The sequence below is a fragment of the Gordonia sp. CNJ-863 genome, assembly GCF_001942325.1.
Lineage (GTDB): Bacteria > Actinomycetota > Actinomycetes > Mycobacteriales > Mycobacteriaceae > Gordonia > Gordonia alkanivorans.
Genome location: NZ_MKKG01000011.1, coordinates 403701 through 461371, shown reverse-complemented (window position 1 = coordinate 461371; position 57671 = coordinate 403701). Strand labels below are relative to the sequence as shown.

Below are 57671 nucleotides of genomic sequence, written 5' to 3'. Positions count from 1 at the left end.
TCGTCTATCCGAACCCGCTGCGTTCGGAGAACGCCGTCCACGCCCTCGAGCACGGCGCCGTCTGGATCACCTACAACCCCGACACGGCTTCGCCCGAAGACGTCGACTACCTCAAGCGGCTCGTGCGCGGCGAGCAGTACCTGTTCCTGTCGCCGTACCCCGGCCTGGACAAGCCGGTCTCCCTGCAGAGCTGGGGCCACCAGCTCAAGCTCGACTCGGCGACCGACCCGCGGGTCGACCAGTTCATCACCTCGCTGCGCCGCAACATGATGCCCGGCGTCTACCCGGAGAACCCGCAGACCGCGGCCTACCCGGAGACCCAGGCCACCTGTACCGCCATCCCGGGCTTCGATCCGTCGAATCCCCCGCCGGCCGACGAAGGTGAGCCCGGCCCCGACGCCGTCCCCATGGGCGGCGGCGGCAACAACCCGATGCCCGCGGGCTGATCAGGCGAGGAACGAACATGAGCGAGACACCTGAGAGCACGACGACACCCGCGGGTACCGAGACCGCCCCGTCGCGTCGGAGCCCTGCCCTTCTCGCACTCGCCGCAGTGGCGCTGCTCCTGGTCGGCGTCGGCCTCGGCCTGCTGATCCAGGCGAGCCTGGCCGACGACTCCTCCGGCGAGGACTCCCCCGCGGCGAACTCGGCCGCGGTCGGCTTCGCGCAGGACATGACGCGTCACCATGAGCAGGGCGTCGAGATGGCCGCGATCGAACTCGAGCACGGCACCGATCCCCAGGTCCGCAGCATGGCCTTCGACATCCTCACCGCGCAGAGCAACGAGATCGGCCAGATGCAGTCGTGGCTGACCCGGTGGGGCCAGCCCGTCACCAACCCCGGCGAGACGATGGGCTGGATGGGCCATGGATCGTCGACGGAGGCGACCGGTGACGATCACGGGGACCACGGCGACATGGATCACGGCGACATGGGCCACGGAGATCACGGGGCCACTCCGGCCGCCGACGTCGAGCAGCCGGCCATGCCGGGCATGGCGACGTCGGCCGAGATGGAGCGGTTCCGCGCGATGCGCGGGCCGGAGGTCGACACGACCTTCCTGCAGCTGATGCTTCGCCACCACGAGGGCGGGCTCCACATGATGGAGTACGCCGCGAATCCCGACAACGTCTCGCAGCCCTACGTCCGCGACCTCGCATCGGCGATGGAACGCACGCAGGACAAGGAGATCGGGATCATCGAGGCGATGCTGGCCGAACGCAATGCCCAGCCGCTGCCGATGAACTGACGCGGAAGCGCAAACCCACCAGAAATGGAGAAACCCACCGGCCCGAAGGGCGGTGGGTTTCTCCATAAGTGGTGATTCTGTGTATCTGTGCCCCCGGCAGGATTCGAACCTGCGGCCTTCTGCTCCGGAGGCAGACGCTCTATCCCCTGAGCTACGGGGGCTCATCGGGCGGAACCCAGACTAGCGCACGCTCACCGGCACATCACAATCGGGCTGCTCACGACACGCCGAGCGGACTCTGCACCCGCAGCGTCGAGCCGTGTTCGCCGCGCAGGACGTGCAGTTGCGCCGGAATCCGGGCCCGCAACTCGTCGACGTGACTGACGACGCCGACGACGCGACCGCCGGAGCGGAGGTCGTCGAGGACGCCCATCACGAGGTCGAGGGCTTCGGGGTCGAGGGTGCCGAAACCCTCGTCGATGAAGATCGTGTCGAGGACGCGACCGCCGGATTCGGCCGAGACGACATCGGCCAGACCCAGCGCGAGGGCCAGCGAGGCGAAGAACGTCTCTCCACCCGACAGCGTCGTGGTGGCCCGCAGCACGCCGGTGTACTCGTCGCGGACCTCGATGCCCAGGCCGCCGCGGCGACCGCGCACACCGGCGGCGTCCGAGTGGACGAATTCATAACGGCCCGATGACATCTCGCGGAGACGTCCGGACGCGGCGACGAGCACCTCGTCGAGCCGGGCGGCGAGCACGTACGACCGCAGCGACATGCGTCGGGAGTTCTGTCCGCGGCCGCTCACCAGTTCCGCGAGGCCCTGCAGCTCCTCGTGTCGTGCCTTCAGCGGTGCGAGTGCGTCGAGGGCGGCCCAGAAGCCGGCGACGTACTCCTCGAGGTCCGTACGGCGCTGCGCGGCCACCGCATTCACGCGGGCGGCATCGTCGCGGCGGGCACGTGCGGCCACCAGATCCGCCGTCAGACCGGCGACATCGACCTCGGGCGCCTCCAGCGCCGCGCACACGTCGGGATCGGCGAGGGTCTCCTCCGCGCCGGCGCGTATCGCCGCCGCCTCTTCGAGGAGCTTCTCCCACTGTCGGATCTGACCCGGCGACGCGGCGGCCGACCGGACCTCGTCCGCTCCGGTGAATTCGGCGGCGGCACAGGCGACGGTGAGCCGCTCGGCGATCTCGGCCTGCCGTCGGCGGGTCCGGTCGAGCTCGCGCCGGGCCTCCCGCAGAGTCCTTGTGCGGCGGCAGAGTTCGGCGAGTTCGCGACGACGCTCCGCGACCCCCATCCGCCCGCCGGTCGCCTCGTGGACCTCGGCGTCGAGGGCGCCCAGCTTCTCGCGCAGGGTCGTCAGGCGTTCACGACGCCGCGCCTGCGCGGTCTCGTGATCGGCCAGGGTCCGGCGCCGGTCGGCGATCTCGGCGTCGATGCGTTCGACCGCGTCCTGCAGCGACGGCGTGCGGACGGCCGCCCGCTCGGCAGCCGCGAGGTCGGCGGCGAGGCGGTCGTGACCTGCCCGGGTGGCGGCGCGGTCGGCGCCGGCGATGACGGCATCGAGATTGGCCTGCCGCTCCTGCAGTGCGGCGACCGCGGACTGGGCGATGGCCCTGATCGCGCTCGCACGCTCTTCGGCGGCCGCGGCTTCCTTCTCCTGGGCCTCGCCCACCGAGGTGCCGGCGTCGCCGGTGGCCGGCGCGGGATGACCGACCGAGCCGCAAACCGCGCACGGGTGCCCGTCGACGAGGGCACCGGCGAGTTCGACGGCCATGCCGGTGAGGCGTCGTTCGCGGATGTCGAGCTGCTGTTCCCGTGCGGCAGAGTGCTGCTCCCGCGCGTCGAGAAGGTCCCGTTCGGCGTCGGCGAGCTGCGCGAGCACCTCGTCGCGGTCGGTGAAGGCCTGGAGAACACGGCGGGCGTGGTCGCGTTCGGCGTGCAGCTTCGGCGCCTGGACACGTAGTTCGTCCGCCGCCCGGAGTGCGGCGACTGCCTCGTCGCGGCGAGCCGGTACCGACTCGAGCCACGTCCGGGTTTCGTCGGCCTGCTGCTCCGCGCCGGCGATCGTCTTCTCGAGTCCGTCGATGTCGGCGACCAGCCGGGGCCGCTCGGCGACACGCTTCGCCAGCGGTTCCCAGCGACCAGATTCCTCGGTCCATCGGTCGACGGCCGCGACGAGAGCTGCATCGTCGCAGTCGGATTCGCACAGTTTCGCACCCTCGGCGAGTTCGCTGAGGGCGTCACGTGCGTGGTCGGCCGCGGCCGTCGCCGAGGCCAGGTCGGCGGCCACGCGCTCGTGGTCGTCGGCCAGGGGCGCGATGGGTGCGGCGCGCAGGGCGAGCCGGCGTGACCGCTCGGCGGCCGTCAGCGTCACCTCCCCCTCGGTGAGGCGGGCGAGCCGGTCGCGCGCCTGCAGACCGCGGCGACGTAGATCGTCGACGCGCCTGCCGTGTTCGTGGGCGGCTTCGGCCTGTTCGACGGCCGCCTGCGCGGCGGTCGATTCGGCGAGCGCGGACGCGGCGGTCTGCCGGGCCGTGTCGAGACATGCCTGGGCCCAGTCGAAGTCCGGTTCGGCAGGCGCCTGCGTGCCGCTGATCGCCACGATCTGCCCGGCGATGCGGTCCAGGGTGCCGGTCTGCTCGGCCAAGGAGGACGCGCTCTCGCGGGCACGATCGCGGAGCCATTCCTCGAGGTCGCCGAACCGCTCGGTGTCGAAGAGGCGCTCCAGCAGCTCCTCCCGCTCGTCGGAGTGCGCGCGGAGGAACCGGGCGAAGTCGCCCTGCGGCAACAGGACCACCTGGAAGAACTGCTCGGCGCTCATACCGAGCAGGCGGACGACCGCCTCGCCGATCTCCGGGATGCGGGTCAGGTCAGGGCCCGAACCGTCCACCCAGACGAGCGACGCACACGCGTTGATCTTGCGTTTCCCGTCGCCGCGCTTCTTGGGGCGCTCGTGCTCGGGCGATCGGGTGATGCGCAATCGGCGGGAACCGACGGTGGCCTCGAGTTCGACCTGCGGAATCGTCTCGGGCGCAGCATGATCCGAGTGGAGTCGGCGGTTGGTGTCACGAGCGCCGGGGACCCGGCCGAACAAGGCGAACGCCACCGCGTCGAGCACGGTGGTCTTGCCGGCACCGGTCTGGCCGTGCAGGAGGAACAGCCCGTCTGCCCCGAGCTCGTCGAAGTCGACGGTGACCTCGTCGGCGAACGGGCCGAACGCGCGAATCCGGATGTGGTGCAGTCTCATACGCCGTCAGCACTCACGCGGTCTCGGCGACGAACGCATCGAGGGCGAACAGCGCGAGCTCGCCGTCGGCCTCGGGTTCGCCGACGACCGCCCGCAGTGCGCGTTCGATCAGCACCCGCTCCCCCTTGGTCGGGGTGTCGCGGACGTCCTCGATGAAGGAGTTGATGATCTCGGCATCGCTCCGGCCGCGGACCCGCGAACGGTAGTCGACCCCCGAGCCGGTGTGCGGGCGGTCCCACTGCACGTGCACCGCGCACGGGAACCGCTCCCGCAGGCGTCGCATCGCGTCGAGCGGGCGTACCGCGTCGGTCAAGGTCACCTCGACGTAGTGGTCCTCGGCGCCCGCGAACTGCTCCGAGGTCAGCAACTCGTCGAGTGTTCCACGGAGGGAGCTCAACTCGCGCACGACCGGAAGCTCGTGCTTGCGGATATCGCCGACCCCGTCGGCATCGAGGTCGACCACCCACACCGCTTTGCGATGCGTGCGCTCGCCGAAGGAGTACGGGAGCAGCGAACCGCTGTACCGGACGGTGTCGGTGACGCGCTGCGGCGAGTGCAGATGACCGAGGGCGACGTAATCGGCACCGGAGAAGGTCTCGGCGGGAACGGTTTCGACTCCCCCGACGCTGATCGACCGCTCGGACCCGGAGGCGGCGGCGCCGCTGACGAAGGCGTGGGCGACGACGATCGATCGGGCCTGCCGGGACGCGAGGTCGGCGCGGATGCGGGTCATCGCGGCATCGAGAACTGCGGTGTGGCCGCACACCTCCTCGACCCCGAGATGGCGACGGGCGGTGTCGGGTTCGAGGTACGGGATGCCGTACACCGCGACCTCGCCGTGCTCGTCGGACAGGACGATCGGCTCGGCGATCCCCTCGATCGAGGTCCGCAGGTGCAGTCCGCCGGCCGCCGCGAACGCCGACCCCGCGCCGAGGCGCGTGGGCGAGTCGTGGTTGCCCGAGGTGACGATGATCCGGGCACCGGCGGCGGCGATCTCGGCCAGGCCTTCGTCGTAGGCACGCACCGCGTCGGCCGAGGGCACCGAACGGTCGTAGACGTCGCCGGCGACGATCACGGCGTCGGCCGATTCGGCGGCGACCAGCTCGGCGAGGTGGCTCAGCGCACGACGCTGGTCGGCGAGCAGGTCGACACCATGGAACGTCCGGCCCAGGTGCCAGTCGGAGGTGTGCACGATCCGCATGGTGACAAACCATACGGTCGGGGCCCGACAGATCGTGGGACGCGCGCTCAGGCCCCGGTCAACGGGGCATTGTGAGTCGCGCTACCCGCCGCGGCATCGGCGGGCCCACCGGGTACGGCCGCGGCCGGCGGCATCTGATGCGCGGGCCGCACGAAGAAGAACGTCGCCACGACGCCGACCAGCAACGCCGCCGCGGGGAGGAACAGCGACTGCCCCATCGCGGAGGCGAAGCCCTCGCGGAGGAACTCCGGAAGCTGGTTCGCGCCACTCGCATCCTGCGCGGCGCCGGCGTCGATCCCGGGCAGCTCGGCGGCGAGGCGCGACTGCAGGAGGGCACCGATCATCGCCGAGCCCAGCACCGAGCCGATCACGCGCAGGGTGTTGTACACACCGGCGCCCGCACCGGCCTGATGCCACGGCAGGTTGCGGGTCGCGGTGGCGGCCAAGGGAGCCCAGATACCGGCCGACGCGACACCCATCAGGCACAGGGGCAGGATGATCATCCAGACCGGGGTGTCCGGTCGCGCGACCACACCCAGCCAGCCGATGGCGATCGCGTTGAGCAGCAGCGCGGTGGAGACGATGGCCCGCGGGTGCACACGGTCGACCACGCGACCGACGATCGGCGCGAGGATGCCCGTCAGGATCGCCATCGGCACCAGCACGACCGCCGACTGGGTCGGGGTCATCCCGCCGACGAGCTGCAGGAAGAAGGTCAGCGGGATCATCATGGCCGACACCGCGAAGCCCATCGAGGAGATGCCCACGGTGGCCAGCGCGAAGTTGCGATCCCGGAACAGCGAGAGCGGGAGCAGCGGCTCGGTCCGGATGCGCGACTGCCACCAGACGAAGACGCCGAGGAAGATGAGCCCGCCGCCGATCAGGGCCCAGACCCAGGCGGCCCAGTCGAAGCTCTCGCCCTCCTGGATGCCGAACACGAGCGCGGACAGGCCGACGGCCGACAAGCCCACGCCGATCCAGTCGAACTGGTGGTCGTTGGTCTCGACCTGCGGGACCAGGACCGCGGCCAGCACGAGTCCCGCGATGCCGACGGGCACGTTGATGAAGAAGATCCATTCCCAGCCGAACGCGTCGGTGAGGACGCCGCCGAGCAGCGGCCCCACGAGGGTCGCGACCCCGGCGACCGTGCCCCAGATACCCATGGCCGCACCGCGCTTCTCCGGCGGGAAGGTACGCGTGATCAGCGACATCGTCTGCGGGGTGATGAGCGCGGCGCCGACGCCCTGCAGGGCGCGAGCGGCGATGAGCTCGCCGATCGAATCCGACAGTCCGCACCACACGCTGGCGATCGTGAAGACGATCAGGCCGATCTGGTACATCGACTTCGGCCCGTACTTGTCGCCGAGGCGCCCGGTGATGAGCAACGGCACCGCATAGGTCAGCAGGTAGGCGCTCGTGACCCACACGACGCCGTTGACGTCGGTGTTCAGGTCGGCCTGGATGCGCGGCTGCGCGACCGCCACGATCGTCATGTCGACGAGGATCATGAAGAAGCCCACGCACAGCGCCATCAGCGCCGCCCAGGGCCTCGTCGTCACCTCGGAGCCGGTGACCCCGGTGTCAGGGGTGGAACGGGTCATCACTACTCGACCTTCTGTGCGAGGTGTTCGGCGTCTGCCGCGGCATTCGGTGCCGTGGCGGGATTCGGCTGGGTCGGAACGAGATACGGCGAATCCGGATCGTCGAGCCAGTCGATGCGGTGAGTGCGGAGCCGGTCGACGAGGTCGTCGAGCCAGGCGATCTGGGCGGTGAGCGTCGCGATCCGGCAACCCCCGTCGAGGAAGAACATCTCCGGTTTCCCGTGGGCCCGGAACTCCGTGACGGCGGCCTCGACGTCGGCGAGGTCGGCCCGCATGGTCGCGACCCGCCGTTCGAGGAGTTCGACGACCCGGTCCCGGGGCAGACCATGCGCCTCCGACAGGGCGAGGTAGAGCTCCGGGTACTCCTCGGGTCTCGTCTCGAGGATGCGTTCGAGGTTCTCGGTCAGAGCCTCCCGACCCGGGCCGGTGATCGCGTACACGGTCCGTTCGGGCCGGTTGCCCTCGCGACGGACCTCGTGGACCTCGATCAATCCGTTCTCCGACAGCCGGTCGACCGCGTGGTACAGGGTGCCGGCGCGGAACTTCGCCAACCGGTCCTCGCGACGCGCGACGGTCGTCTGAACCATCTCGTACGGGTGCATCGGACGCTCGAGGAGAAGGCCGAGCACCAGGATCGCCACCGGTCCGAGCGGTGCGGAACACGCCATGCGCGACCCCCTTGGTCCGGGCGGCCTGCGGGACCGCTGATCGGCGTCGAATATTCCAGTCGGAATATACGCAGGTGTTCGGTTGCTGCCAAGTGTCGCCGGCCATCATTACTGTGGACGGCATGACTCATGCGCCGGAGGAATCCACCCAGAGCGACCCCACCGGGACAACCGATTCCGGGGAGCAGGGCAGCTATGTGATGTCCGGCCAGGAGTTCGTGCGGGACACCAAGTACATCGAGACCCGCATCACCGCCGACGGCCGGGACGGCTACCCCGTCGAGGCCGGGCGCTATCGTCTCGTCGCCGCACGCGCCTGCCCCTGGGCCAACCGGACGCTCATCGTCCGCCGACTCCTCGGGCTCGAGGACGCCATCTCACTCGGACTGTGCGGACCCACCCACGACAAGAACTCGTGGACCTTCGACCTCGACCCCGGGGGCCTCGACCCCGTCCTGCAGATCCCGCGCCTCAAGGACGCCTACGAGAAGCGGATCCCGGGTTACCCCAAGGGGATCACCGTGCCGGCGATCGTCGACGTCCCCACCGGTGAGGTCGTCACCAACGACTTCCCCCAGATGACGATCGACTTCTCGCTGGAATGGACCGCGTTCCACCGCGACGGCGCGCCCGAGCTCTACCCCGAACGCCTGCGCGACGAGATCGACGAGGTCAGCCACGGGATCTACACCGAGGTCAACAACGGCGTCTACCGGTGCGGGTTCGCCGGCAGCCAGGAGGCCTACGAGGCCGCTTACGACCGCCTGTTCACCAAGCTCGACGAGCTGTCCGAGCGGTTGTCGACGCAGCGGTACCTGGTCGGCGACACCATCACCGAGGCCGACGTCCGGCTGTTCACGACCCTCGCCCGCTTCGATCCCGTCTACCACGGCCATTTCAAGTGCAATCGCAGCAAGCTCAGCGAGATGCCGGTGCTGTGGGCCTACGCCCGCGACCTGTTCCAGACCCCCGGCTTCGGCGACACCACCGATTTCACCCAGATCAAGCAGCACTACTACATCGTGCACACCGATGTGAACCCCACGCAGATCGTGCCCAAGGGCCCCGACCTGCGGGGATGGCTGACCCCACACCACCGCGAGGAACTCGGCGGGCGTCCCTTCGGCGACGGCACGCCGCCCGGCCCCCCACGGCCCGACGAGGTCGTCCCCCAGGAGAATTGGGTACCCCAGTCATGACCGACCCCACTCCCAAGCCCGCCGGCAAGGCCGTCGAGGTCACCGGCGGCATCCTCGACCGCGCGCAGCGCCTGCAGGGCCCGGCGGTCAAGAAATACGTCGACTCGCTGCGCCGCAAGTACCCCGACGACTCCCCCGCCCAGATCATCGAGCGCCTCGAGAAGCGCTACCTGAACGCGGTCACCGGTTCAGGTGGAGCGGTCGGCGCGGCAGCCGCCGTGCCCGGGGTCGGGACGATGACGGCCTTCGGCGCGATGACCGGCGACACCGCCTTCTTCCTCGAAGCCTCGGCACTGCTCGCCCTGTCGATCGCCGAGGTCCACGGCATCGGCGTCCACGAGACCGATCGACGCAAGTCGCTCGTCCTGGCGGTCGCGCTCGGCGAGGAAGGTGTGCTCGCCCTCGGCCGGGTCGTCGGTACGCGCGGCGGCCCCCTGCGCCGGCTCGGCGGTGCGGCCCTGCCGTCGGGCGCCATCACCAAACTCAACAAGACCCTGGTCAACAAGCTCGTGCGCAAGTACGCGATCCGGCGCGCGCCGTTGATCTTCGGCAAGCTGATGCCCGCCGGCATCGGAGCGGTCATCGGCGGCGCGGGAAGCCGCGCGCTCGGCCGCAAGGTGGTCAACAACGCGCGGGAGGCATTCGGCCCCGCACCTGCCTTCTGGGTTCTCGACGCCGAGGTGGTGAACGAGACGAGCCCGCTACCGCCCGGCTCCCGGTGATCCCGGAGCCGACCATGCCTCCCGCCACCGGGAGCACCCCAACCACCTCGCCGCCGGGCTGGATCCGGAAGCTGCTCGGCGAGGCGTGGCGTTATCGCCGCATCGTCATCGTGACCCTGACCGTCACGATGATCGCGGTGGCCGTCGACGTCGTGATGCCCCTGCTGGCCAAGGGCGCGATCGACCGGGCCACCGGCGTGATCGACGACGGCCTCGCCTTGTCCACCATCATCACGGGCCTGGTCGTTCTCGCGTTCGTGCGTTACGCCTGCCACTTCGGACGGCGCGTGTTCGCCGGCCGCCTCGCGGTCAACGTGCAGAACAACCTGCGCCGGCGCCTGCTCGACACCCTGCTGCACCTCGACGGCCGCAGCCAGCACCAGATCCGGACGGGACAGATCGTCTCCCGCTCCATCTCCGACATCCAGGTGGTCCAGGGCTTGCTGGCGATGGCACCGCTCTCGTTGGGTGCCGCGTGCAGATGGTCGTCGCGCTCGGAGTCATGGCCTATCTCTCCCCGCTGCTCACCGCCGTCGCACTGGTGATCGCGCCGCTGATCGCCCTGGAGGTCTTCCGTACCCGCCGAAAGCTCTTCGCGGCGACGTGGTCCGCGCAGCAGTCCGCGGCCGATGTGGCCCAGCACGTGGAGGAGACCGTCACCGGCGTCCGCGTCGTCAAGGGCTTCGGCCAGGAGGACCGCGCCGTCGACGGACTGGTGACGCGCTGCCGCACCTTGTTCGCCCGGCGCCTGCGCGCGGCCCGGATCAACGCCCGTTTCGCCCCCACCCTGAGCGCCATCCCCCAACTCGGCATGGTCGGCGTGATCGTCGTCGGCGGCTACCTGACGATGACGGACGCGATCACCGCCGGCACGTTCCTCGCGTTCACCACCTACGTCACCGCGATGACCGGCATTGCCCGTCTGCTCACCAATCTCATCGTCAACGCCCAGCTCGCCCGCGCGGCGGTGGAACGCGTCTACGACGTCATCGATCACCCGCGCGATCCCGGTGAGACCGCGACCGGCACGCTGCCCGACGGCCCGCTCGGCGTCGAACTGGAGAACGTCTCCTTCGCCCATCACACCCACGAGGCCGACGATCCGCCCGCCGTGCTGAGCGGGATCGACCTGCGTATCGAACCCGGCGAATGCGTGGCGATCGTCGGGCCACCCGGCTCCGGGAAGTCGACCATCGCCGACCTGGTCAGCCGCTACGAGAGACCCGACGCCGGCACGATCTCCCTTGTCGGCGCCGACGGCCCGCACCTGGTGGACTCGCTGTCGCCGACTGCGCTGCACGAAGCCGTCGCCGCCGTCTTCGACGAACCGTTCCTCTTCTCCGACACCATCACCGCGAACATCGCCATGGGACCGGGCGCCACCGCCGACCCCGATTCGCTCGCCGACCGGGTGCGAGCCGCGGCGGCCGCGGCCGAGGCCACCGAGTTCATCGAGGCACTCCCGGACGGCTACGACACCGTCGTCGGCGAACGCGGCCTGACCCTCTCCGGCGGACAGCGCCAGCGGATCGCCCTCGCGCGTGCCCTCTTCGCCGACCCGCGCGTCCTGGTGCTCGACGACGCGACATCGGCGGTCGACGCCACCACCGAGGCCCGGATCCTCGGCCGCCTACGTGATCAGAGACGCACCATGCTGGTCCTCGCCCACCGGCGGTCGACACTCGTCCTCGCCGACCGGGTCGCCGTGCTGGACGAGGGCCGGATCACCGCGATCGGGACGCCGGCCGAGCTCGAGGCCTCCTCGGCGCGGTTCCGCGAGCTGATGACGAACGCCGTCGGTGACCCGGACGTCGTCTCGCCGCCCAGCCGGCCGAGCATCTCCGACCACACCGTCGAGAGCTTCTGGCCGACAACGCAATTCCTCGACGAGCAGACGTATACGCGGACCGGCCCGGCGGTGGGCGCGGGCACGCGGACCGGGCAGCGGGGCGGCGGTGTCGCCAGCGCACTGGGGTCGATGCCGGCGACGCCCGAACTCCAGGCGAGGGTCGACGCGCTGCCGCCGGCCGTCGAGGACCCAGCGGTGGACGTCGCCGACGCCCGGCGCGAGAACCCGGACTTCACCCTCCGCGGCCTCCTACGACCGGTCCGCTGGCTGCTCGCCTTCGCGTTGGTCGCCATCGCCGTCGACACCCTCGTCGGCCTGGCCTTCCCCAGCATCGCCCGCGCCGTCATCGACGCGGCCGGCGACCACGACCAGCGCACCCTGTGGTGGGCGGCGGTCGGCGGTGTGGCACTCGTCGGCGTCGGGTGGGTCGCCGCGTCCGTGTTGACGATGACCTCCACCCGAGCGGGTGAGCGCGTGCTGTTCGGACTGCGCATCCGCAGTTACGCCCACATCCAGCGCCTCGGCCTGGACTACTACGAGCGCGAGCTGTCGGGTCGGATCATGACGCGGATGACGACCGACATCGACGCGTTGTCGACCTTCCTGCAGACCGGTCTGACGTCGGCGATCGTCGCACTCCTCACCCTGGTCGGCGTCACGGTCGCGTTGCTGGTCACCGGGCCGTCGCTCGCACTGCTGGTGTTACCCGTCTTCCCGCTGCTGGTCGTGGCGACCGTCGTCTTCCGGCGTGTCGCGAGCGCCGCCTACACGCGGTCCCGCGAACTGATCAGCACGGTGAACGCCGACTTCCAGGAGAACATCGCCGGGATCAAGACCACCCAGACCTACCTCCGCACCGACGACGCACAGAAGCGTTTCGGGCAGCGTTCGGCGGCGTGGGTCGCGGCACGGATGGTCTCGCAGCGGGCGATCGCCTCGTACTTCCCGCTGATCATGCTGATGTCGGACATCGCCACCGCGATCGCACTCGGCGTCGGCGCCGGCCAGGTGGCCGACGGCTCACTCACCGCGGGCACTCTGGTCGCCTTCGTCCTCTATCTCACGATGCTGTTCGGTCCCGTCCAGCAGCTCTCGCAGGTCTTCGACGGTTACCAGCAGGCGGCGGTCGGCCTACGGCGCATCGGCGACCTGCTGCGGACCCCGAGTTCGCTGCGGGTCAACCCGGACGCCACGACACCGCCGGCCACCGGCTTCGACGGCGAGGTCGATTTCGACGGGGTCGGCTTCCGCTATCAGGGCGCGGAATCCGACGCCCTGCTCGACGTCGACCTGCACATCCCCGCCGGGTCCTCGCTCGCCCTCGTCGGTCGAACCGGCGCGGGCAAGTCGACGATCGTGAAACTGCTGGCCCGGTTCTACGACCCGACCACCGGACGCGTCCTCGTGGACGGCACCGACATCGGCGACCTCGTCCTCTCCGGGTACCGCAGCCGACTCGGCCTGGTCCCGCAGGAGCCGCATCTGTTCACCGGGACCGTGGCGGACAACATCGCCTACGGCCGGCCGGATGCCGATCGCGCCGCGATCGTCGAGGCCGCGGCCGCGGTGGGCGCCCTACCGATGATCGCGGCCCTGCCGGGACGCATGAACCATCCCATCGGCGAACGCGGCCAGGGCCTCAGCTCCGGTCAGCGCCAGCTGATCGCACTGGCCCGAGCCGAACTCGTCGACCCCGACCTCCTGCTGCTCGACGAGGCGACCGCCACGCTCGACCAGGCCACCGAGGCGCAGGTCCTGGCCGCCGGGCGGGCGATGACTCGGCGCCGGACCTCCGTCATCGTCGCGCACCGGCTGGCCACCGCGGCTCGCGCCGATACCATCGCGGTGGTCGACGGCGGCCGAATCGTCGAACTCGGAACACACGACCAACTCCTGGCGTTGGACAGTCTGTATCGCGGCTTCTGGGAGGCCGGTGTCGATCCCGACGAGGCCGCGGTGACGGAGCCCGGTGTGACGGTGACCGCCGCGCGTACAGACGCGGTGGACGCCGACTCACATGCGGGCTCGCGACAGGACGCTCGACGTGGCGCGTCCGCAACCGACAACCAGACCATCCGCGCCGGATCACCCGAGATGACGATCTGACTCTGTAGTAGCAGGTCGGTGGGTGTGACGCAGCAGATGACGCGTAGCATCGGCAGTTGGTTCACCGATAGTCTCCACAAGGGACGTCAGTGTGGCAGAGAACCCGGCACCTTCAGGGAATTGAGGCGAGATACCGCTGTGAGCAGCAGTTCGATTTCTGACTTCGGACAGAACACCTGGCTGGTCGAGGAAATGTACCAGCAATTCAAAGAGGACCCGAGCTCGGTGGACCCGAGCTGGCATGAGCTCTTGAAGAGTTACAAGCCCGGAGACAACGGTGGTGCCGCGTCCGCCGCATCGACGTCCACCACTCCCTCCTCCAACGGCAGCGCACCGGCGAAGCCCGCGGCCGAGTCGGCACCGCGCAAGCAGGTCACGCTCGATCAGGAACCGACGCGGACCGCCTCTGCCCGCAAACCCTCCCCTGCCAAGGAGTCGACCGCGACCAAGGCCGCATCCGGCCACAGCGTCGCGAGCCGTGACGGTTCCGCCCGTTCCCAGCCGAAGCCCGCCGCAGTTGAAAAGCCTGCTGCCGCCAAGCCCGCAGCCGCCGAGTCCAAGAAGGAATCCGCGGACGGCAACAAGGTGCTCCGCGGTCCCGCCGCCGCCATCGCGAAGAACATGGCGCTGTCGTTGCAGATCCCGACGGCCACCAGTGTTCGCGCGGTTCCCGCGAAGGCGATGATCGACAACCGCATCGTCGTCAACAACCACCTCGCCCGCACCCGCGGCGGCAAGATCAGCTTCACCCACATCCTGGGTTACGCGATCGTCCAGGCCATCAAGGCCTTCCCGAACATGAATCGGCACTACGCCGAGATCGACGGCAAGCCCAACGTCGTCACCCCCGCGCACACCAACCTCGGTCTGGCCATCGATCTGGTCGGCAAGGACGGCAACCGCACGCTCGTCGTCGCCGCCATCAAAGAGTGCGAGAGGATGGGCTTCGCCGAGTTCTACAACGCGTACCAGGACATCGTCCGGCGCGCGCGTGACGGCAAGCTCGGCGCCGACGACTTCTCCGGCGTGACCATCTCGCTGACCAACCCCGGCACCATCGGCACCGTGCACTCCGTGCCCCGCCTGATGAAGGGCCAGGGCGCCATCATCGGCGCCGGTGCGATGGAGTACCCGGCCGAGTTCCAGGGCGCCAGCGACGAGCAGATCGCCGAGCTCGGCGTCGGCAAGCTGATGACGCTGACCTCGACCTACGATCACCGCATCATCCAGGGAGCGGAATCGGGCGACTTCCTGCGCACCGTCCACCAGCTGCTGATCGACGACGCGTTCTACGACGAGATCTTCACCGCGTTCCACGTGCCGTACGAGCCGGTTCGCTGGCGTCGTGACATCCCGGCCGGCCTCGTCGACAAGAGCACCCGCGTCCTCGAGCTGATCGCCGCCTACCGCAGCCGCGGCCACCTGATGGCCGACATCGATCCGCTGATGATGAACAGCGATGCGCGCAGCAGCCATCCTGATCTGGACATCGCGACCTACGGCCTGACCCTCTGGGATCTCGACCGCACCTTCAAGGTCGGCGGTTTCCACGGCCAGGAGAAGATGAAGCTGCGCGACGTGCTGGCGATCCTGCGCGACGCCTACTGCCGCCACGTCGGTGTGGAGTACACCCACATCCTCGAACCGGACCAGCAGAAGTGGCTGCAGGAACGTGTCGAGGTCAAGCACGTGAAGCCGCCGGTCGGCGAGCAGAAGTACATCCTGAGCAAGCTGAACGCGGCGGAGGCCTTCGAAACCTTCCTGCAGACCAAGTACGTCGGTCAGAAGCGCTTCTCGCTCGAGGGTGCCGAGTCGGTCATCCCGATGATGGACGCGGTCATCGACCAGAGCGCCGAGCACAACCTCACCGAGGTCGTCATCGGTATGCCGCACCGCGGCCGTCTCAACGTGCTCGCCAACATCGTCGGCAAGCCGTACTCGAAGATCTTCTCCGAGTTCGAGGGCAACCTGAACCCGTCGCAGGCGCACGGTTCGGGTGACGTGAAGTATCACCTCGCGCCGAGGGCAAGTACTACCAGATGTTCGGCGACAACGAGATCAACGTCTCGCTGACGGCCAACCCGAGCCACCTCGAGGCGGTCGACCCGGTCCTCGAGGGCCTGGTCCGCGCCAAGCAGGACCTCATCGCCGACGCCGACGACGAGAGCTTCCCGATCCTGCCGCTCATGCTGCACGGCGACGCCGCGTTCGCCGGTCAGGGCGTGGTCGCCGAGACGCTCAACATGGCGATGCTGCCCGGTTACCGCACCGGCGGCACCGTGCACATCGTCGTGAACAACCAGGTCGGTTTCACCACCGCCCCGGAGCACTCGCGTTCCACCGAGTACTGCACCGACGTCGCGAAGATGATCGGCGCGCCGATCTTCCACGTGAACAGCGACGATCCCGAGGCGTGCGTCTGGGTCGCGAAGCTCGCCGTCGACTACCGCCAGGCGTACAACAAGGACGTCGTCATCGACCTCGTCTGTTTCCGCCGCCGCGGCCACAACGAGGGCGACGACCCCTCGATGACGCAGCCGGCGATGTACGAGGTCATCGACACCAAGCGCGGCGTCCGCAAGAGCTACACCGAAGCCTGATCGGTCGTGGTGACATCTCGACCAAGGAGGCCGAGGACGCTCTGCGTGATTACCAGGGACAGCTCGAACGGGTCTTCAACGAGGTCAAAGAACTCGAGAAGTACCACGCCGAGCCGTCGCCGTCCATCCAGGCCGACCAGACCCTGCCGACCAAGCTGGTGACCGCGGTCGACAAGGAAGTCCTGCAGACCATCGGCGACGCCTTCGTCAACGTCCCGGAGGGCTTCACCCCGCATGCGCGCGTGAAGCCGGTTCTGGAGCGTCGTGCCGAGGCCGCCCGCAACGGCAACATCGACTGGGCCTTCGCCGAACTCCTCGCGTTCGGTTCGCTGGTGATGGAGGGACGCACCGTCCGCCTGTCCGGTCAGGACTCGCGCCGCGGTACGTTCACGCAGCGCCACTCGGTGCTCATCGACCGTCAGAACGGTTCGGAGTACACCCCGCTGAACCACCTGCAGCCCGCCGGCGAGGAGAGCAACGGCGGCCGGTTCATGGTGTACGACTCGCCGCTGTCAGAGTTCGGTGTCGTCGGCTTCGAGTACGGCTACTCCGTGGGCAACCCGGACGCACTCGTGCTGTGGGAGGCGCAGTTCGGCGACTTCGTCAACGGCGCACAGTCGATCATCGACGAATTCATCTCGTCCGGTGAGGCCAAGTGGGGTCAGCTCTCCGACGTGGTGCTGCTGCTGCCGCACGGCCACGAGGGCCAGGGTCCCGACCACACCTCCGGCCGCATCGAGCGCTTCCTGCAGCTGTGTGCCGAGGGCTCGATGACCGTCGCACTGCCGTCGACCCCGGCGAGCTACTTCCATCTGCTGCGTCGTCACGTCCTCGACGGCATCAGCCGACCGCTCATCGTCTTCACCCCGAAGTCGATGCTGCGCAACAAGGCCGCCGTCAGCCCGGTGTCTGATTTCACCGACGACAAGTTCCGTTCGGTCATCGACGACCCGAAGTTCGCCAAGGGCGACGCCGACCGCAGCAAGGTCAAGCGCGTCCTGCTGGTGAGCGGCAAGCTCTACTACGAGCTCGCGGCCCGTCGTGACAAGGAGGATCGCGAGGACATCGCGATCGTCCGCATCGAGCAGCTCTACCCGGTGCCGCACCGCCGCCTGCGCAACACGCTGGAGCAGTACGGCAACGCCAGCGAGTTCCGCTGGGTCCAGGAGGAGCCGGCCAACCAGGGCCCGTGGCCGTTCCTCGGCCTGTGGCTGCCCGAGGTGCTGCCGGATGTCCTCGGTGGCCTGCGCCGCGTCTCGCGTCGCCCGATGTCGGCCCCGTCCTCGGGTTCGAGCAAGGTGCACGCGGTCGAGCAGCAGGAGATCCTCGACGAGGCGTTCGGCGAGTAGCGAACCCTCACAGACAAAGGCGGCCCCCGCCGGACTCGGTCCGGCGGGGGCCGCCTTGCTGTGTCGAACTCACCAGATCTCGTGCGGGAGCCCCCAGGCCGCGAGTTCGGAGGTGAGGAGGTCCCGGAGTACGGCGTCGGAGCCGAAGGCCTCGTCGTCGAGTCCGAGGACGGTGAACGACACCTGCTCCGGGGTCCGGATCAGCCACGACTGCACGCCGTCGCCGAAGCGATGCCCGGACGCGGGGTCGACGCCCTGGGTCATGCCGCGCAGCGCCATGCGGCGCGCGGTCCGGCCGCCGACCACGGTGGCCTCCGGCGTCACCTCACCGATGTTGGAGATCACCGCGTCGGGCATGCCCTTGCCGGCACCGCCGCCGACGAGCTTGATCAGCACCGAGACCGGCAGGAACCAGGCGAGCGGACGAAGGTAGATGTGGGGCGCGCGGCGGCCTTCGGACAGCCGCACGAACGCGGCCTTGCATGCAGCCCGAATCCCGGCGAGGTCACCTCCCGGCACCGGCTCGTCGGTCAGGAACACCGACACCCCTGCGATCGCGTTGGTCCGGGTGTCCTCTTCGCCCTCACGACGATCCACCGGTACCCCGACCTTGATCGGGGTCCCCAGCGGGGACCGTCCCCCGGATCGGAGGAGGCCGCTCACGACCGCGATGAACAGGGTGTTGGAGGTGCCGCCGTGATCGGCCGCGACGCGGTCCCAGTCGCCGGCGGGGATCGACGCGGTCGCCCAGGTGAACTTCGCTGCCGGGGACCGCTCCGCGAGCGGGGGACGTTCCGGCCGCGGATCCGGTTCGAGCCCCGAGGCCTTGCGGCTCTCGGCGGCCGCCCGGGCGATGCCGACGACGACTGCACCAGCCTGCGCCACGGCGTCGGCGACATCGTCGAGGCGTCCGCGGCGCCAGGAACCCCGGGACTCCGAACCTGCCGACAGAGAACCTCCCGCTGCCGAGGTCCGCTCGTCCGCGACGGCGACGGGTACGCCCGATTCGCGTGCCGCCGCGGCGGCTGCGGCGACCATGCCCCGTCCGTCGGTGACCACGTGCAGGGCACACAGTGACAGCGCGGTGCCGCCGGATTGGGTGGGCGCGCTCCGCAGGCGCCAACAGCGACCGCCCTCGGCGTCGAGCGGGACCGTCGACATCTCGGCGGTCGCCCATGCGTCGACGCCGGCATCGGGAATCGGGAGGGGATCCACGGCCAGCCCCGGGGCGTCGGGCGCCGGGACCCAGCGGGGACGCGAGCCGTACACGGTGGACGACACCAGCATCCGGTGCATGCGTCCGCGGGCCAGCGCGGCGTTCATCGCGGTCAGTGCCTCGAGGGAGACCTCGTCCTCGAAGACCCACACCATCTGCAGCACCACCGACCAGCCGAGTGCCGGGGTCGCGAACCAGAACGGTGCGTCGTCTGTGGCGAGTCGCCCACTCCGTTCGTCAACCGGATCCGTGCGTGACAAGGGCGCCATAGGTCCACCTCACTGAAGATCGACCCCGCGGTCGATGCCGACTCCCCCGTCGTCCTCCCCGTGGGAGTCTAGGACGCGGCGCCGGCGAGTGTCGGAAGGGCGGCGGTGATCAGGCCGAGCAGGTCCTCGCGGGTGACCGTCGGCGAGGTCAGCCAGCGGATCGTCGTCTCCTCGACGAAGGCGACCCAGCCGTGGACGCTCAGCACGACCGTCGGGGTGACCTCGACGCCGAATGCCGGTGCGTGATCGAGAACCCGGCCCACCATGACCTCACGGGTTCGGTCGAAGACGTCGCGCATCGCGGGATCCGAGCTCGACGCCCCGCGGATGAGAGCGGTGTAGGCGGAGCGGTTCTCGCTGACGAAGTCGACGAACGCCGCCATCGAGGCGGTCAGGATGGCGATCGGGTCCCCGAGGGACGCGTCCGGTTCGGTACACGCCAGCATCCGGTCGGCCTGGGCCTGCGCGATCGCGACGTGATAGTCCTGCTTGGAGGCGAAATAGTGGAACAGCAGCGCCCGCGACACCCCGGCCGCATCGGCGATGGCGTCAATGGTGATCTCCTCGAGCGGACGGTCCCGCACCATCTCCAGACCGAACTCGAGGAGCTGGTCGCGACGCGCCTCCGGACTCATCCGGGTGCGCTTGGATGCGGTTTGCTTGTCCCCGATCACCGGCGCGGCAGCCGTTCCTCTACCGGTCACCCGGCCAGACTACTCCTATTGAGTCTTGTTCAATAACTATTGACACGTGTTCAGTATCACCCCTATGGTGACACCATGACAACGAACGATGTAGAGATCGCCATCATCGGGGCCGGCTTCTCGGGGCTGGGTGCCGCCATCCGGATGAGGCAACACGGATTCGACGACTTCGTCCTCCTCGATCGCGGCCGCGACTTCGGGGGCACCTGGCGCGACAACACCTACCCCGGCGCCGCCTGCGACGTGCCCTCGCAGCTGTACTCCTACTCGTTCGCGAAGAACCCCACCTGGTCGCGGTCGTACTCGCACCAGCCGGAGATCCACGATTACATCAACGATGTCGCGGCCCGCCACGACATCGCCGCCCGGTCGCGCTTCGGCACCGAGGTCACCAACGCCGCATGGAACGAGGACGAGGGTCGCTGGATCATCGACACCGAACGCGACGGCAAGCCCGAACAGGTCCGCGCCCGCGTGATGATCGGCGGCGTCGGCCCGCTCTGCGAGCCGAACCTCCCGGACATCGACGGCATCGAGTCCTTCCAGGGCAAGATCGTCCACTCCGCCCGCTGGGACAACGACCACGACTTCACCGGACAGCGCGTCGCCGTCATCGGCACCGGCGCGTCGGCCATCCAGCTGGTCCCGGAGCTCGCCAAGGTGACCTCGCGCCTCGACGTCTACCAGCGCACCGCACCGTGGATCGTCCCCCGCACCGAGCGCGCGTACACCAAGCTCGAGCACTGGGCCTACAAGAACGTCCCCGGTTACCAGTCGGCCGTCCGCGGCGGGATCTACGCCGCCAACGAGGTCGTCGCCTTCGGCCTGACCTACTCGCCCACCGCCCTCAAGCCCGTCGAACTGCTCTGCCGGGCGAACATCCTGCGCGGCGTCGGCCGTGACGCCGAGCTCCGCCGCAAGGCACCCCCACCTTCCAGGTCGGCTGCAAGCGCATCCTGCGGTCCAACGACTGGTACCCCGCCCTCGCCCGGCCCAACGTCGACCTCGTCACCGACGGGATCGACCGCATCACCGCGAACGGCGTCGTCGCCAAGGACGGCACGACCCGTGAGGTCGACGTCATCGTCGTCGCCACCGGCTTCCACGTCACCGACTCCCCCGTCTTCGACAAGATCGTCGGCAAGGATCAGCGGAGCCTCGCAGACGTCTGGGCCGAGATCGGCATGCAGGGCTACAAGGGTTCGTTCGTCCACGGCTTCCCGAACATGATGCTGATGGTCGGACCGTCGACCGGCCTCGGCCACACCTCGATGGTGTACATGATCGAGTCGCAGCTCAATTACCTCGTGGACTACCTGAAAACCGTTCGAGCCCAGGGAATCACCCGGACCGAGGTCCGGATGTCGGCCCAGCAGGAGTACAACGCGGGCATCCAGCACAAGCTGCGCAACAGCGTGTGGGTCAACGGCGGCTGCGCGTCCTGGTACAAGGACGCCAACGGCAACATCACCACGCTGTGGCCGGGATTCACCTTCGCGTTCCGCAACATCACCCGCCGCTTCGACATCGCCGCATACGATGTCACCCGCGGTGCACGACGCCCGGCGGTCGCAGCGCCCGGACAGGGCGAGTCGACGACCGATCAGCCCGCTGCCGTGAACGCCTGAGACCCGGCGCACCGAAGAGATTCGAGGACAAACTCATGAAGGACTTTCGCGACAAGGTCGTGGTGATCACCGGTGCCGGTTCGGGCATGGGCCGTGACATCGCCGTCAAACTCGCCGGACAGGGTGCCCGCCTGGCCATCTCCGACGTCACGCCCGACGGACTGGCGGAGACCGAGCGCCTCGTGAAAGCGGCCGGCGCACAGGTGCATTCGCAACTTCTCAATGTCGCCGAGCGGGAGGCCGTGCTGACCTACGCCGACACCGTCAAGAACCATTTCGGCGTGGTCAACGTGGTGTTCAACAACGCGGGCATCGCGCATCACGGTGAGGTCGAACGCACCGAGTTCAAGGACATCGAGCGCGTCATGGACGTCGACTACTGGGGAGTCGTCAACGGCACCAAGGCGTTCCTGCCTCATCTGATCGCCTCGGGTGACGGCCACATCGTCAACACGTCGTCGCTGTTCGGTCTTCTCGCCGAACCCGGTCAGGCCGCGTACAACTCGGCCAAGTTCGCCGTCCGCGGCTTCACCGAGGCCCTGCGCCAGGAGATGATCATCGCCAAGCACCCGGTGAAGGTGACCTGCGTGCACCCCGGCGGCATCAAGACCGCGATCGCCCGCAACGCCACCGTGTCCGGCGACCACGACCAGAAGGCCACCGCCGCCTTCTTCGACCGTTACCTCGCGCGGATGTCGAGTGAGGACGCCGCCGACGTCATCATCGCGGGCGTGCGGAAGGACAAGGCGCGCGTCCTGGTCGGCGCCGACGCCAAGGTCCTCGACATTGCGGTGCGCATCGTCGCGTCGAAGTACCAGTGGGTCTCGGCGAAGGCGACCGCCTGGGCGTTGTCGAAGGCGCAGTAGCGGCTACAGGCCGTGCTCGGCCAGCCACTCGAGCGCGACCTCGCGCGGATCACCACCCGTCTCGACCTCGCCCGCCATCGTGGCGAGGTCGGCGGTGGTGATCTCGCCGGCGACCTTGTTCATGGTCTTGACCTGATCGCGGTTGAGCGCGGCCGACCGGAACACCGGGACGAGCACCTCGGCGCGCGGTCCGGACTGTTCCTCGGGCGTGCGTTCGGTACGCGGTTCGTCGGCGGGCGGATTGTCGGCGGTGTCGCCGCCACCGGCCGACGTGCGTAGCGCCTGAACGTCGGACGACGCGCCCTCGGCGTCCTCTCCCGCGATGTCGAGCGGGGTGAGCAGGCCGACCGCGTTGCCCTCGGATGCGCGCTGCAGCACTTCGTCGGTGGTGCCGGACGTTTCCACCGGTCCCAGACGGCATCCCGCCGAGGCAAAGGCGTCGAGCGTCGCCGGATCGGGGTCGGAGGTGGCGACCACCGGCAGGCCCGGTGGGAGGAGTGCGCAGTCGTCGAGGCCGCTCGCGCCGACGCTGCCGGCGAGGGTCGTCGACACGAAGATCTGCGGCGCACCGGAGACCGGTGTCTCGTCGCCGACCGAGACGCCCTGCGGCAGCGAGCGGTTCAGCTCGACGTAGACGTCCTCGGCGCCGACCGCGGTCGACGACGGGGCGAGCAACGTCAGGAGGTCCCCGGTGAAGGCCGGGAAGAGGTCGACGTCGGCGCGGTCCATCTCGTCGAGCAGCGCCGCGTCGTCTCCGCGCAGCTGATCGGCGGACACGACCGAACCCGCGTTCCGCAGGGCGCCCGCGTACACCTCGGCCATCACCCGCATGGCCGCGTCCTCGGACGAGCCGATCACGATCCCCGGCGGCGGCGAACCGGCTTCGTCCCCGCACCCGACGAGAACAACGGCCAGGGCCGCGATCAGTCCGGTGACCACCACGAGACGCTTGCGGACGATGCGTTTTTCCACGTAGCCACCGTATCTGTTGGGCGCCGTCATCTGTTCTGGCCCACTGGCTTCAGACACCCTCGGCGATGAAGCCCATGATCGAGCTCGCGATGAGCTGGACGGCGATCGCGGCGAGCAGCAGACCGGCGATCTTGGCCAGCAGGGTGATACCGCCGACGCCGAGTACGCGGATCAGAACCGTCGAGTACCGGAGCACCAGCATCACCACGATGTGCACGCTGATGATCGCGGCCGCGATGGCCAGGTAGCCGGCGGCCTCCCCGTCGACGCTGCTGACCTGCACGATGACCGCGGCGATGGCGCCCGGTCCGGCGAGCAGCGGGGTGCCCAGCGGCACGAGCGCCACGTTGACGTCGTCGGACGCCTTCGGGTTGCCGGCGTTGCCCAATCCGGTGAGGAGTTGCAGCGCGACCAGCAGCAGGAGCAGTCCGCCCGCGCCCTGGAGCGCCGGGATGCCGATGTGCAGATAGTTCAGGATCGCCTTGCCGCCGATCGCGAAGACGCTGATCACCAGGAGGCTCACGAGGGGTGCCTGCCAGGCCGCGCGCCGCCGGTACTCGGGCGACCGCTGGCCGACCAGGCTGAGGAACAACGGGATCTGTCCCGGCGGGTCCATGATGACGATCAGCGTGATCAACGTGGTCGTGTACACGGTGACGTCGAAAGGCACGGCCGAATCCTACTGGGGAGGCACGCCCGGGCCCCGCGGGTACCATCGGCAGGCGTGGCGACGATCCCTCGGTCCGGTCCGCGCGGTCTCCCTCCGCGCGGTGACACCGCGGCGCCCGCGGGAAAGAACCGGGCCCCGGTGTCGCGCGCCGTCGTCGACTGCGCGGTCTATCTCAACGGCCACCGCCAGCCGGGCGACATCTCCTACCGCGACGCGCTGGCGCAGGTCCGCGAATCCGGTGAGGGTTTCGTCTGGGTCGGCCTGCACTCCCCCGATGACTCCCAGATGACCGACGTCGGCACGACCTTCGGCCTGCACGAGCTCGTCGTCGAGGATGCCGTGCACGCGCATCAGCGGCCGAAACTCGAGGTGTACGACGACACGCAGTTCTTGGTGCTGAGGACGGTGCAGTACGTCGAACACGAGTCGATGGCGATGGCCAGCGAGGTCGTGGAGACCGGCGAGATCATGGTCTTCGCCGGGCCCGATTTCGTGATCACGGTGCGCCACGGTGAGCACACCGAGTTGTCGGGGATGCGACGGAATCTCGAGAGCCGGCCCGAACGACTCGCCCTCGGCCCGACCGCGGTCCTGCACGCCGTGGCCGACAAGGTCGTCGACAGCTACCTTGCGGTCACCGACCGCATGGACGTCGACGTCGCCGCCATCGAGGAATCGGTGTTCAGCCGACAGAATCGCTGGCTCGACATCGACCCGGTCTATCTTCTGCGACGCGAGGTGCTCGAACTCCGGCGCGCGGTCACCCCGCTCTCGACGCCGCTCCAGACCCTCACCGCGAGCGGTAACCCGTTGGTGCCCAAGGAGGTTCGACGACACCTGCGCGACGTCGCCGATCACCTCACGACCGTCATCGAACGGGTCCTGGAGTACGACGAGCTGCTGAACTCCATGCTGCAGGCCGGGGCCGCGAAGGTGGGCATCCAGCAGACCACCGACATGCGCAAGATCTCGGCGTGGGTCGCGATCGCCGCGGTGCCGACGATGGTCGCCGGGATCTACGGCATGAACTTCGACCACATGCCCGAACTGCATCAGCCGTGGGGTTATCCACTCGTCCTCGGCCTTCTGGTCGCGACGTGCGTCGCCCTGTTCGTGGTCTTCCGTCGCAGTCACTGGCTCTGAAAGTGCCCCAGGATCACCGGTTACCGACGGTGCCGTGGCCTAACCGGTGGTCGACGGCCACCGAGAGGCCAGCGTCTCGCACACGGAGCGTTGCTCACTCTCGTCCCGCGCGTGCATCAACAACCCCTCCACGGTGAACACGGCGATCATCACCTCGGCGTCGACGGTCTCCGGTGAGACACCCGCCGCCTCCAACTCGGCCCGGAACAGACTGCCGGTGAGCAGGTGAAAGTTGTTGTGCCACTCCGCCACCGCCGGTGAATGCGGTACGCGGGCATGCACCGTCGTCACCAGACCACGCATCTCGGTCAACCGCTGCACGATCCACAGCACCCGAGCGGCGATCGGCTCATCCGACACCGCCTGATACATGGGCCAGACGTCGGCCATCACGGCCGACAGAACCGCAACGAGTACATCGTCCTTGTCGTCGAAGTACCAATAGATCGTGTTGGCCGCGACGCCGGCCTCCTTGGCCAACCTGTTCATCGACGTCGCCTCGTATCCGCCCTCGATGAACAGATTCCGCGCGGCGGCGACTATCTCGTCGCGCTTCTCGTCGGCGGCTTGCGGCCTCTTGTTCCGCGCCACGGAAAAAGTCACCTCCACAGATCCTCTTGAACGCCATTCAAGACGCTGTTATCTTGTTGAACACCATTCAAGATACTCGGCGAAGGTTTACCCATGTCACGTCAGTTCAGTTACGTCCGGTCCGATGTCACGTTCCGTTCGGGCGACTCCCGGTGCGCCGCCTGGCTCTACCGACCCGATGGCGTCGAGAACCCTCCGATCGTCGTCCTCGCACACGGTTTCGCCGCATTCCGGGAGCTGCGCCTCGACGCGTACGCGGCGCGGTTCGCCCAGGCCGGCTATGCCGCGCTCGTCTTCGACTACCGCCATTGGGGTGCGAGCGAGGGTTCACCGCGTCGCGTTCTCGACATCGCCAAGCAGCACGCCGACTGGGATGCCGCGATCGCCTACGTCCGCGGTCTCGACGGCGTGGACACGGGCCGAGTGGTGGCGTGGGGGACGTCCTTCGCCGGCGGTCACGTCCTGAGACTGGCCGCCCGCGACCGCGATCTGGCCGCCGCGATCGTCCAGGTGGCGCACGTGAGCGGGCCCGCATCGGCGTTCTCCCAGTCGCCGGCACTGGTGAGCCGCCTGATCTTCGCCGGAGTACGCGATCAGGTCCGGGCATGGACGGGACGGCCGCCGTACCGCATGGCTGCCGTCGGGCGCCCCGGCGACATCGCGATGATGACCTCGCCTGGCGCCTACGAGCAGGTCGAACGCATGGGAGACATGCGTGAGGAACTGCTTGCGGAGAACGACGTGGCCGCCCGAATCGCGTTGCGGGTGCCCTTCTACTCCCCCGGCCGTCACGCAGCCGACATCGATGTCCCGGTGCTGGTCCAGCTCGCCACGAGGGACGACGTCACACCGATCGACAAAGCGCAGGCCGTCGCCCGTCGGATTCCGAAAGGTGAAGTCCACACCTACGACTGCGCCCATTTCGAGCCGTATCTCGATCCGTACTTCGACACCATCATCGACCACCAGATCGGCTTCCTCGACCGCCACTTAGGAGACCCGCGATGACCGTGAACGATCGTCGACGCACCGCCCTGGTAACCGGCGCCTCCGCGGGAATCGGAACCGCCTTCGCCCGACACCTCGCCGCCGAGGACCACGATCTGATCCTGGTGGCGCGACGCGCGGACCGACTCGCCGAGCTGGCATCCGAACTCCATCGGCAACACGGGATACGCGCCGAGATCATCACGGCCGATCTCAGCGACCCGGCCGCGCCCGCCGCGATCGTCCATCGCGCAGCCGAACTGGGCATGCCGATCGACATCCTCGTCAACAACGCGGGACTGTCCGCCGGGACGAAGTTCTCCGACACCCCCTGGGACTCGGTGGCCGCCGAACTCCAGCTGATGGTGACCGCGGTGACCGAGCTCATCCATCGGGTCGTACCCGCCATGAAGGCGCAGCGCTGGGGACGCATCGTGAACCTGTCGTCCCTCGCGGCGGTGTCGCCTCCGGGAGAAGGCCTGCTCTACACCGGGATCAAGAGCTACGTGCTGAACATGTCGCAATCGCTCGACATGGAGCTCAAGCCATTCGGAATCCACGTGACAGCACTGTGTCCGGGCTTCACCCACAGCGAATTCCATGACGTCATGGGCACCCGCGACGCCGCAGACCGACTGCCGGGATTCCTGTGGCAGCAACCCGAAGACGTCGTCCGGGAAGGTTGGGCTGCGGTCTCCGCGGGAAAACCCGTCTGCATCCCCGGTGTCGTCAACAAGGTGTCCGCGGCAGCCATGCGCCCCATTCCCGGACGTATCGGCTACTTCCTCGGTCGCACACTCAACCCCTTCAAGTAACCGCGGTGCGCGACTGTCGGCGACCGGACGTGAACGGACCCGCCGGGAGCGTGATTGTCCCGTGACCGCACCGGGTAGTCATCTCGGCATGAGCACTACCGACACCGATGCCACCGTCGCGGCCCTGATGGCGCGCGCCGGACGGACCTACGCCGAGGACGCGGGGATCGCGCTGAAGGACACCCCGTCGCCCCTGTTCGAACTCCTGGTCCTGTCGCTCCTGCTGAGCACGCGGATCTCCGCCGACATCGCCGTCGCCGCAGCTCGCGAGCTGTTCGCCGCCGGGTATCGCACGCCCGAGAAGATGGCTCGGGCGTCGTGGCAGAGCCTCGTCGACGCGTTGGGCCGCGGACACTACAAGCGCTACGACGAGAGCACCGCCACCCGACTCGGGGAGGCCGGCCGGAAGGTCCTCGACGACTACCACGGGGATCTCCGCGAACTCGCCGCGAAGGCCGAGCCCGACTCGGATGCCGCCGCGAAGCTGTTGCAGGAGTTCACCGGCATCGGTCCGGTCGGCGCCGACATCTTCCTGCGCGAGGTGCAGTCCGTGTGGGATTGGGTCGCACCGCATTTCGACGAACGGGCCCGCGCCGCCGCCAAGGACCTGGGGCTGCCCGACGACCCCGGCCGTCTCGCGGATCTCGCCGACGGGAAGCCCGAGGTACTCGCCGCCGCGCTGGTGCGGGCGTCCCTCGACAAGGACCTGCTCGGCGAGGTCCGATCCGCGTAGACGCGGCCTATCCTGGGGTGACGGTCACAGGCGCGCCACGTTTGAGCACTTCCGCTTCCGGATACTCCGGGGAGGATCCGCGCCGTGCCCCGGCCGCGGACCGCGACGAGGAGGAACCCTGGTGTCAGCTGAGGCGATCGCTGCCGATCCGACCACTCCCGGGGTCTTTCGCACCCCGACGCTGCCTCCGGCACGTGGTCCGCTGTCCCAGGCCGTGATCGATCTGCTGAGCAGTGATCCCGAGTCGGCATCGGTCACCGATGTACCCGCGGTGGTGCACGACGCCGATCCGTATGGGGACGACCTCCAGCTGGCCCTGTACATCGCCTACGAGATGCATTACGTCGGTTTCGCCGAGGTGGACGTCGCGTGGGAGTGGCAGCCGGCGTTGCTGTCCCTGCGTGCCGGTCTCGAGCGACGATTCCTCGACGCCCTCCACCGCGACGTACCCGCGGCTGCCGAGAACCAGTCCGTGCAGTCGGAGATGGACGAACTCTGCATCGAGGATCTGGACGGCGACGGCGCGTCGTACTTCCTCCGTGACAACGGGACCTGGGAGCAGTACCGGCAGATGTTCGCCCTGCGATCGCTGTATCACCTCAAGGAGGCCGACCCGCACGCGTGGGCCATCCCACGACTCCGCGGGCAGGCCAAGGCTTCGTTCGTCGCAGTCGAGTTCGACGAGTTCGGCGGCGGCCGCGGCCGCGCGGTCCACCAGGAGCTCTTCGCCGACCTGCTCCGCGCGTCGGACCTGTCCGCCGATTACCTCGGCTACCTCGACACCGTCCCCGCCGCCGCCCTGACGCCGGTGAACCTCATGTCGCTCTTCGGTCTCCACCGTCGCTACCGCGGTGCAGCGGTGGGTCATCTCGCGGCCACCGAGATCACCTCGTCGCCCGGTTCCCAGCGACTCCTCGCCGGACTCGAACGGCTCCACGCGCCCGAGGCGTGCCGGCACTTCTACCGCGAACACGTCGAGGCCGACGCGGTGCACGAGCAGATCCTGCGCACCGACGTCGTCGGCGACCTGGTCCGGCAGGACCCGAGTGCCGAGGCCGACGTGATCTTCGGAATCCGCGCGTTCTTGTTCGTGGAAGACGCGCTCGAGACGCACGTGATGAGTGCGTGGGAACGCGGCGAGAGCGCCTTCCCCGGCGTTTAGGGGAATTCCGAGAGAATCAGTCCGCTGCGCGCCTGCGGCGCTTGCGGTGGCTCGTGTCGCACAGCGGGTAGTTCTTGCTGCGCCCGCACGCGCAGATGGCCACCATGAACCGGTCGGACTGCACGTGACAGCCGTCGGGCAGTTCGATGTCGACCGGTCCTTCGACGAGCACCGGTCCCCCGCGTACCACCCGTACCGCGGTGCGTTCGGCGCCCGCGCCGTTCTCGGTCTGCGCCACGGTGACGTCCTCCAGGGTCATGCCGAATGCTCCGCACCAGCAGTGTGACCCTCTGACCGGCTCCCGTCGACCTTCAGTTCGCCCGGGGCGACGGCAGCGATCCCGACCAGTCGTTCGACGCGGCATCCGCGCTCGAGCAGTCCGCGTTCCTCGAGCCACCCGGCGCGAGCGGTCATGACCGGGCCGAACGGGATGAAGCGTTCCGAGACGACCTCGGCGTGCAGACCGCCGGCCCGAAGACCCCGCAGCGATGCCTCCTCGTCGGCGAACTCGGAGTGCACCAGCAGGAACGTTCCGCCGGGACGCAACAACGTCGGGACGTGCGCGCACAGGAGATCCAGCACGGCCCGTCCGTCGAGGCCCGCGTCCCACGCGTGCGACGGTCCCGCCGGGTGGTACCGGGGATCGTCGACCGGGGGCGTCGGCACGTAGGGCGGATTGCAGGTCACGACGTCGTACTCACCGACGTGGCGCGTCAGATCACCGTGTTCGACGGTGATGGACACCCCTGCCGTCACCGCCGCTCGGCGAGCGTAGGCAACCGCATCGGCGGAGGCGTCGACGGCGGTGACCTCGGCTGCGCCCCGGCGGGCGGCGGCGATCGCTATCGCACCACTACCGGTACACAGGTCGAGGACGCTCTTGCCGTCCACGCCCAGCGAACGCACCATGTCGATGAGTAGTTCGGTGTCCTGCTGTGGCAGATAGACCTCGCCGACCGAAGAGGCGGCGACCCCGGGGGTGGCGAGGGGGGCCCGCGGCGTTGCGGGCGATGCGGATGTCAGCGTCACCAGTGCATCGTTCCCGCGGGCAGCGATCGTGAAACCTCAGCCGGGCGTGGCCGAGGCCCGATTCGGCTCGGTCACGTCGATGTCGGCCTCCCGCCACACGTCGCGAAGAGCGTCGGCGCCCTTGAGCCGCACCCAGGCCGCCTCGTTCGCGGTGATCGGCACCGCCCGGAGCAGACGGACGGGGTCCATCGGGTCGGGCAGCTCGACCTCCCCGAGTTCATCGGCGGACAACAACACCGCGGTGCAGGTGGCACCGTCCCACAGCGGTTCGCCCAGATCGACAAGGGCGTCGGCGTCGAGGATCAGTCCCTCGACCGCCGGCGCGGCCGCCAGCGTCGCCAAGCGCTTGTGCAGGCCCGGGAGCGGCGAGCCCGCGCGCATCCGGACCACGAGTTCGGCCCGCGGCCCTTTCACCGGATCGGCGTGGAGATCGGTCGGGTCCGCCATCGGATGGCGTGCGCAACCGGACGTCACATAGACCAGTTCATCGGGGGCTTCATCGCCGAGCACGAATCGCAGTACATCGATGGGCTCGACGCCGAGGAACGTCACCGACGCCCGCTGTGGTTCGGCGCCCAGCCGATCCCGGAGATGTTTCCCGACGAGGTCGGTCACCGCTTCAGTCACGTCCGACAGGCTACCGAGAAGACTGCGACCGATTTGAGCCCTCGTCTAGCCTGGAGCAATGGTCCGGGTTCTGGCGGTCGCCGACGAGGTGGTGGACTCTCTCACCTACGGCGTCGGAATCGAGGGGCGCCCCGACCTCATCCTCGGCGCCGGCGACCTCCCGTTCGACTATCTCGAGATCCTGTCGTCACTGTGCGACGCACCGTGCGTCTACGTTCCCGGCAACCACGACCGTGAACTGCGGGGCTACCGTCGCGGGCGCACCGGCTGGACCCGCGCGGGCCTCCCCACCGAGGACCCGGGTCCGTGCGGCGGCATCAACGCCGACGGGCGCACGGTGACGGTCGCCGGACTGCGGATCAGCGGACTCGGCGGCAGCCGCTGCTACAACGGCGGGACCAACCAGTACACCGACATCCAGCAGCGTCTGCGATCGATACGCCTGCGCTGCGGGAACATCCTGTCGAAAACGGCCCTGGCGAACCGGGGCGGCACCGACATCCTGCTCACCCACAGCCCCGCACGCGGCGTCGGCGACGGCGACGACACCCCGCATCAGGGTTTCGACTGCTATCACCCGCTCGTCCGCGCATTGCGCCCGACGCTGCTCGTGCACGGGCACGTCCATCCCTACGGCAGCCGCCCGCGCGACCTACCCATCGGCGAGACGACGACGTCGATGAACGTCGTGGGGTTCTGCCAGTTCGACATCGATCCGGCGACCCGGAAGGTGGACATCGTGAGGCGCAGACATGGCGCGTGACACCGGATTCCCCGAGGCCGACGCCGAATACGACTTCGCCCGGCTACGACGCCAGGCCGAACGTGCCCGGCTCGCACAGTGGTTCATGCGGCAGCCGGCGGACGTCAACACCATCCTGCCCTTCGACGAGGTGGTCGCCGCGCTCGGCGCCACGGGCAAGACCGTGATCGGCCTGCAGGTCGTCGAGGTGTCCTCGATCGTCGGAAGCGTCGACCGCACCAAGGATTTCGACCGGTACTTCCGTCCCACCTCGTCGCACATGCGGGAGCGGTGGCAGCGGATCGCCGCCGCCCAGCGTCGCGGCGAGTCGGTGCCGCCGGTACAGCTCTACCGGGTCGGGTCGATGCACTTCGTCATCGACGGCCACCACCGCGTCTCGATCGCCATCGCGCGCAACCTGACCACGATCGACGCCTACGTGACCGAGATCCACACGCGCATCTCACCGGAGGGCATCAACGCACCGTCGGACCTGATCCTCAAGGACCACCGCCGGCTGTTCCTGTCGCGGGTTCCGCTCGAGGGCGCGCAGGCCGAGGCCATCAAGCTGACCGACGCGTTCGACTACGCCGAACTCGCGGAGAACGTGGAGGCGTGGGGTTTTCGGCTCTCCCAGGAGCTCGGCGAGTTCCTGAGTCGCACCGAGGTCGCCCGACGCTGGTTCGGTGAGGAGTTCCTGCCCGTCGTCCGAATGGCCCGCCGGGCCGGCATCCGCGACGACCTGACCAGCGACGCCGAGCTGTACATGTGGGTGGCCTGCGAACGCTATCGCCTGGTGCGCAGGCACGTCTGGGACGAGAAGGTCTTCGACGAACTGCGCGACCACTCCGACCGTAGACGGCGGTAGTGGTCGCGCAGCGACGCGATGCAGACGGAGATCAGCGGCGGCGCAGCGACTCTCCCGAGCTCTGGTCGAAGACCGCCACCTTCGAGGCGTCGTAGAACAGCTCGGCGGTCGAACCGCGGGTGACCTTCGAATCCGGCGACAGGCGGGCGATGAGCTGGCTGCCCCCGAGGTCGGCACCGGAATCGGCGGACAGCTCGGCGAGCGCATCGCTCGACGCCCGGTTCGACCCGTTGCCGATGCTGAAATAGGCGTAGATGTCCGAGCCCATCGACTCGAGGACGTCGATGTTCGCGGTGAACGTCGCACCCTGCCGGCGAGTGGTGTCGTCGACGAGGGAGGCATCCTCGAGGTGCTCTGGGCGGATGCCGATGAGAACCTCGCCGCTGCTTCCGACGTCACCCGCCCGCGAGACCACGGCGCGGTGATCGTCGAGGGCGATCGTGCCGATCGCGGTCTCGATGCCGTCCGTGCCGAGGCGTCCGGACAGGAAGTTCATCGCGGGCGAACCGATGAACCCGGCGACGAACACGTTGGTCGGGTTGTTGTACAGCTCCTGCGGCGTGCCGATCTGCTGGACATGCCCGCCACGCAGCACGACGACGCGGTCGCCGAGGGTCATCGCCTCGGTCTGATCGTGCGTCACGTAGACGGTGGTGGTCCCCAGTCGCTGCTGCAGCTGCGCGATCTCGGTACGCATCTGCACGCGCAGCTTGGCGTCGAGGTTCGACAGCGGCTCGTCCATGAGGAATGCCTTGGGCGAGCGCACGATCGCGCGGCCCATCGCCACACGCTGACGCTGACCGCCGGACAGGTTGGCCGGCTTGCGGTCCAGGTACTGCCCGAGATCGAGGATGCGCGCGGCCTCGTCGACCTTGGCGGCGATCTGATCCTTCGGCAGCTTCTGAAGCGTCAGCGGGAATGCGATGTTGTCGCGCACCGACATGTGCGGGTAGAGCGCGTAGCTCTGGAACACCATCGCGATGTCGCGGTCCTTGGGTGCGCGTTCGTTCACGCGCTCCCCGCCGATCCGCAGCTCGCCGGAGGAGATGTCCTCGAGTCCCGCGATCATGTTGAGCGTCGTCGACTTTCCACATCCCGACGGTCCGACGAGGATGACGAACTCGCCGTCGCCGATCTCGATGTCGACCCCGTGGACCGCGGTGGAGCCGTCCGGGTACTGCTTGGTGACCTTGTCCAGAACGATGTCTGCCATGGGTTATCCCTTCACGGCGCCGGATGTCAGACCGGCCACGATTCGACGTTGGAAGAACAGCACGAAGATGATGATGGGGATGGTGATGACGACCGCGGCGGCCGAGATCGAACCGGTCGGTTCCTCGAACTGCGAGCTGCCGGTGAAGTTCGCGATGGCCACCGGGGCGGTGATCGCTCGTTCGGTCGAGGTCAGCGACAGGGCGAGGAGCAGATCGTTCCAGGCGAAGATGAACACCAGGATCGCGGCGGTCACGACGCCCGGCGCGGCCAGCGGCGCGATCACCTTGCGGAACGCCTGCCAGGGGGTGGCGCCGTCCATCTTGGCCGCCTTCTCCAGCTCCCAGGGGATCTCCCGGAAGAAGGCCGACAGCGTGTAGATCGCCAGCGGCAGCGCGAAGGTGATGTACGGCAGGATCAGGCCCGGCCAGGTGTCGAAGAGTCCCAGTCGACGCTCGATGTTGAACAGTGGTGTCACCAGCGAGATCTGCGGGAACATCGCGATCAGCAGCGCTGCCCCGATGAGGACCTTCTTGCCGGGGAACTCCAGGCGTGCCACGGCGTAGGCGGCCATGGTGCCCAGGATCACCGCGATGAGGGTCGTGATCAGTCCGACGCCGATCGAGTTGATCAGCGCCGAGGTGAAGGCGCTGGTCTCGAAGATGGACTTGTAGTTGTCGAGGGTGAACTCACTCGGGATGAACTTCCCGTCGGTCACGCTCGACGCCGGCTTGAACGACAGGCTGATGATCCACAGCAGCGGGATGAGTGCGTACAGGATCACCAGGATGTTGGCGATCGACCACCACGCCTTGGTTTTTCCGCTCGAATTCACCGGATTACCTCCCCTCGTCGTCGGAACCCGGTGCGGCGGTGCCGAACCCCTTGATGAACACGAACGCGATGATCGCCACGCAGACGAAGATCAGGATCGAGATCGCCGATCCGACGCCCAGATTGAATGCGCCGAACAGATTGTCGTAGCCCAGCATCGACACCGAGTAGGTGTTGTTGGACCCGCTGGTGAGCACGTAGATGTTGTCGAACACGCGGAACGCGTCGAGTGTGCGGAACAGCAGCGCGACGAGGATGGCGGGCTTCATCAGCGGAAGGATGATGCGCCACAGGCGCGTCCACGCACCCGCGCCGTCGACCTGTGCGGCCTTGAGCAGGTCGTCGGGCACCAGGGCCAGACCTGCCAGCAGCAGCAGCGCCATGAACGGCGTGGTCTTCCAGACCTCGGCGAGGACGATGATCGCCAGCGACGGCCACTGCTCGGTGAGTGGCGCGCTGCCGTCGGGCAGCAGGTTCGCCAGGTAACCCGTGCCCGGCGTCCACGCGTAGTACCAGGAGAATGCCGCGGCCACGGTCACGATGCCGTAGGGGATCAGGACCACCGTGCGGATCGTGCCGCGTCCGAAGATGGTGCGGTGCATGACCAGTGCGATGGCCATGCCCAGGACGAGCTCGATGAGCACCGACACGACCGTGATGCCCACGGTGACTCCGAATGCGGTCCACCAGTAGTTGTCGGTCAGCACCGTCGCGTAGTTCGAGAACCACACGAATTCACGCTCGCCGGGCGCCGACAGACTCATCTTGTTCAGCGACAGCCAGACGGCGTAGATGATCGGGTAGCCGGTCACCAGCAGCATCATCAGCGCGGCCGGCGCGACGAGCCAGAACGCGAGTCGCCGCTCGGCGGTCTTGCCCTCACTGCGCTTGCGGGCCTTCGGTGCGGCCTCGGCACGGGGTCGTTCGGCGACCGCGGTGGCGGCGCCCGATGACGGTGCGACGCCGACGGATCCGGGACTCTCCCCCACCGGGTTGGTGTATGTCGACGCCGACGGGTTCGAACCGGAAGATGCCTCGTGGCGGCCTCCGGGAGGAGCCTTCCACAGCTCGTCGGAATGGACCGGAGGGTTGTCACCCACGATCGGTATCGGACCGGTCTGGGCCGGGGCATCGTCGGGCAGCGCGTGACGGCCCGCGCGGAACGTGGACTCGTCCGCGGAGTCGTCCCCGTTCGGCCTGCGCCCGGGTGTGTTGTCGTCGGTCACGGAACCAACCCTTCCCCGTCGATTGCCTTCTGGACGGCCTCGGCGAGTTCGTCCACCAGTGTCTCCGGATCCCACGCCCCGACCGGACTCAGCTTTGCCTGCAGCAGCGTCGAGATCGCCTGGTAGTCAGGTGACTTCGGTCGGACCGCGGCGTGCTCGGGCTGCAGCTGCCGCTTGATCTCCTCCGCCATCGGGTAGGCGAGGCGGAAATCGGCGTCGTCGTAGATGGATTCGATCACCGGCGGCGGACCCGCGTTGAGCGAGAAGCTCTTCTGCGAGGCCTCGCTGGTGATGCACTCGGCGGCCTGCCAGGCCAAGTCCTGCTGCTCGGAGGTGCTGGCGACGGCGATGTTGATGCCACCGAGGGTCGTCTTCGTCGGCAGGCCCTCGAAGCCCGGGTACGGCGCGAAGTCGAAGACCTTCTGCATCTCACGGTTGAGCGGGATCACGTCCCGGTCGGACGGCGGATTCGCGCTGTCGGCGTACAGGTTCGCGTACTTCGTCAGGTCGAGGAACGGCACGGCGCCGGCGACCGCGTTCTCGCGCATACCGGGGAACACGAAGGGCCAGTTGACCTCATAGAGGGCCTTGCCGCTCTCCATGCCCAGGCGGGCCGCCCCCTCGTCGGAGTTGGTCAGCGACGGGTCGGCGCCCGGTGCGGTGGCCACCGCCTTGAGCGTCCGGAGTGCGCGGACCGTGGCGGCGCGATGTTCCGGGGTGTCGTTGAGCGTCACCTGGTCGGGGTTCTCGGGGTCGACGACCTGGCCACCGGCGCTGACGAGCACCGAGTTGAACCAGACCATCAGGCCCTCATATTGCCTGCCCTGCACCATGATGTAGGTCGGTCCGCCGTTGCGGCCGCTGACCAGTGCATCCTCGAGCATCCCGTCCCACGTCGAGGCGGGACGGGAGCGGTCGACCTTGTCCTCCAGGACATCCTTGCGGTACCAGAGCAACTGGGTGTTGGTGGAGAACGGGATCGCGTAGAGGCGTTCGCGCTCATCCTCATCCGTCTTCCACACCGCGGTGTCGAGGGGGCCGCCGAGCGAGCGCGCCGAGACCTCCGCGGCCATCGCGTCGGGCACCGGAACCATCCAGCCCGCGTCGGCGAACTCCGCGGTCCACACCACGTCCATGCCCATCAGGTCGAGCCCGGAGTCGTTGCCCGCGAGGCGACGGGCCAGCTGCAGACGCTGATCGTCGGCGCCCTTGGGCAGCGGGGTCGTGACGACCTTGTAGGCGCCGCCGGAATCGGCCGAGCACTTGTCGCCGATCGCGGCGAAGGTGTCGGCGCCGTCGGCGGGGGGATAGAAATTCAGTACGCCCGCTTCATATCCCGAGCCGCACGCGGACAACACGGGAAGCGCCGCCGCCGCGGCGACGGCCGCCGCGAGGACCTTCCGCCTTACGCGACTTGTGGTTCGAGAACCGGGCGGGCCGCCCTCCGATCGCCGGGAACCCCCCGATCGGCCAGTGCGGCCCGTTCCATCATCAGTGCTGACCCTGCTCCGCACGCAGCCTCCTCGATGTCGTACGCGGCGGACACCCGAGGTGCTCCGCCGTGAGCGTCCGAGGTGCAACGCTATACGGCGCGATTCGTGACATGCAACACATTCGGCATGGGCGTGCCACTCCCCCGCCGATCGTGATCGCCCCGTGTCCCTCTAGGACTCGAGTCTCACATCGTGAGGCGGGCGAGCATGTCGCGCGCTTTCTCTGCACTTTTCGGATCGCACAGGACGTCGTAGCGTCCGGCGACCAGCTGCATCGTCGACGCGAAATCGCGCTGTCCACGGGTCGCCGCGTACGGAATCGTCGCCGAGATCACACCGAAGACCATGCCGCCCACGATGCCGGCGATGATCGGCGCCAGCGGCGAGCCGGTGAAGACCAGCGCGACGAGGCACCCGAAGAAGAAGCCGAGCCAGGCACCGGACACCAGACCGCCGCCGATCACCTTGCCCCACGTGAGGCGTCCGATGACCCGCTCGACCTGCATGAGGTCGACACCCACGATCGTGACGTCCTGGACCGTGAAGTTCTCGTCGGACAGGTAGTCCACCGCACGCTGAGCCTCGGCGTAGGTGCTGTAGGAGCCGATCGGCCAGCCCTTGGGCGGGGTCGGCAGGCCCGGCGTCTCCCGGCTCGGGCGCATGGGATTCGTCATTTTCGGGACCTCCCCTTGTGGAAGTGAATCGACGGGCGTCGCGGCTGATCCACCGTCGCCGACGACGTTCGTCGAACCGTTGGCACTACCCTTACTCCCATGTCGTCGGTGAGCAAGGTGTTCGTGGCCAGATTAGTCGGGTTGGTCGTCCTTGGTCCCGACGGTGAGTCCATCGGGCGGGTCCGTGACGTGGTGATCTCGATCCGATTGTCGGGTCAGCAACCGCGCGCGCTCGGCCTCGCCGTCGAATTGACCACCCGCCGAAGGATTTTCGTTCCGATGCTGCGCGTGACCGGCATCGAGCCGCGCGCGGTGACCCTCAACACCGGAACGGTGAGCCTCCGGAAGCTGCATCTGCGCCCCGGCGAGGCCCTGGCGATCGGCCAGATCCTCGACACGCGGGTTCGCGTGACCGATCCCGACCTCCCGGAACTCGCCGACGCCGATGTGACCGTGGTCGATCTCGGCATCGAACGCACGCGTACCCGGGACTGGGTCGTGTCGCGTGTGGCCGTCCGCGCGGGTCGTCGCGGACTGCGCCGGCGTCACGAGACCCACGTCGTGGAATGGTCCAGCGTCCAGGGCATCACGCAGTCTTCTCTCGACCTCCCGGGACAGGGCGTCGCCCAGGCGCTGATGCAGTTCGAGGGGATGCGTCCGGCGGACGTGGCCAACGCCCTGCGCGAGCTGCCGCCCAAGCGGCGCGGCGAGATCGCCTCCGCGCTCGACGACGAACGGCTCGCCGACGTCCTCCAGGAGCTGCCGTCCGACGACCAGAAGGCGATGCTCACCGCGCTCGGCCGCGACCGGGCGGTCACGATCCTCGAGGAGATGGACCCCGACGACGCCGCCGACCTGCTCGGCGAGCTGCCCGACACCGAGGCCGAGGCCCTGCTCGAGGAGATGGACCCGGAGGAATCCGAACCGGTCCGCCGCCTGCTGTTGCACTCCCCCGACACCGCCGGTGGTGTGATGACCTCCGAGCCGATCATCGTCACCGCGTCGACGACGATCGCCGAGGCACTCGCCCGCGTCCGAAACCCCGACCTCACCCCCGCCGCGGCGAGCATCGTGTTCGTCGTGCGCCCCCCGACGTCGACACCGACCGGCAAGTACCTGGGCTGCGTCCATCTGCAGGCACTCCTGCGGGAACCGCCCGCCCACCTCGTCGGCGGCATCCTGGACACCGACCTCGCCCGGTTGCACCCCGAAGACTCTCTGGAGACGATGACCCGCTACTTCGCGACCTACAACCTCGTCTGCGGCCCGGTGGTCGACGAGGCCGGCCACCTGCTCGGCGCCGTCAGCGTCGACGACCTCCTCGACGAGATCCTGCCGCGCGATTGGCGTGAGACCGAACCCGAGGACATCGACCGGCCGGCCGGCACCAACGCGCAGGTGAGGATCCGATGAGCGAACAGGGCGGGCGCAAACTCGACGTCCCGAGCACGCGGCGCACCATCTCGTTCAATCTCGACTCCGACGTGGTCGGGATGTACAGCGAACGTGTCGCCCGGTTCCTGGGCACCGGGCGGTACCTGCTGATCCAGACCGTCATCGTGATCGTGTGGATCGCGCTGAACCTGGTGGCGGTGACGATCCGGTGGGACCCCTACCCGTTCATCCTGCTCAATCTGGCGTTCTCCACGCAGGCGGCCTACGCCGCCCCGCTGATCCTCCTCGCCCAGAACCGGCAGGAGAACCGCGACCGCGTCGCGCTGGAGGAAGATCGGATGCGGTCGGCCCAGACCAAGGCCGACACCGAGTTCCTCGCGCGCGAGCTGGCCGCGGTCCGCCTGGCCGTCGGCGACACGGTCACGCGCGACTATCTGCGCAAGGAACTCGACGACCTCCTCGACGAGCTGACCGAACGGCTCGCCGCGCGCGCGGCAGACAGCTCGGACGATGCGGACGGCGACGACCGGTTCCACTGAGCGAACCGTCTACCCGGTCCCGTCCAAAGACCGCTCGACATCGCATCGTTATGTCACTCCAGTAACTTCTCTCACATGAGTTTGCCGCTGTAACTTTCCGCATCTCAGCGACGAAGTGAGTGATGTCGAGCAAATGCGGAGTTCGCCATTGGGTCATCAGACCCAATATGTATGGTGGGTCACAGTTCGGCCGGAACCGGATGTCGGTCACACGACACCGACCCGGTCGGGTGTATTCGCTCTCGGCTCCAGGCCGTGTGGCTCGGAGCGGGCAATCACTGCGTCCTCGGGGGCAGACGTGTGGTGTTTTGACAACGGAGTACATGTGATCGTGCAGTCGGGAACGAAGAATCGGATGGCGAGTCATCCGCGGGGACCGGCGGTGGACCGCCGAATGACGGCGGCGGGCCGCCCCGTAAACGGGCGCACAGCACACGACGGTGGCCGTCGGTGAGCCCGCTCAACCTGGTGCGGCGCCGTCGTGGGCCGCAGCGTCCCCTGCACTTCCCCCGCCGGGCCGCGACCATCGTCGTCGGTGGCGCCCTCGTCGGCACCATGGTTTTGGGTACGGCGTCGTCGAGCGCACACGGCGTGCTCGCCGCCGCAACCCCGGAACGATCCGAGGCACCGGTCGTCGTCGCCGACGTCGTGCCGAGTTCACCGGTCACCCTTCTCGGTTTCGCACCTCCGCCGGAGAAGCCGGCCGCCGCACTGCCCGCACCTCAGTTCCGGCTCGCGAACGATCTTCCCTCCGGTCCTCTCGGCATCCCCGGCGTGGTCCTGCAGGCCTACAAACTCGCGGCCAACCGGGTCGGCGCCGAGAGTCCGCAGTGCAAACTGCCCTGGTTTCTCCTCGCCGGTATCGGCCGGATCGAGTCGAACCACGCGAGCAACGGCTCGGTCGACCAGTACGGCACCACGGTCAACACGATCGCCGGTCCCGTCCTCGACGGTTCGCTGGCCGGCAACGCCGTCATCAAGGACACCGACGGTGGCCGCATCGACGGCGACTCCGCACATGACCGCGCCATGGGGCCGATGCAGTTCATCCCCAGCACCTGGGCGTCGTGGGGCTCCGACGCCAACGGCGACGGCAAGGCCGACCCCAACAACGTCTTCGACGCCACCTACTCGGCGGGGCGCTACCTGTGCGCCGGGGTCAGCGACATCATGGGTGAGGGCACCCGCGTCGCCGCGGTCCTGCGGTACAACCGGTCGATGGAGTATGTGGCGAACGTGCTCGGCTGGGCGGGCGCCTACGCCACCGGCGTGATGCCGACCAACCCGATCCCGGAGGCCAAGCGCAAGGCGTCGAGCTCCAAGAGCAAGAGCAAGTCGAGTTCCTCCTCGTCCTCGTCCACGCCGCCGTCGGGACCGTCCTCGTCGTCGCCCTCGGTGCGCAAGCCGGCCCCGCCACCGCAGAACTGCTTCATCGTCTGTCTGCCGACGATCACCCTGCCCGGGCAGGCACCGCCGCCGACCAAGAAGCAGGCACCGATCACCAAGAAGACGCCGCAGCCGCAGTCGCGCGCCGGGGTGCCCGGTCCCGCGACGACACCGGTGCCCGTCCGCTGATCCGTCACCTCGCGGCCGACCCCGGGACCACCACCGGGGTCTGCCGGTGACGCCGGTACGCTGGAGCAGATGACTACAGGAGTTGCGCCCACGGAATCGGCAGTTCGCGCCGCTCTGGGCAAGGTCAAGGATCCGGAGATCGGCAAGCCCATCACCGACATCGGGATGGTCAAGTCGGTCACGATCAACGACGATGCGAGCGTCGACGTCGGGATCTACCTGACGACGTCGGGATGCCCTCTGCGCACCGAGATCACCCAGCGCGTGGAGAAAGCCGTCGCCGATGTCGCCGGTGTCGGCGCGGTCCGCGTCGAACTCGACGTCATGGACGACGAGCAGCGCACCGAGTTGCGCAAGAAGCTGCGCGGGGACAAGGCCGAACCGGTCATCCCCTTCGCCCAGCCCGGGTCCCTGACCCGCGTGTATGCCGTCGCCTCCGGTAAGGGCGGTGTCGGAAAGTCCAGTGTCACGGTCAATCTCGCGACCGCGCTCGCCGAGCGCGGACTCACCGTCGGTGTCCTCGACGCCGACATCTACGGCCATTCCGTCCCACGGATGCTCGGCAGCGACGCCAAGCCCACCCAGGTGGAGCGGATGATCATGCCACCGATGAACCACGGCGTGCGGTTCATCTCCATCGGCCAGTTCACCGACGGCAACACCCCGGTCACCTGGCGCGGGCCGATGCTCCACCGCGCACTGCAACAGTTCCTCGCCGACGTCTACTGGGGCGATCTCGACGTCCTCCTGCTCGACCTGCCGCCGGGCACCGGCGACGTCGCGATCTCCATCGCACAGCTGATCCCCGGTGCGGAGATCCTCGTCGTCACCACCCCGCAGCAGGCCGCCGCCGAGGTCGCCGAGCGCGCCGGTGCGATCGCACTGCAGACCCGCCAGAAGATCCTGGGCGTCGTGGAGAACATGTCCTGGCTCGAGCTGCCCGACGGCACCCGCATGGAACCGTTCGGTTCGGGTGGTGGCGAGAAGGTGGCCGAGCGTCTCACCCGTGCGGTCGGCGCTCCGGTGGAGCTGTTGGGACAGGTGCCGCTGGAGACCGCTCTACGCGAGGGCGGCGACGCCGGGGTCCCGGTGGTGCTGTCGGCCCCCGACTCCCCCGCCGGATCGGCGCTGCGCGCGATCGCCGCGAAGCTCGCCGTGCGCAAGCGCGGACTGGCCGGGATGAGCCTCGGGCTCGATACCGTCCGCCACTCCTGAGAGTTCAGGTCAGGTCGCGTCCCAGTCGGAGACGGCGGGACGGCCACCCGACCGGCGCTGGACCGGCGCGCTGCCCGAGGACGGCTCGGCCGGAGGTGTGTCGGTGTTCTTGTCGAGCGACATCGGCGCCGATACCGGCTTGATCGGCGGCACCGGGGTGGTGCTGCGATCGACGGTCGTGGCGTCCTCACCCAGCCGGAACAGCGAGTCGTCGCCGTCGAGCAGATGCTTGGTGACGATCGAGCGCGGCGTCATCCCCCGCAACTCGTTGAGGTCGGCGAGGGGTTTGCGCAGGTCTTCGAACTCCGGCCCCAGTTCGTCCTTGAGCTGGTTGGTGGCACCGGTCGCGTAGTCGCGGACCTTGCGCAGCGACTGCATCGACCAGGACACCGCGCCGGGGAGCCGTTCGGGTCCGAGGATGACGAGGGCCGCCACGATCAGGATCGCGATCTCACCCCATCCGATACTGCTGAACATCTACCTCGTCCCGGTGTCAGTCGCTCTGCGGCGTGATCGTGCCGTTGAACGTGCGCCCGTCCCGCCAGTACTGGAACGGGACTTCCTCACCGATCTTCGCGGTCCGGACCGCGACATTCAACTCGTCGGCGCTCTCGATGGGCCGTCCGTTGAACGAGGTGACGACGTCGTTCTCGCGGACCCCCGCACGTTCGGCGGGTCCGCCGGACACCACGTTGCGCACCTGCGCGCCCAGGACCCGCTCGTTGCGGACCGAGCTCACGTTGATGCCGATCTGGGCGTGGTTGACCTTGCCGTCGCGGATGAGGGCCTCGACGATGGGCTTGGCCTCGTCGATCGGGATGGCGAAGCCGAGGCCGATGGACCCGCCGCCGGCACCGAGCCGACCAGCGGTGTTGATACCGACCACCTTGGCGTCGGCGTTGACCAGCGGGCCGCCGGAGTTGCCGGGGTTGATGGAGGCGTCGGTCTGGATCGCGTCGATGACCGCATCGGTGTCGGACTCGGCGTCGGGCGTGAGGGCCACCGCACGGTTGGTGGCGCTGACGATGCCGCTCGTCACGGTCCGGTTCAGGCCGAGTGGCGATCCGAAGGCGACGACCTCCTCGCCGATCTGCAGATCGGCGGAACTACCGAGGACCGAGACGGTGGGATTCTTCACGTTCTCGACCTTGAGCACCGCGAGGTCGGTCTTGGGATCACGGCCGACGATACGTGCGGCGACGCGCTGCCGGTCGAAGAAGATGACCTCGAGCTTCGCGCTCTTGTCGTTCGCGGCCATCGAGATCACGTGGTTGTTGGTGAGGATGTACCCCGCCTTGTCGATGACGAAGCCCGAGCCGGTCGAGTAGGCCCCGGACGCGCGCACGTCGATGGCGACGACGGACTTCTCGACGGCCCGCGCCACCTCGGCGACCGACGAACGCGGTGCCGATCCGTCGCCGGAGTCGTCGGTCGACAGCTCCACCGAATCGGTGGTCAGCGGGGCCGCGACCTCGGCGGTCCAGCGTCCCATCAGACCGCCGACGAGAGCGATGAGCAGGGCGATGATCGCGAGCGTCGCGAGCGCGCTCCAACTGATTCGGTTGCCCAGCAACACATCCCGAACACCGAGCTTGGGTCCGGGGTCGGTGGCCGGCGCCGACGACGCGGTCGGCAGTGCCGGGTCGACGAGCCGCGCCGGGCTCTCCGGATCACGCCAGGGGTCGTTGCCCCGCGGCTCGTCCTCGGCCTGGCCGTAGGAGGCGAGCGGGTCGCGCTGCAGTGTCTCGTCGGAACCCGGCGGCCGGCCGAAGGCCTCGGCGAGCACCGGGTCCGGATCGGCGACGTGCGGTTGCGGCGCGGAGTGACTGCTCGGCGTTGTCGCGAATGAGCCGCGCACCCCCGAGGGGCGGCCGAAGACCTGCGCTGTCGACGGCGACACCGGAGAGTGCCTCGGGCGTCCGGGCGTCAGGCGTTGCGTGTTCGGGGGTTCTTCGCGGCGCGCGAACTGCGCGTCACCACCGGGAGTCGAGGTGTCCTCGCCCTGCGGTCCGGTTCCGTCGGCCACGTTCACCGACCCCGACGGCGGAAGTTGCGGCCGCGGCCCGTGTCGCGCATGAGCGGGTTCGCGGGCGGGCGCATCGTGTCGCGGGCGCCGGGGATGCCGTCGGTCGGGGTGTCCGAGCCGAGATCGATCTCGCGGGTCGGGATCTGGGAGAGCGCGCCGAGGAGCGACGCGGGCACCGACACCTGGCCGGACTCGCGGAGTCGGGTGCGGGCCAGGGACTGGGCGTCGACGGCCGCCACGCATTCCGGGCAGAGCGCGAGGTGATGGGAGGCACGCGCGTGCGCCGACATGCCGAGTTCGCCGTCGACGAAGGCGGCAACCGCCTCGGGGGCGAGATGTTCGGTGGGTGCGAATCGGCGTCCGCCGGCGGTACCGGGCGCGCGATAGCCGCGATTGGGCAGGAACGACGAGGGGGCCGGAGTCCAGGAGTCGGCGCTCCACGAGGATCGCCGGCGACGAAGATTGGGAGTCGGGGGCTCGACACCGCCGCCCCGGGTCGGACGCCCGCGATCGCCGTCCATCATCGTCGGTCACCCCTCTCCACGACGTGTCCGCCGCAATCCGCTTTCAGCCTTTGCCGAGTCTGTTCGCCACGGTACTCACCGTCGGCGGACCGTGCCGCCACATGTGGCGTGACCGTGCCCGCACGCAACGTCTCAGCTTATCCGAGTCAGACAACGACGCACGTCGACTCGTGGTTCCCCGGCTCCGCGGACGAGTTGTCCGAGGTGAGGCGTCCGACTATCGACCGACGCGGAGCGGCATGTCAGCTGTGCGCCCCGATGGCGACGGAACGGCTGCTGGTGTGCCCCTGGGCGGCGAGGGCGTCGCGGATGCTCTGCCGGCCACGGTGGATGCGGCTGCGGACGGTGCCGAGCTTGACGCCCAGCGTCGCGGCGATCTCTTCGTAGGACAGCCCCTCGATGTCACAGAGGACGACCGCGGCGCGGAAGTCGGGCGCGAGCGAGTCGAGGGCGAGCTGCAGATCGGGATCGAGGTTGGTGGCGTCGAAGATCTGCTGCGGGTCGGGGGTGTCGGCCGGCACGCGGTCGTACTCCTCGGGCAGCGCCTCCATGCGGATCTTGCTGCGGCGGCGGACCATGTCGAGGAACAGGTTGGTGGTGATGCGGTGCAGCCAGCCCTCGAAGGTCCCGGGGCGGTAGTTCGACAGCGATCGGAACACCCGGATGAAGGTCTCCTGGGTGAGGTCCTCGGCGTCGTGCTGGTTTCCCGACAGCCGGTAGGCCAGGCGGTAGACGCGGTCGGCGTGCTCGCGTACCAGTTCGTCCCATGACGGCATCAGCAGTTCGTCGCCGGTGGCGTCGAAACCGGCGGTGCCCGCCGGAACGGCAGGCACGTCTTCGATGGAATCGCGGGAATCGGTCATGGTGGGTGGTCGGTTCCTCTCTCGTGAACACAGCCCGGTGACCCAGAGCACTCACCGTGTGGAACAACGTCGCACCGATCGGGTATTCCCCATTCGGCCGACGTTCACACCGACCTGGAACGGAAATACCGTCAACCGGACGCCCTTACCCTCTCCTACCGGAGTGTGGTCGCCGTATGAGTCGGCTGAGTGTTCCCTGAGGATGTGAAGCGACCCGGATTCGCGCAGGTCGGCGTGCCATGTCCGAGTTGGCCCGACCGGCGGTTAACCTCGACGCGTGACCGAGTCAACCCCGTCCGCCGGCCCCGATCTGATCGCCTACGCCGAGTCGGCGATCGTCGAGGACGATGCCGTCATCGCCGCCCGTGCCCGCGCCGAGGAACTGGGCGCCACGCCCGTGAGCCCTGCGGTCGGTGCGCTGCTCGCGCTTCTGGCCCGTACCGCGGATGCCAAGGCGGTCGCCGAGATCGGGACCGGCACCGGCGTCAGCGGCCTGTGGCTTCTCAACGGCATGGCCGCCGACGGCGTCCTGACCACCATCGACCCCGAGCCCGAACACCACCGCGCCGCGCGGTCGTCGTTCGCCGGGGCCGACATCTCGCCCGGCCGGACACGACTCATCAACGGCACGCCCACCGACGTGCTGCCGCGCCTCTCCGACTCGTCGTACGACCTGGTCTTCATCGACGGCCCGCTGCTGGATCTCCCGCGTTTCGTGACCGAGGCGGTCCGCATGCTGCGCGACGGCGGCGTCGTCGTGGTGCACAACGCGACCGCCGACGGCACGGTGGGCGACCCGTCCCGCACCGACCCGCCCACCGCCGCTGCCCGCGAGGCGGCCCTGCTGATCGCCGACGACGAGCGCCTGCTGCCGGTCGTGATCCCACTCGGGCCCGGCGTGCTGGCCGCCGTCAAGACGCGCTGACCCGGACACGAACCGGGTTCTGGGGCCTCAGACGTCCGTCGAGAAGCGGATTCCGTTGTCGGGGATCTCGATTCCGGGCCACACGCGGGCGCCGCGCAGGAGTTCGCAGCGCGCACCGATGTCCGCGCCGTCGCCGACGACGGTGTCGCGGATCAGTGCCCGCGGGCCGATGCGTGCGCCGAAACCGATGATCGAACGTTCGACGACCGCGCCGGCCTCGATGACCGCGCCGTCGAAGACCACCGCGCCGTCGAGGCGTGCGCGGGGGCCGACTTCGGCACCGCGGCCGACGACGGTGCCGCCGATGAGCAGGGCACCCGGGCCGACGCCCGCACCCTCGTGGACCAGCGACTCACCGCGCCGGTCGCCGAGTGCCGGTGACGGGGCGATGCCGCGAACCAGGTCGGCCGAGCCGCGGACGAAGTCCTCGGGGGTGCCCATGTCGCGCCAGTAGGCGTGGTCGACGTGGGCGTGGACGTGCTTGCCCTCGGTGAGCAGACGCGGGAACACCTCGCGCTCCACCGAGACGGGCACGCCGTACGGGATCGATTCGATGATCTCGCGCTTGAAGACGTAGGTGCCGGCGTTGATCTGGTCGGTCGGCGGGTCCTGCGTCTTCTCCAGGAAGGCTGTGACCCGACCGTCGGCGTCGGTCGGCACGCAGCCGAACGCGCGCGGATCGCTGACCCGCACGAGGTGGATGGTCACGTCGGCGTCGGCCTTGCGGTGGCTGTCGATGACGTCGCGGACGTCGGTGCCGCCGAGTACGTCGCCGTTGAAGACGACGATGGTGTCGGCGGTCAGCTCGTCGAGCACGTTGCGGATGCCGCCGCCCGTGCCGAGCGGCTCGTCCTCGGTGACGTAGCGCAGGCTCAGGCCGAGCTTGGAGCCGTCGCCGTAGTACTCGCTGAACGTCTCGGCTTTGAAGGAGGTGCTGAGGACGACGTCGCGGATGCCGGCGGCGTGGATTCGCGACAGCAGGTGGGTGAGGAAGGGCAGGCCCGCGGTGGGCAGCATCGGCTTGGGCGCCGAGAGGGTGAGCGGACGGAGCCGAGTGCCCTTGCCGCCGACGAGGACGACCGCCTGGACGTCCCCGGCGACCGGACCCGATCCCCCGACGGATTCACTCCCCACCGAGTCGCGCACGGTGTACTGATCCACTTGATCGGTCCCTTCTTCGTGATGATCGGTACTCACTTCAGCACCTATCCGTTGTTTTCGCTCGTCGGGGTGTTCTGAGCCGACAATGCTCGGCGGGCGGCCCGTACCGCGAGGCGGGAGCGCACGGCCAACCCGGCCCGCAGCGCGAGCCGCAGCGGAGCGCGTAGGACGCCGGTGTTGCGGTCGGCCTGGAACCGGTATGCGCTCTCGTGGTGCGCGGGCAGCATCTTCTCCGGGTGCCGGCCCGCGCTGTGGCCCTTGGTGTGCACGATCTCCGCCGAGGGGACGTAGACGTTCTGCCACCCGGCCTTGCCGAGGCGGTCGCCGAGGTCGACGTCCTCCATGTACATGAAGTAGCGCGGGTCGAAACCGCCGACGGCGTCGAAGGCCTTGCGGCGCATCAACAGGCACGAGCCGGAGAGCCAGCCGACGGCACGTTCCGACGGGGCCTCGTCGTCGGCGCGATAGGCCGCGGTCCACGGGTTGGACTTCCACACCGTGCCGAGGATGGCGTGACCGGTACCGGAGACGAGGTCGGGGACGCGACGCGCCGACGGGTAGACGGTGCCGTCGGGTTCGCGGATCAGCGGTCCGAGGGACCCGGCACGCGGCCAGCGGTGCGCGGCGGCGAGCAGCTCGTCGATCGAGCCGGGCTTCCACTCGACGTCGGGGTTGGCGATGAGCACGAACTCGATGCCGGGATCGAGTTCGGCGACCCCGCGGTTCATCGCACGCCCGTAGCCGAGGTTGCCGCCGGTCCGGACCAGCGTGACGGACTCGTAGTCCTGCTCGGCCTTCTCGGGTGCGCCGTCGTCGGAGCCGTTGTCGGCGATGATGACCTGCGGCATCACGTCGGTCACGGCGTCGAGACTGCGAAGGAATGTCGCGAGGTGATCACCGGAGGAGTAGGTCACCGTGACGACGGCTAGCTGAGCGGGCACCGGCTCAGGGTAACGAACCCTCTGACTCGGCGATCGACGCGTGCAGCGCGGCACGCCAGTCCCGCAGCGGGGTCAGCCCTGCCGCGGCCCAGGAACGCCCGGACAGCACCGAGTAGGCCGGGCGCGGTGCCGGGCGCGGGAACTCCGCCGTGGTCGTGGGCAGTACGCGTGACCGTTCGGCGCCGACCTCCTCGAAGACGGCTGCGGCCACGTCGAACCAGGTCGCGCGGCCCGCGTTGGTGGCGTGCAGGACGGCTCCGGCGACCTCGGCGCGGGGCCCGGCGGCCACGAGTTCCCACAACCCGTCGGCGAGGTCGATGCAATAGGTGGGTGAACCGAGCTGGTCGTCGACGACCGACACGGTCTCGCGCGCCTGCTCGAGACGCCGCATCGTCCCCACGAAGTCGCGGCTCTCGGGCCCGCCGGTGTACACCCAGGCGGTGCGCACGACGGTGGCGCGCGGGTCCGCATCGAGGACGGCGCGTTCGCCCGCGAGTTTGGTGGCCCCGTAGACGGTGGCCGGTTCGCCGCTCACGTCGTCGGGTTCGTAGCCATCGGGACGGTCTGAGGCGGGTGCGGCACCCGGGAACACGTAGTCGGTGGAGACGTGGATCAGCCATGCCCCCGCGGCGGCGGTGTGGGCCGCGAGCACGGCGGGACCGGTGGCGTTGACGCGGCGGGCGCCGTCGACGTCCGACTCGGCGCCGTCGACGTCGGTGTAGGCGGCGCAGTTGACGACGACGTCATCGGGCCCGAGGTCGCCGAGCGCGGCCGCAACCGACGGCTCGTCGGCGATGTCGATGTCGGCGGAGGTCAGGGATCGACACACCACGGAGTCGGGCGCCTGGGCCGACCTCCCCTGGAGTGCGGTGCCGAGCTGACCGCCGGCGCCGACGATGTACACGGTGGGGGTGCTGGGCGTGACGCGCATGCGCACCATCGTGCCGCAGACCCTGGTGGGCCACGACTCCACGGTCATCCACGTGACGACCGCTACTCGACTCCTCGGCGTTGCGTTCTCGGATTCCCGAATCACTTCAGTAGCCTGACGACAGCACAACACCAACTTTCACTTCTGCACCGACAATCCCATGGCGCGGACCTACCGGCGCCACCGTCGAGCAGCATGACGAACTCGAAAGGGACCGCTGACCAGTGGATTCACCATCCGACGGCGCACGTGGGCGGCCGCGTCCCCGGCGTGCGGTACCGCCGGAGCCGGGCAGCCGGCGCACTCCGGATGCCGACAACGGCCGACGGCCGGTGCGCGGCGAACGCGCTGGTGAACCGGGGCGGCCTCCCCACGGTGCCCGCCCGCGTCCCGTGGACGCCGAGGCGGCCGGTCCCCGACGCCGCGTGGTTCGGCGTGCTCCCGAGGCACCGACGCGTGCCGATTCCGCGGAGCGGGCGCGACGCCAGCCACCTCCGGAACGTATCCCCGCCCGCGACGCCGAGGGCATGCCCCGACGACGCCCCGGCGAGGAGCGTGATCCTCGCCGGCGTGTCCCACCGCAGGATCCTGCGTCCCCCCGCCGTCCGCGTCGTGCCGACGAGCCTCTCGGTCGACGCTCGTCCGGCGAGATCCACACGCGCTCGAAGCCCGCCGAACGCCGGCGACCCGCACCTGAGGACCCCACACCTCGGGACACCGCCCGCAAGCGTCGACCCCGTCCCGACCCCGGGCAGGCTCCCGCGAAGAAGAGCGCCGCGAAGAAGGCAGCCCCGACGAAGGCAGCCGGACCGCGGAAGGCAGCGTCGCCGAAGTCGCCCGCCCGGAAGGCAGCCTCTCCCAAGGCGACTGCCGGTGAGGGCACGGTCGAGACCGGCTCCCCCGAGAAGGGCGCGCCGAAGTCCGGAACACCGAGGACGGGCGCACCGGCGACGCCGCCGACCGCACCGCCCGGCACCTCGACGCGCCCTCGCGCCGGTTGGGCGTCCGGAGCCGGCTGGGGCCGCGCGCTGATCGCGATCGCATCGGTCGCCGTGCTGCTGTGCACCGGCTACGCCTGGAACACGATGTCCGATCTGGAGACTCGCATCACGCAGCTCGGTGGACTCGGCCTGGGCGGCGCGAAGGACGGCGCCGTCGACATCCTGTTGGTGGGCACCGACTCCCGCACCGACGCGAAGGGCAACCCGCTCTCGCCGGAGGAGATCAAGCTCCTCCGTTCGGGCGAGGAGGTCGCCACCAACACCGACACCATCCTGTTGGTGCGCATCCCCGAAGACGGTTCGTCGGCCACCGCGATCTCGATCCCGCGTGACTCGTACGTCGACGTTCCCGGAATCGGCATGAGCAAGATCAACGCCGCCTACGGCACCACCCGCGAAGGCGTGCGCGCCCGTGCCGTCGAAGCCGGGCAGTCACCTGAGGAAGCGGAGAAGGAAGGCACGCTCGCGGGCCGGAAGGCGTTGGTGGACACCGTCACCAACCTCACCGGCGTCCAGGTCGACCACTACGCGGAGGTCGGTCTGCTCGGTTTCGTCCTGCTGACCAATGCGGTCGGCGGCATCGACGTCTGCCTCAACGCACCGGTTCGGGATCCGTTGAGCGGCGCCCGATTCCGCAAGGGTGTCCAGACGCTCAACGGCCCCCGCGCGCTGAGCTTCGTGCGCCAGCGCCACGGACTCCCCCGCGGCGACCTCGACCGCATCACCCGTCAGCAGGCCTTCATGGCCTCGCTGACCCAGAAGGTGCTGTCCGCAGGCACTCTCACCGACCCGGGCAAGCTCTCCGAGATGCAGAACGCGGTGGCGCGCTCCATCGTGATCGACGACGGCTGGAACATCATCAGCTTCGCCGAGCAGCTGAAGGACCTCAGCGGCGGGCGGGTGAAGTTCGCGACGATCCCGATCGTCACCGAACAGGGCTGGAGCGAGGACGGTCTGCAGTCCGTCGTCGAGGTCGACCCGCAGGCGGTGAAGACCTACACCAGCGATCTCCTCACGCCCAAGCAGACGGGCGGTGACACCCAGCGCGGCGACTTCAAGGTCGACGTCGTCAACGCCGGCACGATCGACGGACTCGGGTCCAATGTGGCGAACATCCTGACCAACAAGGGTTATCAGTCCGGTGAGACCTCCAGCGGCAAGGCCGACACCAAGGACTCGGTGGTCTACGCCAAGGAGAACGGTGACGCCGCCCGCCTGCTCGCCAAGGACCTCGGCGGCGTGAAGGTCGTCGAGGACCCGAAGCTCGCCGACGACCGACTCAAGGTGATCCTCACCAACACCTACGCCGGTCCGGGCGGGCTCGGCGACACCGGTGACCAGACCGACAACACCCCGGCCAGTGAGCGCGTCGGCAACAAGCGGCCGCCGATCACCGCCGGGAACGAGGGGCCGATGTGCGTGAACTGAGCACTCATGACACCGTCGCCGACGCGATCTTCGGTGCGGTGACCGATCATTCGCGTCCGCTGCTGACCTACTACGACGAGGCGACGGGCGAGCGCACCGAGCTGTCGGCGGCCACCCTCGGCAACTGGGCGGCCAAGACCGCCAACTATCTGGTGGACGAGATCGGCGTGGACGCCGGGGATGTCGTCGTGGTGGACCTGCCCGAGCACTGGCAGACCGCCGGAATCCTGCTCGGCGCACTGTGGTCCGGCGCCGATGTCCGCATCCCGGGACCGGACGCCACCGCGGCCGCGTCGGAACCGCTGGTGGTCTTCACCTCTCGCGACCGTCTCGACGACCATCCCGATGCCGACGAGGTCGTGGTGGCATCACTCGATCCGTTCGCGCTGCCCCTGCGGGATCTCCCGCCCGGGATCGGCGACTACGGCAGCGTCGTGCGGGTGCACGGCGACCAGTTCGTCTCGCGGTCCCCCGCCGTCGAGGCGCTCGACGGCACCCCGACGGCCGAGGTGATCTCCGAAGCCCGCACGGTCGCCGAGCGCGACGGCATCGCCGCCGGTACCCGCGTGGTGTCGACGCGCCCCTGGCACACCGCGTCAGGCGTTCTCGCCCACCTGCTCGCACCGATGATCGCCGGAGGCAGTCTCGTGCACGTCGCCAACGCGACCGCGGAGCGGGTGACCGCGATCGCCGAGGTCGAGAAGGCCGGCGTCGTCTTCGCCGAATAGCTGCAAATGCCGCACGGCCCGCAAGATCGGAGCTGATACGGCACAGTGGGGACATGCGACTACCTGACGCACTGGCCCGATTCAACAAGATCGTCACCAATCCGATACAGCGGATGTGGGCACCTCACCTGCCACCGTTCGCCATGGTCGAGCACGTTGGCCGCAAGTCCGGGAAGACGTATTCGATCCCGGTGCTGGCCTGGGTCGACCGGGACAAGCTCACCATCGTTCTCACGTACGGCAGGCACACCGACTGGGTGCGCAACGTGCAGGCGGCCGGTTCCTTCGCCATCGTCCGCAAGGACAAGCGTTATCGGGTCACCGGGCCCCGCGTCGTGCCGTCGGACTCCACCGACCTCGCCGGCGGCGCCAAGATCTTCGCGATGCCCTTCGAGTCGGCGCTCCTCGGCACCCTCCACAAGGACTGACCCGCGATGGCCGACGATCCGCTCGACGACTTCACCGCGGAGGACGTAGCGCTGCGCGGTGACACCCGCCGCGTCTACCGCAAGGGCACGGGCCCCGCGGTCATCGTGATCGCCGAGATGCCGGGCATCAGCCCGAAGGTCGCGAATGTGGCCCGACGCATCGCAGATCTCGGCGCCACGGCCGTCATGCCGTCGCTGTTCGGCGTCGACGGTCAGGACCCGCGACCGGACAATCTCGGCCGTGTGGGAGCGGTGCGAAACATGCTGGGCACCATCGCCAAGACCTGCATCACCCGCGAATTCACCATCCTCGCAACGGGAAAGACATCACCGGTCGCAGCATGGCTGCGCGAACTCGCCGCCCGCGAGCACGACCGCTGCGGCGGCCCCGGGGTGGGCGCGGTCGGGATGTGTTTCACCGGCGGCTTCGCGCTCGCGATGGCGACCGACGAACGGATGCTGGCGCCGGTGCTCTCGCAGCCGTCGTTGCCGTTCGCGGTGCTTCCCGGGCGCGCCCGCGCGATCGACGTCGACGCCGCCGATCTCGCCAAGGTGCAGGCGCGGTGCGCTCGCGGTCTCGAGGTGATGGGTCTGCGCTTCGCCGGCGATCAACTCTCGCCGCGGTCGCGATTCGCCTATCTCCAAGAGCTTCTCGGCGACTCGTTCATCGGGATCGAACTCCCCGACGACGCGGCGAACCCGGATTCGATGTTCCCCCGGCCGCATTCGGTGCTGACCGAGGACCTCTACGACGAACCCGGACAACCCACCAGGGAGGCGTTCGACCGGGTGCTGCACTTCTTCACCGACAAACTCGGTCTGCAGCCCACCACTCCGGAATCGCCTGCCGGACAGGGCTAGTCGCCGAGCAGTTCCTGCTGCAGGGCGGCATCCTTGTCGAGGACCATCTGCTCGAGGCCCTTCTGGAAGGACACCATCCGTTCCTGCAGGGCGGGGTCGGACGAGGCGAGGATGCGCACGGCGAGCAGACCGGCGTTGCGCGCGCCGCCGACCGAGACGGTCGCGACGGGCACGCCTGCGGGCATCTGCACGATCGACAGCAGCGAGTCGAGTCCGTCGAGGTGACGCAGCGGCACCGGCACACCGATGACCGGGAGCGGGGTCGCCGAGGCGACCATGCCCGGAAGATGCGCTGCCCCACCGGCTCCCGCGATGATGACCTCGATACCGTTGGCGGCGGCGCCGGCGGCGTAGTCGAGCATTCGCTGCGGGGTGCGGTGCGCGGAGACGACACCCACCTGGAACGGCACGTCGAATTCGGCGAGCGCCTCCGCGGCGGCCTTCATCGTCGGCCAGTCGGAGTCGCTGCCCATGATCAGGCCCACGCGGGGACCCCGGAACTCTGCGGTCTCACTCATGAATGCACATCCCATCCGTCGGTCCACGTCGCGTGCGACATCCACTGCGCGGCACGCTCGGCGCGCTCACGCACCGATTCCATCGATTCACCCTGGCGGCCGACGACGTTCACGTGGCCGATCTTCCGGTCGCGACGCTCGCCCTTGCCGTACAGATGCACCTTCGCCTCGGGCATGCGCGCCATCAGGTGGTGAAGACGTTCGTCCATGGACATCTCCGGGGCGGTCGGCGCGCCCAGGATGTTGGCCATCACGGTCAGCGGCGAGGTCGGTGCGGTGTTGCCCAGCGGGTAGTCGAGGACGGCACGCAGATGCTGCTCGAACTGCGAGGTGACCGCGCCGTCCATCGTCCAGTGACCGCTGTTGTGCGGACGCATCGCGAGTTCGTTGACGACGAGCTCGCCGTCGACGGTCTCGAAGAGTTCCATCGCCATGACGCCGACCACACCGAGTTCGTCGGCGAGCCGCAATGCCATCTGCTGTGCCTGCTCGGCGACCGCGTCGGAGAGATCCGGTGCGGGTGCGAGGACGACGGCGCACTGGCCGTGACGCTGGATCGTTTCCACGACCGGCCACGCCGCGCCCTGCCCGAACGGGGACCGGGCGATCATCGCCGACAGTTCGCGCCGCATCGGCACCTTCTGCTCGGCCAGCAGCGCCGGAGCATCGGACGGGTACTCGTCGAAGACCGCGAGCGCCTCGTCGGCGCCGTCGACCAGCCAGACCCCACGGCCGTCGTAGCCGCCACGGACCGCCTTGATGACGATCTCCCAGTTGTTGGCCTCGCCGAACTCGATGAGACGTGCGCGGGCGGCGGCATGGTCGCCGGCGAGATCGGCGAACGCCGGTACCGGCAGACCCAGCTCGGCCAGGCGAACGCGCATGGCCAGCTTGTCCTGGGCGAAGTGCAGCGCCTTCGACGGCGGCAGGACCGCCACCCCGTCGGCTTCGAGTGCCTCCAGGTGGCGCAGCGGCACACCCTCGTGGTCGAAGGTCAGTGCGGCGGCACCCGCGGCCGCGCGGCGGAGGTCGTCGAGTTCGTCGTGCGAGCCGAGGACGATGTCGGCGCTCACCTGTGCGGCGGGATCGGACTCGGATGCGGCCAGGACACGCAGACACTGTCCGAGGGCGATCGCCGCCTGATGGGTCATCCGGGCGAGTTGTCCGCCACCGATCATCGTGACCTTCGGCATACCCGACGCCGCCCCGGCAGTGCGCGCCGTTTCAGGAGTGGGTGGCACCGTGGAATTCGAGGTCACAGGCCCGGGCACAGGCGCTCCATCCGGCTCGCGTGGATTCACGCGAACCATCGTGGCACGTCGGGTCGGTCATCCGCACAACCGCCCGGAGAACTGTCCCCGGTGTTTTGTTTCGTACACTCAGATCTTGTGCCATTGATCGACGAGCTGATCGCTCGCCTCCCAGCGCCGGTCCGACGGCTCGTGATGCGGCACCACGAACTCATCAAGTTCGCGATGGTCGGCGGCACCACGTTCATCTTCGACCTCGCCATCTTCTACAGCCTGAGCCTCACGATCCTCGAGACCAAGCCGGTGATCGCCAAGGTCATCGCCGGTGTGCTGGCGACGATCCTCAGCTACATCCTCAACCGCGAGTGGGCCTTCAAGAACCGCGGCGGCCGGGAACGGCACCACGAGGCGCTGCTGTTCTTCATCATCAGCGGGATCGGCGTCATCCTCCAGGCCGCACCGTTGTTCGTCGGGAACAACGTGTTCGACATGCGGTCCAACCTGAGTGTGTCCGAGGTCGTGGTCGTCGACTTCATCCTCGGTTACGTCATCGGCAACCTGATGCAGATGGCCTTCCGGTTCTGGGCGTTGCGCAAGTTCGCGTTCCCGGAGGAGCTCCTGCGCGGCGGCGATGCCGGGTCCACCGACCTGCACCCGACGCTCGCCGAACTCAACGATGAGGAACTCGGTCACGCGTGACGTCGGTGTCCGAGTCGTCCTGGCCCGGATCCTCCTGCTCGCCCGGCTCCTCGCCGTACCCGCTGGCATACCGGGCCGGGACGACGATCGCGAAGACCGGGGGACGTCGCACGGTGAGTTCCAGTCGTCCTCCGTCGGCCTCGATCAGCGCCCGCGCCAGAGACAGTCCGACGCCGCTGCGACCGGCGCCCGGCCGCTTCCCTGCCGAGAAACCGCGCCGGAAGATGTGCGCGGAGATCTCGTCGGCCACCCCCTCGCCCTCGTCGGCGACCGTGATACGGACCAGTTCGCCGGCCTGCAGCGTGCTCACGTCGATCCGACACATCCCGCGGCCGTGCTGTAGGGCGTTGTCGACCAGCACGCTGACCGCCTCGCGAAGCCGCCCGGACTGCGAGGTGAGTGCCTGCGGCGCCCCGTCGACCTCGACGGTCAGCTGACGGCCCTGTGCCTCGAAGGCGTGGCGGA

At 68.9% G+C, this 57671-nt stretch carries 49 protein-coding genes, 1 tRNA gene and 3 pseudogenes (2 of these 53 cut by a window edge); 25 read left to right on the top strand and 28 right to left on the bottom strand.

The genetic code is table 11. The annotated features are described in order from the left end of the window. Positions 1 to 446, top strand: partial view of a DUF3105 domain-containing protein gene (locus tag BJF87_RS08005; RefSeq protein WP_035750765.1) — the 3' portion only. Its footprint begins 379 nt before the window's first position; only the last 446 of its 825 coding nucleotides appear in the window; its start codon lies beyond the left edge, outside the window; the stop codon is at positions 444 to 446. Positions 447 to 463: 17 nt separating this feature from the next. Continuing rightward, positions 464 to 1249, top strand: coding sequence for a DUF305 domain-containing protein (locus BJF87_RS08000; RefSeq protein ID WP_006360505.1), 786 nt, complete (start codon positions 464 to 466; stop codon positions 1247 to 1249). Between the two features lie 88 nt (positions 1250 to 1337). Here the strand turns inward: BJF87_RS08000 and BJF87_RS07995 are convergent. From BJF87_RS07995 to BJF87_RS07975, 5 genes are all read right to left on the bottom strand, one after another. Next, positions 1338 to 1410: transfer RNA gene (locus BJF87_RS07995), tRNA-Arg, on the bottom strand. 56 nt (positions 1411 to 1466) lie between these two features. After that, entirely contained in the window at positions 1467 to 4442 is a 2976-nt protein-coding gene (locus BJF87_RS07990; RefSeq protein WP_006360504.1) for an AAA family ATPase, read from the bottom strand. Positions 4443 to 4455: 13 nt separating this feature from the next. Next, positions 4456 to 5643, bottom strand: coding sequence for an exonuclease SbcCD subunit D (locus BJF87_RS07985; RefSeq protein WP_006360503.1), 1188 nt, complete (start codon positions 5641 to 5643; stop codon positions 4456 to 4458). Positions 5644 to 5690: 47 nt separating this feature from the next. Next, the gene (locus tag BJF87_RS07980; protein ID WP_035750762.1) at positions 5691 to 7244 is read right to left on the bottom strand and encodes a DHA2 family efflux MFS transporter permease subunit; all 1554 of its coding nucleotides are present in this window, start codon (positions 7242 to 7244) and stop codon (positions 5691 to 5693) included. Positions 7245 to 7246: 2 nt separating this feature from the next. Further along, entirely contained in the window at positions 7247 to 7912 is a 666-nt protein-coding gene (locus BJF87_RS07975) for a PadR family transcriptional regulator (RefSeq protein ID WP_006360501.1), read from the bottom strand. Between the two features lie 122 nt (positions 7913 to 8034). On the opposite strand from BJF87_RS07975, the gene BJF87_RS07970 reads away from it, so the two are divergent. The 4 genes and pseudogenes from BJF87_RS07970 (at position 8035) to BJF87_RS07955 (ending at position 17737) form a co-directional block, all read left to right on the top strand. Then, entirely contained in the window at positions 8035 to 9111 is a 1077-nt protein-coding gene (locus tag BJF87_RS07970; protein ID WP_035750916.1) for a glutathione S-transferase family protein, read from the top strand. Then, positions 9108 to 9833 (top strand): hypothetical protein, encoded by a 726-nt coding sequence (locus BJF87_RS07965; RefSeq protein WP_006360499.1) that lies wholly within the window; start codon positions 9108 to 9110, stop codon positions 9831 to 9833. Before BJF87_RS07970 ends, BJF87_RS07965 begins: the two co-directional genes overlap by 4 nt. Next, positions 9830 to 13788, top strand: a pseudogene (locus BJF87_RS07960) (ABC transporter ATP-binding protein). Before BJF87_RS07965 ends, BJF87_RS07960 begins: the two are co-directional and overlap by 4 nt. Positions 13789 to 13980: 192 nt before the next feature. Beyond that, positions 13981 to 17737 (top strand): annotated as a pseudogene (locus BJF87_RS07955) (multifunctional oxoglutarate decarboxylase/oxoglutarate dehydrogenase thiamine pyrophosphate-binding subunit/dihydrolipoyllysine-residue succinyltransferase subunit). 69 nt (positions 17738 to 17806) lie between these two features. On the opposite strand, the gene BJF87_RS07950 reads toward BJF87_RS07955, so the two are convergent. Continuing rightward, positions 17807 to 19222 (bottom strand): hypothetical protein, encoded by a 1416-nt coding sequence (locus BJF87_RS07950; RefSeq protein ID WP_006360496.1) that lies wholly within the window; start codon positions 19220 to 19222, stop codon positions 17807 to 17809. Between the two features lie 68 nt (positions 19223 to 19290). After that, positions 19291 to 19926 (bottom strand): TetR/AcrR family transcriptional regulator, encoded by a 636-nt coding sequence (locus BJF87_RS07945; RefSeq protein WP_035750757.1) that lies wholly within the window; start codon positions 19924 to 19926, stop codon positions 19291 to 19293. Positions 19927 to 20001: 75 nt separating this feature from the next. On the opposite strand from BJF87_RS07945, the pseudogene BJF87_RS07940 reads away from it, so the two are divergent. Together BJF87_RS07940 and BJF87_RS07935 are read left to right on the top strand one after the other, a co-directional pair. Continuing rightward, positions 20002 to 21554, top strand: a pseudogene (locus BJF87_RS07940) (flavin-containing monooxygenase). A 35-nt stretch (positions 21555 to 21589) separates the two neighbouring features. Further along, positions 21590 to 22420 carry an SDR family oxidoreductase gene (locus tag BJF87_RS07935; protein WP_006360493.1) on the top strand — a complete coding sequence of 277 codons (831 nt, stop codon included), beginning with the start codon at positions 21590 to 21592 and terminating at the stop codon, positions 22418 to 22420. 3 nt (positions 22421 to 22423) lie between these two features. Here the strand turns inward: BJF87_RS07935 and BJF87_RS07930 are convergent, their stop codons facing one another. Both BJF87_RS07930 and BJF87_RS07925 read right to left on the bottom strand, forming a co-directional pair. Continuing rightward, positions 22424 to 23392, bottom strand: a complete 969-nt coding sequence (locus tag BJF87_RS07930) for a glycine betaine ABC transporter substrate-binding protein (protein ID WP_035750915.1) — start codon at positions 23390 to 23392, stop codon at positions 22424 to 22426. Positions 23393 to 23441: 49 nt separating this feature from the next. Then, complete coding sequence (locus BJF87_RS07925; RefSeq protein WP_006360491.1) at positions 23442 to 24062, bottom strand: MarC family protein; 621 nt, start codon at positions 24060 to 24062, stop codon at positions 23442 to 23444. 54 nt (positions 24063 to 24116) lie between these two features. Between BJF87_RS07925 and BJF87_RS07920 the strand changes: the two genes are divergently transcribed. Beyond that, positions 24117 to 25205, top strand: coding sequence for a magnesium and cobalt transport protein CorA (locus BJF87_RS07920; protein WP_035750754.1), 1089 nt, complete (start codon positions 24117 to 24119; stop codon positions 25203 to 25205). Between the two features lie 39 nt (positions 25206 to 25244). Here the strand turns inward: BJF87_RS07920 and BJF87_RS07915 are convergent, their stop codons facing one another. Then, positions 25245 to 25796 carry a TetR/AcrR family transcriptional regulator gene (locus tag BJF87_RS07915; protein ID WP_006360489.1) on the bottom strand — a complete coding sequence of 184 codons (552 nt, stop codon included), beginning with the start codon at positions 25794 to 25796 and terminating at the stop codon, positions 25245 to 25247. 93 nt (positions 25797 to 25889) lie between these two features. Here BJF87_RS07915 and BJF87_RS07910 point away from each other — a divergent pair, with 93 nt between their 5' ends. The 4 genes from BJF87_RS07910 to BJF87_RS07895 all read left to right on the top strand — a co-directional run bounded on the left by BJF87_RS07910 (position 25890) and on the right by BJF87_RS07895 (position 29493). After that, positions 25890 to 26804, top strand: a complete 915-nt coding sequence (locus tag BJF87_RS07910) for an alpha/beta hydrolase (protein WP_075862881.1) — start codon at positions 25890 to 25892, stop codon at positions 26802 to 26804. Then, positions 26801 to 27598, top strand: a complete 798-nt coding sequence (locus BJF87_RS07905; RefSeq protein WP_006360487.1) for an SDR family oxidoreductase — start codon at positions 26801 to 26803, stop codon at positions 27596 to 27598. The genes BJF87_RS07910 and BJF87_RS07905 overlap by 4 nt, the downstream gene beginning before the upstream one ends. An 88-nt stretch (positions 27599 to 27686) precedes the next feature. Next, a complete protein-coding gene (locus tag BJF87_RS07900; RefSeq protein WP_006360486.1) occupies positions 27687 to 28331 on the top strand; it encodes a hypothetical protein in 645 nt (214 codons plus the stop codon). Between the two features lie 121 nt (positions 28332 to 28452). Next, positions 28453 to 29493, top strand: a complete 1041-nt coding sequence (locus tag BJF87_RS07895; protein ID WP_006360485.1) for an iron-containing redox enzyme family protein — start codon at positions 28453 to 28455, stop codon at positions 29491 to 29493. 16 nt (positions 29494 to 29509) lie between these two features. On the opposite strand, the gene BJF87_RS07890 is transcribed toward BJF87_RS07895, so the two are convergent. From BJF87_RS07890 to BJF87_RS07880, 3 genes are read right to left on the bottom strand one after another with little or no spacing between them, the layout of a single operon-like run. Continuing rightward, positions 29510 to 29752, bottom strand: coding sequence for a CDGSH iron-sulfur domain-containing protein (locus BJF87_RS07890; RefSeq protein WP_042377586.1), 243 nt, complete (start codon positions 29750 to 29752; stop codon positions 29510 to 29512). Continuing rightward, positions 29749 to 30522, bottom strand: coding sequence for a HemK2/MTQ2 family protein methyltransferase (locus tag BJF87_RS07885; RefSeq protein WP_006360483.1), 774 nt, complete (start codon positions 30520 to 30522; stop codon positions 29749 to 29751). The genes BJF87_RS07890 and BJF87_RS07885 overlap by 4 nt, the downstream gene beginning before the upstream one ends. A gap of 36 nt (positions 30523 to 30558) precedes the next feature. Further along, a complete protein-coding gene (locus BJF87_RS07880; RefSeq protein ID WP_035750747.1) occupies positions 30559 to 31149 on the bottom strand; it encodes a suppressor of fused domain protein in 591 nt (196 codons plus the stop codon). Positions 31150 to 31207: 58 nt separating this feature from the next. Between BJF87_RS07880 and BJF87_RS07875 the strand changes: the two genes are divergently transcribed. Both BJF87_RS07875 and BJF87_RS07870 read left to right on the top strand, forming a co-directional pair. Further along, positions 31208 to 31912 (top strand): metallophosphoesterase, encoded by a 705-nt coding sequence (locus tag BJF87_RS07875; protein WP_006360481.1) that lies wholly within the window; start codon positions 31208 to 31210, stop codon positions 31910 to 31912. Then, positions 31902 to 32759, top strand: coding sequence for a chromosome partitioning protein ParB (locus tag BJF87_RS07870; protein WP_006360480.1), 858 nt, complete (start codon positions 31902 to 31904; stop codon positions 32757 to 32759). The genes BJF87_RS07875 and BJF87_RS07870 overlap by 11 nt, the downstream gene beginning before the upstream one ends. A 31-nt stretch (positions 32760 to 32790) precedes the next feature. Here BJF87_RS07870 and BJF87_RS07865 read toward each other — a convergent pair whose 3' ends face one another. From BJF87_RS07865 to BJF87_RS07845, 5 genes are all read right to left on the bottom strand, one after another. Further along, the gene (locus BJF87_RS07865) at positions 32791 to 33972 is read right to left on the bottom strand and encodes an ABC transporter ATP-binding protein (RefSeq protein WP_006360479.1); all 1182 of its coding nucleotides are present in this window, start codon (positions 33970 to 33972) and stop codon (positions 32791 to 32793) included. Between the two features lie 3 nt (positions 33973 to 33975). After that, a complete protein-coding gene (locus BJF87_RS07860) occupies positions 33976 to 34806 on the bottom strand; it encodes a carbohydrate ABC transporter permease (RefSeq protein ID WP_006360478.1) in 831 nt (276 codons plus the stop codon). Between the two features lie 4 nt (positions 34807 to 34810). Next, positions 34811 to 36031: a carbohydrate ABC transporter permease gene (locus BJF87_RS07855; RefSeq protein WP_075862880.1), complete on the bottom strand. Its 1221-nt coding sequence runs from the start codon at positions 36029 to 36031 to the stop codon at positions 34811 to 34813. Continuing rightward, entirely contained in the window at positions 36028 to 37389 is a 1362-nt protein-coding gene (locus tag BJF87_RS07850) for an extracellular solute-binding protein (protein WP_075862879.1), read from the bottom strand. The genes BJF87_RS07855 and BJF87_RS07850 overlap by 4 nt, the downstream gene beginning before the upstream one ends. Before the next feature lie 320 nt (positions 37390 to 37709). Next, on the bottom strand, positions 37710 to 38198 hold the full coding sequence (locus BJF87_RS07845) for a general stress protein (RefSeq protein WP_006360475.1): 489 nt from the start codon (positions 38196 to 38198) through the stop codon (positions 37710 to 37712). 99 nt (positions 38199 to 38297) lie between these two features. On the opposite strand from BJF87_RS07845, the gene BJF87_RS07840 reads away from it, so the two are divergent. The 4 genes from BJF87_RS07840 to BJF87_RS07825 all read left to right on the top strand — a co-directional run bounded on the left by BJF87_RS07840 (position 38298) and on the right by BJF87_RS07825 (position 42922). Then, a complete protein-coding gene (locus tag BJF87_RS07840; protein WP_006360474.1) occupies positions 38298 to 39611 on the top strand; it encodes a magnesium transporter MgtE N-terminal domain-containing protein in 1314 nt (437 codons plus the stop codon). Beyond that, positions 39608 to 40132, top strand: coding sequence for a DUF1003 domain-containing protein (locus tag BJF87_RS07835; RefSeq protein ID WP_075862878.1), 525 nt, complete (start codon positions 39608 to 39610; stop codon positions 40130 to 40132). The genes BJF87_RS07840 and BJF87_RS07835 overlap by 4 nt, the downstream gene beginning before the upstream one ends. Positions 40133 to 40582: 450 nt before the next feature. Continuing rightward, positions 40583 to 41707: a lytic transglycosylase domain-containing protein gene (locus BJF87_RS07830; protein WP_075862877.1), complete on the top strand. Its 1125-nt coding sequence runs from the start codon at positions 40583 to 40585 to the stop codon at positions 41705 to 41707. A 69-nt stretch (positions 41708 to 41776) separates the two neighbouring features. Further along, positions 41777 to 42922: an Mrp/NBP35 family ATP-binding protein gene (locus BJF87_RS07825; protein ID WP_006360471.1), complete on the top strand. Its 1146-nt coding sequence runs from the start codon at positions 41777 to 41779 to the stop codon at positions 42920 to 42922. A 9-nt stretch (positions 42923 to 42931) separates the two neighbouring features. Here BJF87_RS07825 and tatB read toward each other — a convergent pair whose 3' ends face one another. The 4 genes from tatB to sigE form a co-directional block, all read right to left on the bottom strand. After that, positions 42932 to 43399, bottom strand: a complete 468-nt coding sequence (gene tatB / locus BJF87_RS07820) for a Sec-independent protein translocase protein TatB (protein WP_035750740.1) — start codon at positions 43397 to 43399, stop codon at positions 42932 to 42934. A 16-nt stretch (positions 43400 to 43415) separates the two neighbouring features. Next, entirely contained in the window at positions 43416 to 44948 is a 1533-nt protein-coding gene (locus BJF87_RS07815) for a trypsin-like peptidase domain-containing protein (protein ID WP_372512870.1), read from the bottom strand. A 2-nt stretch (positions 44949 to 44950) separates the two neighbouring features. Then, the gene (locus BJF87_RS07810; protein WP_006360468.1) at positions 44951 to 45472 is read right to left on the bottom strand and encodes a hypothetical protein; all 522 of its coding nucleotides are present in this window, start codon (positions 45470 to 45472) and stop codon (positions 44951 to 44953) included. 242 nt (positions 45473 to 45714) lie between these two features. Beyond that, a complete protein-coding gene (sigE, locus tag BJF87_RS07805; RefSeq protein WP_075862876.1) occupies positions 45715 to 46335 on the bottom strand; it encodes an RNA polymerase sigma factor SigE in 621 nt (206 codons plus the stop codon). Between the two features lie 277 nt (positions 46336 to 46612). Between sigE and BJF87_RS07800 the strand changes: the two genes are divergently transcribed. Further along, the gene (locus BJF87_RS07800; protein ID WP_035750737.1) at positions 46613 to 47260 is read left to right on the top strand and encodes an O-methyltransferase; all 648 of its coding nucleotides are present in this window, start codon (positions 46613 to 46615) and stop codon (positions 47258 to 47260) included. Positions 47261 to 47287: 27 nt separating this feature from the next. Here BJF87_RS07800 and BJF87_RS07795 read toward each other — a convergent pair whose 3' ends face one another. From BJF87_RS07795 to rfbD, 3 genes are read right to left on the bottom strand one after another with little or no spacing between them, the layout of a single operon-like run. Beyond that, complete coding sequence (locus BJF87_RS07795; RefSeq protein ID WP_006360465.1) at positions 47288 to 48421, bottom strand: sugar phosphate nucleotidyltransferase; 1134 nt, start codon at positions 48419 to 48421, stop codon at positions 47288 to 47290. Positions 48422 to 48465: 44 nt separating this feature from the next. Continuing rightward, positions 48466 to 49362 carry a glycosyltransferase family 2 protein gene (locus tag BJF87_RS07790; RefSeq protein ID WP_035750734.1) on the bottom strand — a complete coding sequence of 299 codons (897 nt, stop codon included), beginning with the start codon at positions 49360 to 49362 and terminating at the stop codon, positions 48466 to 48468. Positions 49363 to 49366: 4 nt separating this feature from the next. Further along, the gene (rfbD, locus tag BJF87_RS07785) at positions 49367 to 50302 is read right to left on the bottom strand and encodes a dTDP-4-dehydrorhamnose reductase (RefSeq protein WP_035750910.1); all 936 of its coding nucleotides are present in this window, start codon (positions 50300 to 50302) and stop codon (positions 49367 to 49369) included. Between the two features lie 215 nt (positions 50303 to 50517). Between rfbD and BJF87_RS07775 the strand changes: the two genes are divergently transcribed. Genes BJF87_RS07775 through BJF87_RS07760 form a run of 4 tightly spaced genes read left to right on the top strand, consistent with a single transcriptional unit; the run spans position 50518 to position 54739 of the window. Further along, positions 50518 to 52722 carry an LCP family protein gene (locus BJF87_RS07775; protein ID WP_372512868.1) on the top strand — a complete coding sequence of 735 codons (2205 nt, stop codon included), beginning with the start codon at positions 50518 to 50520 and terminating at the stop codon, positions 52720 to 52722. Further along, positions 52710 to 53450: a TIGR03089 family protein gene (locus BJF87_RS07770; protein WP_035750731.1), complete on the top strand. Its 741-nt coding sequence runs from the start codon at positions 52710 to 52712 to the stop codon at positions 53448 to 53450. The genes BJF87_RS07775 and BJF87_RS07770 overlap by 13 nt, the downstream gene beginning before the upstream one ends. Positions 53451 to 53503: 53 nt before the next feature. Further along, positions 53504 to 53878 (top strand): nitroreductase family deazaflavin-dependent oxidoreductase, encoded by a 375-nt coding sequence (locus tag BJF87_RS07765; protein WP_075862875.1) that lies wholly within the window; start codon positions 53504 to 53506, stop codon positions 53876 to 53878. A gap of 6 nt (positions 53879 to 53884) precedes the next feature. Then, entirely contained in the window at positions 53885 to 54739 is an 855-nt protein-coding gene (locus tag BJF87_RS07760; RefSeq protein ID WP_035750727.1) for a dienelactone hydrolase family protein, read from the top strand. On the opposite strand, the gene purE is transcribed toward BJF87_RS07760, so the two are convergent. Both purE and BJF87_RS07750 read right to left on the bottom strand, forming a co-directional pair. Next, on the bottom strand, positions 54736 to 55257 hold the full coding sequence (gene purE, locus BJF87_RS07755; RefSeq protein ID WP_006360458.1) for a 5-(carboxyamino)imidazole ribonucleotide mutase: 522 nt from the start codon (positions 55255 to 55257) through the stop codon (positions 54736 to 54738). The two genes, BJF87_RS07760 and purE, sit on opposite strands and share 4 nt — an antisense overlap. Continuing rightward, complete coding sequence (locus tag BJF87_RS07750; RefSeq protein WP_035750725.1) at positions 55254 to 56567, bottom strand: 5-(carboxyamino)imidazole ribonucleotide synthase; 1314 nt, start codon at positions 56565 to 56567, stop codon at positions 55254 to 55256. Before BJF87_RS07750 ends, purE begins: the two co-directional genes overlap by 4 nt. A 78-nt stretch (positions 56568 to 56645) precedes the next feature. On the opposite strand from BJF87_RS07750, the gene BJF87_RS07745 reads away from it, so the two are divergent. Then, positions 56646 to 57206 (top strand): GtrA family protein, encoded by a 561-nt coding sequence (locus BJF87_RS07745; protein ID WP_035750723.1) that lies wholly within the window; start codon positions 56646 to 56648, stop codon positions 57204 to 57206. Here the strand turns inward: BJF87_RS07745 and BJF87_RS07740 are convergent. After that, positions 57178 to 57671, bottom strand: partial view of a sensor histidine kinase KdpD gene (locus BJF87_RS07740; RefSeq protein WP_035750722.1) — the final stretch only. The gene runs 877 nt beyond the window's last position; only the last 494 of its 1371 coding nucleotides appear in the window; its start codon lies beyond the right edge, outside the window — the gene reads right to left on this strand; its stop codon occupies positions 57178 to 57180. The genes BJF87_RS07745 and BJF87_RS07740 overlap by 29 nt on opposite strands.

Excerpts from the sequence above, each read along its gene's own strand:
- BJF87_RS07980 (WP_035750762.1), bottom strand. The coding sequence starts at position 7,244 with ATGACCCGTTCCACCCCTGACACCGGGGTCACCGGCTCCGAGGTGACG.
- BJF87_RS07810 (WP_006360468.1), bottom strand. The coding sequence starts at position 45,472 with ATGATGGACGGCGATCGCGGGCGTCCGACCCGGGGCGGCGGTGTCGAG.
- BJF87_RS07760 (WP_035750727.1), top strand. The coding sequence starts at position 53,885 with ATGGCCGACGATCCGCTCGACGACTTCACCGCGGAGGACGTAGCGCTG.
- BJF87_RS07970 (WP_035750916.1), top strand. The coding sequence starts at position 8,035 with ATGACTCATGCGCCGGAGGAATCCACCCAGAGCGACCCCACCGGGACA.
- purE (WP_006360458.1), bottom strand. The coding sequence starts at position 55,257 with ATGAGTGAGACCGCAGAGTTCCGGGGTCCCCGCGTGGGCCTGATCATG.
- BJF87_RS07900 (WP_006360486.1), top strand. The coding sequence starts at position 27,687 with ATGAGCACTACCGACACCGATGCCACCGTCGCGGCCCTGATGGCGCGC.
- sigE (WP_075862876.1), bottom strand. The coding sequence starts at position 46,335 with ATGACCGATTCCCGCGATTCCATCGAAGACGTGCCTGCCGTTCCGGCG.
- BJF87_RS07835 (WP_075862878.1), top strand. The coding sequence starts at position 39,608 with ATGAGCGAACAGGGCGGGCGCAAACTCGACGTCCCGAGCACGCGGCGC.
- BJF87_RS07965 (WP_006360499.1), top strand. The coding sequence starts at position 9,108 with ATGACCGACCCCACTCCCAAGCCCGCCGGCAAGGCCGTCGAGGTCACC.
- BJF87_RS07990 (WP_006360504.1), bottom strand. The coding sequence starts at position 4,442 with ATGAGACTGCACCACATCCGGATTCGCGCGTTCGGCCCGTTCGCCGAC.
- BJF87_RS07890 (WP_042377586.1), bottom strand. The coding sequence starts at position 29,752 with ATGACCCTGGAGGACGTCACCGTGGCGCAGACCGAGAACGGCGCGGGC.
- BJF87_RS07765 (WP_075862875.1), top strand. The coding sequence starts at position 53,504 with ATGCGACTACCTGACGCACTGGCCCGATTCAACAAGATCGTCACCAAT.
- BJF87_RS07840 (WP_006360474.1), top strand. The coding sequence starts at position 38,298 with ATGTCGTCGGTGAGCAAGGTGTTCGTGGCCAGATTAGTCGGGTTGGTC.
- BJF87_RS07910 (WP_075862881.1), top strand. The coding sequence starts at position 25,890 with ATGTCACGTCAGTTCAGTTACGTCCGGTCCGATGTCACGTTCCGTTCG.
- BJF87_RS07750 (WP_035750725.1), bottom strand. The coding sequence starts at position 56,567 with ATGGTTCGCGTGAATCCACGCGAGCCGGATGGAGCGCCTGTGCCCGGG.
- BJF87_RS07935 (WP_006360493.1), top strand. The coding sequence starts at position 21,590 with ATGAAGGACTTTCGCGACAAGGTCGTGGTGATCACCGGTGCCGGTTCG.
- BJF87_RS07975 (WP_006360501.1), bottom strand. The coding sequence starts at position 7,912 with ATGGCGTGTTCCGCACCGCTCGGACCGGTGGCGATCCTGGTGCTCGGC.
- BJF87_RS07950 (WP_006360496.1), bottom strand. The coding sequence starts at position 19,222 with ATGGCGCCCTTGTCACGCACGGATCCGGTTGACGAACGGAGTGGGCGA.
- rfbD (WP_035750910.1), bottom strand. The coding sequence starts at position 50,302 with ATGGTGCGCATGCGCGTCACGCCCAGCACCCCCACCGTGTACATCGTC.
- BJF87_RS07870 (WP_006360480.1), top strand. The coding sequence starts at position 31,902 with ATGGCGCGTGACACCGGATTCCCCGAGGCCGACGCCGAATACGACTTC.
- BJF87_RS07845 (WP_006360475.1), bottom strand. The coding sequence starts at position 38,198 with ATGACGAATCCCATGCGCCCGAGCCGGGAGACGCCGGGCCTGCCGACC.
- BJF87_RS07905 (WP_006360487.1), top strand. The coding sequence starts at position 26,801 with ATGACCGTGAACGATCGTCGACGCACCGCCCTGGTAACCGGCGCCTCC.
- BJF87_RS07875 (WP_006360481.1), top strand. The coding sequence starts at position 31,208 with ATGGTCCGGGTTCTGGCGGTCGCCGACGAGGTGGTGGACTCTCTCACC.
- BJF87_RS07825 (WP_006360471.1), top strand. The coding sequence starts at position 41,777 with ATGACTACAGGAGTTGCGCCCACGGAATCGGCAGTTCGCGCCGCTCTG.
- BJF87_RS08000 (WP_006360505.1), top strand. The coding sequence starts at position 464 with ATGAGCGAGACACCTGAGAGCACGACGACACCCGCGGGTACCGAGACC.
- tatB (WP_035750740.1), bottom strand. The coding sequence starts at position 43,399 with ATGTTCAGCAGTATCGGATGGGGTGAGATCGCGATCCTGATCGTGGCG.
- BJF87_RS07985 (WP_006360503.1), bottom strand. The coding sequence starts at position 5,643 with ATGCGGATCGTGCACACCTCCGACTGGCACCTGGGCCGGACGTTCCAT.
- BJF87_RS07865 (WP_006360479.1), bottom strand. The coding sequence starts at position 33,972 with ATGGCAGACATCGTTCTGGACAAGGTCACCAAGCAGTACCCGGACGGC.